At 54.3% G+C, this 57,108-nt stretch carries 57 protein-coding genes and 2 tRNA genes (2 of these 59 cut by a window edge); 22 read left to right on the forward strand and 37 right to left on the reverse strand.

The genetic code is table 11. From position 1 onward, the window contains the following. Nucleotides 1–199, forward strand: partial view of a redoxin domain-containing protein gene (locus SH678x_RS10330; protein ID WP_496922828.1) — the 3' end only. 1,646 nt of this gene lie to the left of the window's left edge; 199 of the gene's 1,845 nt are visible here — the last part of the coding sequence; its start codon lies beyond the left edge, outside the window; the stop codon is at nt 197–199. Nucleotides 200–256: 57 nt separating this feature from the next. Here SH678x_RS10330 and SH678x_RS10335 read toward each other — a convergent pair whose 3' ends face one another. The 5 genes from SH678x_RS10335 to SH678x_RS10355 form a co-directional block, all read right to left on the reverse strand. Next, a complete protein-coding gene (locus SH678x_RS10335; protein WP_496922829.1) occupies nt 257–1,051 on the reverse strand; it encodes a rhamnogalacturonan acetylesterase in 795 nt (264 codons plus the stop codon). Next, nucleotides 1,048–2,595, reverse strand: a complete 1,548-nt coding sequence (locus SH678x_RS10340) for a right-handed parallel beta-helix repeat-containing protein (RefSeq protein ID WP_496922830.1) — start codon at nt 2,593–2,595, stop codon at nt 1,048–1,050. Before SH678x_RS10340 ends, SH678x_RS10335 begins: the two co-directional genes overlap by 4 nt. 26 nt (nt 2,596–2,621) lie before the next feature. Next, nucleotides 2,622–4,997 carry a dockerin type I domain-containing protein gene (locus SH678x_RS10345; RefSeq protein WP_496922831.1) on the reverse strand — a complete coding sequence of 792 codons (2,376 nt, stop codon included), beginning with the start codon at nt 4,995–4,997 and terminating at the stop codon, nt 2,622–2,624. A gap of 86 nt (nt 4,998–5,083) precedes the next feature. After that, complete coding sequence (locus tag SH678x_RS10350) at nt 5,084–6,007, reverse strand: PEP-CTERM sorting domain-containing protein (protein WP_496922832.1); 924 nt, start codon at nt 6,005–6,007, stop codon at nt 5,084–5,086. A 313-nt stretch (nt 6,008–6,320) separates the two neighbouring features. Beyond that, on the reverse strand, nt 6,321–7,490 hold the full coding sequence (locus SH678x_RS10355) for a XylR family transcriptional regulator (protein ID WP_496922833.1): 1,170 nt from the start codon (nt 7,488–7,490) through the stop codon (nt 6,321–6,323). Nucleotides 7,491–7,990: 500 nt separating this feature from the next. Here SH678x_RS10355 and SH678x_RS10360 point away from each other — a divergent pair, with 500 nt between their 5' ends. Next, nucleotides 7,991–9,124, forward strand: a complete 1,134-nt coding sequence (locus SH678x_RS10360; protein ID WP_496922834.1) for a DUF1559 family PulG-like putative transporter — start codon at nt 7,991–7,993, stop codon at nt 9,122–9,124. Between the two features lie 123 nt (nt 9,125–9,247). Continuing rightward, nucleotides 9,248–10,771: a PEP-CTERM sorting domain-containing protein gene (locus SH678x_RS10365; RefSeq protein ID WP_496922835.1), complete on the forward strand. Its 1,524-nt coding sequence runs from the start codon at nt 9,248–9,250 to the stop codon at nt 10,769–10,771. A 195-nt stretch (nt 10,772–10,966) separates the two neighbouring features. On the opposite strand, the gene SH678x_RS10370 is transcribed toward SH678x_RS10365, so the two are convergent. The 5 genes from SH678x_RS10370 to SH678x_RS10390 form a co-directional block, all read right to left on the reverse strand. Then, complete coding sequence (locus SH678x_RS10370; protein WP_496922836.1) at nt 10,967–12,388, reverse strand: sensor histidine kinase; 1,422 nt, start codon at nt 12,386–12,388, stop codon at nt 10,967–10,969. A gap of 92 nt (nt 12,389–12,480) precedes the next feature. Continuing rightward, entirely contained in the window at nt 12,481–13,170 is a 690-nt protein-coding gene (locus SH678x_RS10375; RefSeq protein WP_496922837.1) for a response regulator transcription factor, read from the reverse strand. A gap of 357 nt (nt 13,171–13,527) precedes the next feature. Further along, nucleotides 13,528–15,087, reverse strand: coding sequence for an alpha-amylase family glycosyl hydrolase (locus SH678x_RS10380; protein WP_496922838.1), 1,560 nt, complete (start codon nt 15,085–15,087; stop codon nt 13,528–13,530). A 197-nt stretch (nt 15,088–15,284) separates the two neighbouring features. Next, a complete protein-coding gene (locus SH678x_RS10385) occupies nt 15,285–15,746 on the reverse strand; it encodes a hypothetical protein (RefSeq protein WP_496922839.1) in 462 nt (153 codons plus the stop codon). 227 nt (nt 15,747–15,973) lie between these two features. Beyond that, nucleotides 15,974–16,216, reverse strand: coding sequence for a hypothetical protein (locus SH678x_RS10390; RefSeq protein WP_496922840.1), 243 nt, complete (start codon nt 16,214–16,216; stop codon nt 15,974–15,976). Between the two features lie 559 nt (nt 16,217–16,775). Between SH678x_RS10390 and SH678x_RS10395 the strand changes: the two genes are divergently transcribed. Next, a complete protein-coding gene (locus tag SH678x_RS10395) occupies nt 16,776–17,537 on the forward strand; it encodes a hypothetical protein (protein WP_496922841.1) in 762 nt (253 codons plus the stop codon). Between the two features lie 27 nt (nt 17,538–17,564). On the opposite strand, the gene SH678x_RS10400 is transcribed toward SH678x_RS10395, so the two are convergent. The 6 genes from SH678x_RS10400 to SH678x_RS10425 all read right to left on the reverse strand — a co-directional run bounded on the left by SH678x_RS10400 (nt 17,565) and on the right by SH678x_RS10425 (nt 22,419). Continuing rightward, nucleotides 17,565–17,783, reverse strand: coding sequence for a hypothetical protein (locus tag SH678x_RS10400; protein ID WP_496922842.1), 219 nt, complete (start codon nt 17,781–17,783; stop codon nt 17,565–17,567). Between the two features lie 88 nt (nt 17,784–17,871). Beyond that, nucleotides 17,872–18,207: a hypothetical protein gene (locus tag SH678x_RS10405; RefSeq protein ID WP_496922843.1), complete on the reverse strand. Its 336-nt coding sequence runs from the start codon at nt 18,205–18,207 to the stop codon at nt 17,872–17,874. A gap of 421 nt (nt 18,208–18,628) precedes the next feature. Next, a complete protein-coding gene (locus SH678x_RS10410) occupies nt 18,629–19,195 on the reverse strand; it encodes a hypothetical protein (RefSeq protein WP_496922844.1) in 567 nt (188 codons plus the stop codon). A gap of 537 nt (nt 19,196–19,732) precedes the next feature. After that, nucleotides 19,733–20,008: a hypothetical protein gene (locus SH678x_RS10415; protein ID WP_496922845.1), complete on the reverse strand. Its 276-nt coding sequence runs from the start codon at nt 20,006–20,008 to the stop codon at nt 19,733–19,735. A gap of 305 nt (nt 20,009–20,313) precedes the next feature. Next, nucleotides 20,314–20,387, reverse strand: a tRNA-Asp gene (locus SH678x_RS10420). Nucleotides 20,388–20,565: 178 nt separating this feature from the next. Continuing rightward, a complete protein-coding gene (locus tag SH678x_RS10425) occupies nt 20,566–22,419 on the reverse strand; it encodes an adenylate/guanylate cyclase domain-containing protein (RefSeq protein WP_496922846.1) in 1,854 nt (617 codons plus the stop codon). Between the two features lie 173 nt (nt 22,420–22,592). On the opposite strand from SH678x_RS10425, the gene SH678x_RS10430 reads away from it, so the two are divergent. After that, nucleotides 22,593–22,934, forward strand: coding sequence for a hypothetical protein (locus SH678x_RS10430; RefSeq protein ID WP_496922847.1), 342 nt, complete (start codon nt 22,593–22,595; stop codon nt 22,932–22,934). A 60-nt stretch (nt 22,935–22,994) separates the two neighbouring features. Here the strand turns inward: SH678x_RS10430 and SH678x_RS10435 are convergent, their stop codons facing one another. Next, nucleotides 22,995–23,633, reverse strand: a complete 639-nt coding sequence (locus SH678x_RS10435; RefSeq protein ID WP_496922848.1) for a hypothetical protein — start codon at nt 23,631–23,633, stop codon at nt 22,995–22,997. A 179-nt stretch (nt 23,634–23,812) separates the two neighbouring features. On the opposite strand from SH678x_RS10435, the gene SH678x_RS10440 reads away from it, so the two are divergent. Continuing rightward, nucleotides 23,813–23,886, forward strand: a tRNA-Arg gene (locus SH678x_RS10440). Nucleotides 23,887–23,895: 9 nt separating this feature from the next. After that, the gene (locus SH678x_RS10445) at nt 23,896–24,852 is read left to right on the forward strand and encodes a serine hydrolase (protein WP_496922849.1); all 957 of its coding nucleotides are present in this window, start codon (nt 23,896–23,898) and stop codon (nt 24,850–24,852) included. 1 nt (nt 24,853) lies between these two features. Here SH678x_RS10445 and SH678x_RS10450 read toward each other — a convergent pair whose 3' ends face one another. The 11 genes from SH678x_RS10450 to SH678x_RS10500 all read right to left on the reverse strand — a co-directional run bounded on the left by SH678x_RS10450 (nt 24,854) and on the right by SH678x_RS10500 (nt 34,419). Beyond that, the gene (locus tag SH678x_RS10450) at nt 24,854–25,504 is read right to left on the reverse strand and encodes a choice-of-anchor F family protein (protein WP_496922850.1); all 651 of its coding nucleotides are present in this window, start codon (nt 25,502–25,504) and stop codon (nt 24,854–24,856) included. A gap of 33 nt (nt 25,505–25,537) precedes the next feature. Then, nucleotides 25,538–26,146 carry a hypothetical protein gene (locus SH678x_RS10455; RefSeq protein WP_496922851.1) on the reverse strand — a complete coding sequence of 203 codons (609 nt, stop codon included), beginning with the start codon at nt 26,144–26,146 and terminating at the stop codon, nt 25,538–25,540. Between the two features lie 33 nt (nt 26,147–26,179). Then, nucleotides 26,180–27,268, reverse strand: a complete 1,089-nt coding sequence (locus SH678x_RS10460; RefSeq protein WP_496922852.1) for a WD40/YVTN/BNR-like repeat-containing protein — start codon at nt 27,266–27,268, stop codon at nt 26,180–26,182. A gap of 142 nt (nt 27,269–27,410) precedes the next feature. Further along, nucleotides 27,411–28,052, reverse strand: coding sequence for a PEP-CTERM sorting domain-containing protein (locus SH678x_RS10465; RefSeq protein ID WP_496922853.1), 642 nt, complete (start codon nt 28,050–28,052; stop codon nt 27,411–27,413). A 71-nt stretch (nt 28,053–28,123) separates the two neighbouring features. After that, a complete protein-coding gene (locus tag SH678x_RS10470; RefSeq protein WP_496922854.1) occupies nt 28,124–28,819 on the reverse strand; it encodes a hypothetical protein in 696 nt (231 codons plus the stop codon). A 171-nt stretch (nt 28,820–28,990) separates the two neighbouring features. Next, a complete protein-coding gene (locus SH678x_RS10475; RefSeq protein ID WP_496922855.1) occupies nt 28,991–30,085 on the reverse strand; it encodes a PEP-CTERM sorting domain-containing protein in 1,095 nt (364 codons plus the stop codon). A gap of 52 nt (nt 30,086–30,137) precedes the next feature. Continuing rightward, a complete protein-coding gene (locus tag SH678x_RS10480; RefSeq protein WP_496922856.1) occupies nt 30,138–30,782 on the reverse strand; it encodes a PEP-CTERM sorting domain-containing protein in 645 nt (214 codons plus the stop codon). A 57-nt stretch (nt 30,783–30,839) separates the two neighbouring features. Continuing rightward, the gene (locus tag SH678x_RS10485; protein ID WP_496922857.1) at nt 30,840–31,034 is read right to left on the reverse strand and encodes a hypothetical protein; all 195 of its coding nucleotides are present in this window, start codon (nt 31,032–31,034) and stop codon (nt 30,840–30,842) included. A 41-nt stretch (nt 31,035–31,075) separates the two neighbouring features. Further along, a complete protein-coding gene (locus tag SH678x_RS10490; protein WP_496922858.1) occupies nt 31,076–31,501 on the reverse strand; it encodes a response regulator in 426 nt (141 codons plus the stop codon). A 367-nt stretch (nt 31,502–31,868) separates the two neighbouring features. Beyond that, nucleotides 31,869–32,927 carry a sigma-54 interaction domain-containing protein gene (locus SH678x_RS10495; protein WP_496922859.1) on the reverse strand — a complete coding sequence of 353 codons (1,059 nt, stop codon included), beginning with the start codon at nt 32,925–32,927 and terminating at the stop codon, nt 31,869–31,871. Between the two features lie 223 nt (nt 32,928–33,150). Next, nucleotides 33,151–34,419, reverse strand: a complete 1,269-nt coding sequence (locus SH678x_RS10500) for a nickel-dependent putative hexonate epimerase (RefSeq protein ID WP_496922860.1) — start codon at nt 34,417–34,419, stop codon at nt 33,151–33,153. Nucleotides 34,420–34,558: 139 nt separating this feature from the next. Here SH678x_RS10500 and SH678x_RS10505 point away from each other — a divergent pair, with 139 nt between their 5' ends. After that, nucleotides 34,559–35,128, forward strand: a complete 570-nt coding sequence (locus tag SH678x_RS10505; RefSeq protein ID WP_496922861.1) for a hypothetical protein — start codon at nt 34,559–34,561, stop codon at nt 35,126–35,128. Between the two features lie 11 nt (nt 35,129–35,139). Here the strand turns inward: SH678x_RS10505 and thiO are convergent, their stop codons facing one another. Continuing rightward, entirely contained in the window at nt 35,140–36,282 is a 1,143-nt protein-coding gene (gene thiO, locus SH678x_RS10510) for a glycine oxidase ThiO (RefSeq protein ID WP_496922862.1), read from the reverse strand. A gap of 15 nt (nt 36,283–36,297) precedes the next feature. Next, nucleotides 36,298–36,516: a glutaredoxin family protein gene (locus tag SH678x_RS10515; RefSeq protein ID WP_496922863.1), complete on the reverse strand. Its 219-nt coding sequence runs from the start codon at nt 36,514–36,516 to the stop codon at nt 36,298–36,300. Between the two features lie 365 nt (nt 36,517–36,881). On the opposite strand from SH678x_RS10515, the gene SH678x_RS10520 reads away from it, so the two are divergent. The 3 genes from SH678x_RS10520 (at nt 36,882) to SH678x_RS10530 (ending at nt 39,020) form a co-directional block, all read left to right on the forward strand. Beyond that, nucleotides 36,882–37,580, forward strand: coding sequence for a hypothetical protein (locus tag SH678x_RS10520; RefSeq protein WP_496922864.1), 699 nt, complete (start codon nt 36,882–36,884; stop codon nt 37,578–37,580). A 262-nt stretch (nt 37,581–37,842) separates the two neighbouring features. Next, nucleotides 37,843–38,436, forward strand: a complete 594-nt coding sequence (locus tag SH678x_RS10525) for a DUF1559 family PulG-like putative transporter (RefSeq protein ID WP_496922865.1) — start codon at nt 37,843–37,845, stop codon at nt 38,434–38,436. Then, a complete protein-coding gene (locus SH678x_RS10530) occupies nt 38,436–39,020 on the forward strand; it encodes a hypothetical protein (protein WP_496922866.1) in 585 nt (194 codons plus the stop codon). The genes SH678x_RS10525 and SH678x_RS10530 overlap by 1 nt, the downstream gene beginning before the upstream one ends. Before the next feature lie 324 nt (nt 39,021–39,344). On the opposite strand, the gene SH678x_RS10535 is transcribed toward SH678x_RS10530, so the two are convergent. The 4 genes from SH678x_RS10535 to SH678x_RS10550 form a co-directional block, all read right to left on the reverse strand. Continuing rightward, on the reverse strand, nt 39,345–40,067 hold the full coding sequence (locus SH678x_RS10535) for a DNRLRE domain-containing protein (RefSeq protein WP_496922867.1): 723 nt from the start codon (nt 40,065–40,067) through the stop codon (nt 39,345–39,347). A gap of 474 nt (nt 40,068–40,541) precedes the next feature. After that, complete coding sequence (locus SH678x_RS10540) at nt 40,542–42,644, reverse strand: alkyl/aryl-sulfatase (RefSeq protein ID WP_496922868.1); 2,103 nt, start codon at nt 42,642–42,644, stop codon at nt 40,542–40,544. Nucleotides 42,645–43,276: 632 nt separating this feature from the next. Continuing rightward, nucleotides 43,277–44,176: an ATP-dependent sacrificial sulfur transferase LarE gene (gene larE / locus SH678x_RS10545; RefSeq protein WP_496922869.1), complete on the reverse strand. Its 900-nt coding sequence runs from the start codon at nt 44,174–44,176 to the stop codon at nt 43,277–43,279. Nucleotides 44,177–44,219: 43 nt separating this feature from the next. Further along, nucleotides 44,220–45,263 (reverse strand): DUF4912 domain-containing protein, encoded by a 1,044-nt coding sequence (locus SH678x_RS10550; protein WP_496922870.1) that lies wholly within the window; start codon nt 45,261–45,263, stop codon nt 44,220–44,222. 634 nt (nt 45,264–45,897) lie between these two features. Here SH678x_RS10550 and SH678x_RS10555 point away from each other — a divergent pair. The 10 genes from SH678x_RS10555 (at nt 45,898) to atpC (ending at nt 53,921) form a co-directional block, all read left to right on the forward strand. After that, the gene (locus SH678x_RS10555) at nt 45,898–46,194 is read left to right on the forward strand and encodes an AtpZ/AtpI family protein (RefSeq protein ID WP_496922871.1); all 297 of its coding nucleotides are present in this window, start codon (nt 45,898–45,900) and stop codon (nt 46,192–46,194) included. 40 nt (nt 46,195–46,234) lie between these two features. Beyond that, nucleotides 46,235–46,696, forward strand: coding sequence for a hypothetical protein (locus SH678x_RS10560; protein ID WP_496922872.1), 462 nt, complete (start codon nt 46,235–46,237; stop codon nt 46,694–46,696). 8 nt (nt 46,697–46,704) lie between these two features. Beyond that, nucleotides 46,705–47,613, forward strand: coding sequence for a F0F1 ATP synthase subunit A (gene atpB, locus SH678x_RS10565; RefSeq protein WP_496922873.1), 909 nt, complete (start codon nt 46,705–46,707; stop codon nt 47,611–47,613). Between the two features lie 63 nt (nt 47,614–47,676). Beyond that, complete coding sequence (atpE, locus tag SH678x_RS10570; protein ID WP_496922874.1) at nt 47,677–48,000, forward strand: ATP synthase F0 subunit C; 324 nt, start codon at nt 47,677–47,679, stop codon at nt 47,998–48,000. A gap of 57 nt (nt 48,001–48,057) precedes the next feature. Beyond that, a complete protein-coding gene (locus SH678x_RS10575) occupies nt 48,058–48,708 on the forward strand; it encodes a F0F1 ATP synthase subunit B (protein ID WP_496922875.1) in 651 nt (216 codons plus the stop codon). Between the two features lie 9 nt (nt 48,709–48,717). Continuing rightward, nucleotides 48,718–49,362 (forward strand): ATP synthase F1 subunit delta, encoded by a 645-nt coding sequence (atpH, locus tag SH678x_RS10580; protein ID WP_496922876.1) that lies wholly within the window; start codon nt 48,718–48,720, stop codon nt 49,360–49,362. A gap of 62 nt (nt 49,363–49,424) precedes the next feature. Further along, nucleotides 49,425–50,960, forward strand: coding sequence for a F0F1 ATP synthase subunit alpha (gene atpA, locus SH678x_RS10585; RefSeq protein ID WP_496922877.1), 1,536 nt, complete (start codon nt 49,425–49,427; stop codon nt 50,958–50,960). 58 nt (nt 50,961–51,018) lie between these two features. Further along, nucleotides 51,019–51,900, forward strand: a complete 882-nt coding sequence (gene atpG / locus SH678x_RS10590) for an ATP synthase F1 subunit gamma (protein WP_496922878.1) — start codon at nt 51,019–51,021, stop codon at nt 51,898–51,900. Nucleotides 51,901–52,014: 114 nt separating this feature from the next. Then, nucleotides 52,015–53,469, forward strand: a complete 1,455-nt coding sequence (gene atpD / locus SH678x_RS10595) for a F0F1 ATP synthase subunit beta (protein WP_496922879.1) — start codon at nt 52,015–52,017, stop codon at nt 53,467–53,469. A 32-nt stretch (nt 53,470–53,501) separates the two neighbouring features. Continuing rightward, complete coding sequence (gene atpC / locus SH678x_RS10600) at nt 53,502–53,921, forward strand: ATP synthase F1 subunit epsilon (protein WP_496922880.1); 420 nt, start codon at nt 53,502–53,504, stop codon at nt 53,919–53,921. 13 nt (nt 53,922–53,934) lie between these two features. Here the strand turns inward: atpC and SH678x_RS10605 are convergent, their stop codons facing one another. Then, nucleotides 53,935–54,600 (reverse strand): hypothetical protein, encoded by a 666-nt coding sequence (locus SH678x_RS10605; protein WP_496922881.1) that lies wholly within the window; start codon nt 54,598–54,600, stop codon nt 53,935–53,937. A 24-nt stretch (nt 54,601–54,624) separates the two neighbouring features. After that, on the reverse strand, nt 54,625–54,972 hold the full coding sequence (locus SH678x_RS10610) for a P-II family nitrogen regulator (RefSeq protein WP_496922882.1): 348 nt from the start codon (nt 54,970–54,972) through the stop codon (nt 54,625–54,627). Nucleotides 54,973–55,225: 253 nt separating this feature from the next. On the opposite strand from SH678x_RS10610, the gene SH678x_RS10615 reads away from it, so the two are divergent. Further along, on the forward strand, nt 55,226–56,233 hold the full coding sequence (locus SH678x_RS10615; RefSeq protein WP_496922883.1) for a serine/threonine protein kinase: 1,008 nt from the start codon (nt 55,226–55,228) through the stop codon (nt 56,231–56,233). 428 nt (nt 56,234–56,661) lie between these two features. Here SH678x_RS10615 and SH678x_RS10620 read toward each other — a convergent pair whose 3' ends face one another. Beyond that, nucleotides 56,662–57,108, reverse strand: partial view of an ammonium transporter gene (locus tag SH678x_RS10620; RefSeq protein ID WP_496922884.1) — the 3' portion only. 1,026 nt of this gene lie beyond the right edge of the window; the window shows 447 of its 1,473 coding nt (coding positions 1,027–1,473); its start codon lies off the right edge, out of view — the gene reads right to left on this strand; its stop codon occupies nt 56,662–56,664.

Genomic DNA, 57,108 nt, shown 5'->3' on the forward strand with positions numbered 1-57,108 from the left:
GCGGACGTATGAGTTCGTGAACCCGATCCGGCTCAAGGCCGGTGATGCGCTATATTCGGTGACGCACTTCGACAATTCGCACTACAACCCCAACAACCCCGATCCCGAGAAGTTAGTGCGATTCGGCTTGAAGTCCGAGCAAGAAATGCTCAACCTGCGGGTGAAATACGAAGAAGTCGACTTCGGCAAGACTTACTAAGCGGTTTCAAAAACCGTGGGCTAGCGCCCCGCCGCTGATGAAATCAGCAGCCACGCGCTAGCGTCCGGTTTTGTTTGGCATTTGAACTCCGCTCGAAACAATCGGTGTTCGCAAGTGTTTGGCTAGCGGCAATTTGAGGCGTTGGATTTCTTCGACAGCGAGTTCAGCAACCCTCCGCGCCCCGAATTCCGAGTAATGCGTATCATCGGCCAGCCCGTCGGGAAGTTCCGGATGCTCACCGATTGAGAACCAGAGATGCAGCTGCTTGGAATCTGCTTCGCCCAGCTGCGACTCAAGTTCGGCGGTCCGTCGCTCGAGTTCGAGCAGTGGCACAGCTTCTTCCTGTGCAATCTTGCGCATTGCCGCGGGGTAATCGCCATGTGTTGGGACCAATTTACCCTCGAGCCACTTACGACGCGCGACGGGCGTTGCCAATACGGGCATCGCACCCCCTGCCCTGGTTTCGCGTAATAATCGGCGTAAGTTGTCGCTGTATTCCTCATGCGGGTGAGTAAAACGGGTAGGATCCAACTCTTTTTCGTCGTTGTGCCCGAACTGAATAATTACCCAATCGCCCGGCTTAAGCCGATCGACGACTTTCTGCCAACGCCCTTCTTCGAGAAACGATTTTGTGCTCCGCCCGTTGACCGCATGGTTTTCGATGTTGGCCGACTGCAAGACAAAATCGCGAAATCCTTGTCCCCAACCGCGTAAAGGAAGGTCGATGTCTGGGTTATCAGCCATTGTCGAATCTCCAACAAGGTGAATTGTTGGATTAGATCCATCGGCATGAACAGCTATGCAGCTAAAAAGTAAAAGCTTTATCGCCAACAACAATCCAATACGATTCACGCTGCATGTCTCCGCACGATGCCTAGCGAACTCAATGCCAAGCCCATTATTGCCAGACTGCCGGGTTCCGGCACGGCGGTTATGCCCGAAACTTCCAGCGAGTTGCCATACTGATCGTGCCAGATTGCCAGATCGAGTTCATTCACCTGGCCGTCGCTGTTGGCATCGCCGGTGGCGAGTGACGCTGGACCACCGAAGCCGCGTTGCCAGATGAGAAAGTCACGGCCATCGACGTCGCCATCGCCATCGAAATCGGCGCTTTCGAGAAAGATTGGTGAAGTCTCGAAAGCACCAAGATCAGGCGCGGTTCCGTTGAAGGGCAAGCCCACGTCCGTACCGGCATCAATCAAGTTGCTGTCGGCAGCAAGGCGTAAGAAATTGCTGATGGGCAAGCTCCCGTCAGCGTTTCTAGGACCGCGGGCAATTGAATCGTCCAAAGACAAGAAATCCGCGGCGTTGACGGGAATGCCGTTCCACGTATTGAACGAATGAACAACTCCCGACAAAAAGACGTCGCTGCTGTTGCCGCTGTAGGAAATGTTGTTTTTCAGGACATGGAGATTGTCAGTCTGAGAGGCGGTTTCGTCGAAATACCAATTTCTGTTGTTGTCGAAACCGATCGAATTGTTAACGACTACGCCGGTCCCATTGCCGTTGATGTCGATGCCATTGTTATTTCCCCAGGCGATGACGCGGTTGAGAACATGTGCGCCACCATCCTGGCCCAGTTTAAAGCCCGTGGCATCTCCCTGAAAATTCCCGGCGTTGAGATCGCCATTTTCGAGGGCATCCTTGGCTAAGAACTGCGGAAGCAGGATGCCGTTGTCAAACGCCCAAGAATCTTCGACGATAGCGCCGCCATTGCTACCCCACATATCCCAGCCATCATCGGAATTCCCCCAAGCACGGCTGCCACGAATCGTGTTGCCGGGGCCCAGATCTTCAAACTTGATGGCGAAGCCGTCGGCATTCTCGCCGTTGGACGAAGGGTCGTAATTCTCATAAGAGTCTGCGTTGAGAATCAAATTGTGCGCGGCGAAGCCGCTGAGTTGCAGTCCCGAATCACCGTTCCAGCGCGTTGTCATTTGCTCGAACTTGCCATAGTTGGCACCGCTCCAAATGCCGTTGTCGCGCGTATTTTGAATCGTGAGGCCTTTAATATGCAAGTAATCAGCACCCTCGTCGATTTGGATGCCGCGACCGCTCGAACCGCCCCACGCAACCGTCATGCTATTGAAATCAAGCACGGGGGCTTCCCCGGGATACGCCCAGATGTTGACCGGACTCCCCTCAAGGCCACCCTCATTGCTGCGAATTTGGATGCGTGAATTGAGGTTATAGGTGCCACCACGAACGAACAACGTGTCGCCGGGATTGATTTGATCGATGGCAAAATCAAAAGTTCCCCAGGGGCTGCCGATCGAGCCACCGTTGGCGTTGCTACCGCCCGGTGCGATGAAGTATTCCGCTGCCTGCGTGTGACCAGCTGCTAAGACGATGCCTATCGCGCATGCCGTGATGACCGCTTGATTCCAGCTTCGCATTCTCTGTTCCATCCGAAATCGATTGCTCATGCCCAATTGGTACGCCGGAATAGCAAGCCGCAGGCGGCCAAGCTAACTAAAACCAAGCTGCCGGGTTCCGGCACGGCCGTCACGCCCGAGACTTCCGGCGGATTGCCATACTGATCGTGCCAGATTACCAGATCGAGTTCGTTCACTTGGCCGTCGTTGTTGGCATCTCCCGTGGCGAGTGAGGCCGGTCCACCGAAGCCGCGTTGCCAGATGAGAAAATCACGGCCGTCGACGTCGCCATCACCATCGAAGTCGGCATTGTCGGCTATGACCCCGGTGATGACACTTAATTCGCCAGTTTGTAGCAGGTTGCTGGCGTCCCAAATCAATCCACCGCTGAGAGCGGGCAGATCGAGCGTAAATGAACCGAGCGAAGATGCGAAATCAAATAGATCAAATGAATCGCCCGCCGACGGCATGAAGCTCAGCAAGTCGATATCAAGTGTGCCGCCCGCCATCAACGCCCCGCCGATGAGCAGCTTGTCGAAGCTGGAGGTGGAGGCGATTTCCATTTTCAAAATACCGCCAGAGTTCTGGGCGAAGTTCCCGGAGACTTCAAGCATGCCCGGAGAGTTTCCCGGCGAAACAAGCCCTTCGTTCATAACGTTGCCGATGATTTCGCCCGTGCCGCTGAGTGTGCCTTGGGTACCGACGGCCACGATTGGTGCGAAAAGTGTTCCCGCGGATGCGATTGTGAGCTGACCTGTGCCACTGGCCGAGCCGACTTCCACCCCTTCGGCCGCATTGAGCCAACCGCTGGTGATGTTGAGTGTGGCGTTGTTCCCTGCCTCGGGGGCAATTTGCAGAATGCCCGCGTGTTGGCCGACTGCGTCGACAACGACCGTGCCATTTTCGATCACAGCAAGATCATACTTCGAAGGTTGCCAATTGGAGCCCGTGGTGATGCCGCCATCGTCGGTCTTCCAATTCATGATGTGGGCATAGCGATTGTTAAGGCCACCATTAAAAACAATTGGCGCGGGGGCGGGGAACTCCCCTTTCTCGTTGATGAATTCGATGAGATTGATGTACCCGTCGTTATCGAAGTCGGCGTTCCACACCAAATTGCCACCGTGCAGCGTTTCCCAAGCGTCGGACATGGCGTCGTTGTCGACGTCGTAACCTGCGGGGTGAGTCGTCATGGGAGTGGCGAGCAGGGCATTCAATTCACTGGCAATCGGAGCCGCGGCACCAATAGGTACGCCGGTGAAGTCGGTGACGTTGCCAATCACGCGCGAATCGATGGCATCGCGGGCCCACCACCAGTTGCCGACGTAGTCGACGATTTGTTCGTAGGCCTCGGGGGCGGTTTGCGTGGTGACTGCGGGGGTGGCAAACGGCGAGCCCATTTGCGTGAGGGTTTGGTCGGTCACCGGTGGAGAAACCAGGAACATGCCCCAACCTGTGTTCGAGCCATCGAGCGTTGTGTTCTTATTGGGATCGATATAATTGCCGGATTGATAAACGCGGGCGTCCATGTTTTTGTCGACGCTAAAGGCGATATTCGCATTGCCGGTCGTGCCAGGGCCTGCGATGACGTAGTTTCCGACATAGTTGATGTCGGCATACTCTTGTTCCGCCTCGCTGCTGCCACCGGCGTAGCTAGCGCGGTCGCGGAAGTTGTAAATGACGTTATTGCGGAAGTCAGCTGTGAGTGTTTCGCCGTTGTAGGTGCCAAACCGAGCCTGGCGGCTGGCGTTGTTGGCGTACAGGTTGTGGTGAAACGACACTTGCGAATCGATCCGTGGGCGAATCAACGAACCATATGCATGGCCGTTCACGAGCGCGTCGTGAATCATCGAATACTGCACGGTCACGTTGGTATTGTTGTTGGCGACCGAGAGGATTTCGTCTTCCGACCAAGAGCCGGTCACATGATCGAGCATCAAATTCGTGCCCAGGCCGCTGCCTGCGAGTGTGATCGAGTCGGAATTGTCGGCCGTCCCTTTACGGAAAGATAAGTATCGCAGTACAACGTTGCGATTCTCTTTGCCGCTGCTATGAGTGAGCTGCACCATGTCGCCGTAGATAGTGACGGGGCCCGGGGCGGTCTGACCGGCGATGTAGTAATTCGAGAGGTTTTTGATGTCGAGATTGTCGCTGGTGAGGTTAATCACACCGGCGACGTCGAACACGATAATTTTGTTGGTGCTGTTTTCCTGAAACGCACCGCGCAAGGATCCCGCGCCGCTGTCGTTGAGATTCGTCACACGGTAGACCGCCGCATTCGAGAGCCAACCACCCGCTGGTGCCGTGCCCGACCAGTTGCCGCCGTAGCCTTCCGCACCCGGGAAGAACGGAAGCTGGGCCTGTGCCTGGGAGCATACAACAACGGCCAAACAAAGAACAACGAGCCCAACGAACTTACGCATGACGGGTCTCCGCTTGGAAGCGTAGAAAAAAGGCGGTGTCCCGTCTGAGGAACACCGCCTGAATCCAAATTAAAAAGTACAAACTCTTAGCGCTGACGACGCAGCAGCAAAGCCAGCCCGCTCATTCCGAACAGAGCCAATGAAGCTGGTTCGGGAACCGCGGGAATGAATTCGACACGAAACAACGAAGTGTCAAACGTCGATGCCGTCGTGGCGGCATTCGAGGGACGCAAAGCGAACGTGTCGAAGGCAAATGAACTTGGTGTCGGATCGTTGACGCTGACTGTGGCGACTCCCGAATTGTTCAGGTTGCCACCGGTCATCGTGGAAACAATGTCCAGCGACGTGCCATTGCGCGTCATGGTCAATTCATAGGTGTAATTTACGCCTTCGGCATAACCTGCGGCGCCAGTCGTGGCACCGTTTGCCAGCGAGGACCAGTTGCCAGACGTACTAAGCAAATCACCCGCCGCACCACGTTCCCGCAGCTGAAAGGGATTGGAATTACCCAAGGTTGGGCTCATGTTCATGAACATGGAATAGCCAGTGTAGACTGCATTTCCTGGCGCGGCATTCGTGTCGATGCGAGAAGCAGCAGGTGAGTCAACAACTGCTAAACGATGGTTTTGGCTGGTATTGCCAGCACCAAGACCACTGAGGCTATATGCCCAGGTGACTTTAATCGCGTCACCATCATTGGCAAGGTTAATTTCCGAGCCTTCAGCAGTGAAATAGGTCGTCCAAGAGGCCGATGATGCGATGACGGCTCCGCGCAGTGGACCACCAACTCCGACCGGGTTGAGCGTGCCACCGCCACCTTGGAACCAAGCTGATTCGAGATCGCCGTCGGAGTCGGAATCGACGCCATTTTCAGAAAAGATCGGACCCGCTGGGTCGTCATCGGTGCCATCGATCCAGGTGTCGTTCACAACGACGCCCGCAACAGCAGGTGTGTGAATCGAGAAAAGCGCAAGTGCGCACACAAGACATGCAAGCCACGAACATTTCATTAGACAGTCCCTCCCGGTTAGTGAAAAACTCGCTGTAGTAGTCGATAAGAATAGTTGTCGGTAATCAAGATAAGTGGGCTAGCAACTTGCCCGGGTATGTGCGTTAGCTGGGGAGCGAAACGCACATTTGATTATCGAGAAAAGGTTACTGACATCGCCGCCGCGATGCCTCGTTCATATTACTTTAATTGACCATTTCCTTTTTGGCCTGCATTTACACTAACTCCGTGTTAAATTGCGCACAAGGAGCAGTTTTTGCATTCAATTCTCATTTTGCGCAAGATCGTAATTGCGTAATTTATGTCGCTGAACATTAGGGTTTGGTTACCTCGCCATGGTGCGCGCGGCGGTATTCGCGCGGGCTCATGCCGAAGCTTTGACGAAAGGCAGTCATGAATCGCTTCGCGGAATTGAAGCCAGTACGCTGAGCAATTTGGTAAATCTTGATGGCCGGGCTTTCCGCCAACAATCGCCGCGCATGCTCGAGTTGCTGTCGGCGGATGTATTTGTAAGGGCTCTCGCCGACTGTTTCGCGAAAGCTGTATTCCAACCACCGGCGCGACACGCCCACATGCAGGGCCAGTTCTTGCACGCCGAACGGCTGCTCGATGTGCTGGAAGATGTAGTTGATGGCCTCTCGGATGCGACTATCAGACACGGCGATGACCCGTGTTGATTCGCGTTCGACGATTCCCGCGGGGGGGATCGTTGTGAACTGGCTGGCACTTTTACCCTGCAAAAGATTGTGCAAAACGGCGGCGGCTTGATAGCCCTCAAGGCGGTCGTTACGGGCGATGCTGCTCAGCTGTGGCTGGATGTGTTGGCAGATGACTTCCTCGTTATCGACCCCCAACACGGCGATATCTTGCGGGACGTTAATTCCACTTTCTCTGCATGCGTCAAGTACTTGCCTGGCTCGGTAATCAGAAACTGCGAACAGCGCCACGGGGGCGGACAGATATCCGAGCCACTCGGCCAGGGCCTGATATTGCTCCTGCCAATGCAGCTCCTGCACACCAAAAGTGGGGGCGGCGAGCAGCACATTACAGCGAAATCCGGCCGCCGCGAGCCGCGATTCAAAGCCTTCCTGGCGTAGTTGGGAATACCCAACCTTGGTGAGGCCATAGTAGGCGAAATTCGAGAAGCCGCGCTGGATCAAATGATCGGCGGCCATTTTGCCCAACAGCAGATTGTCGATGTTCACCCGGGGGACGGGGGACTCGACCATCGCGCTCGAGATGTTGACCATCGGCACCCCCAATCGCTGGGCACAGGCCACTTCCTCGGCTGTGTTGAGCGCGGCGATCACGCCGTTGCCGCACCGTCCTTGGAGATCGAGGATCGAGAGCGAAAGCGATTCGGGGGCAGTAATAAACGACCAACGACAGCCATGCTCGCGTGCGTATTGCAATACGCCGTCGATAAGCATTTCCTGGTGGGCCCCACGAGGAAACGCGAGCGCGATTTGATGAGCCTCGGTCATTGGATGAAAAGTGATATTTTTCGCAGAAAAGGTACGCTATCGTGCGATGCGCATTGTTGAACCATTATTGCAAGAAGTGCCTCTAGAATGCAAACCATATTCTTTTAGAATGAATGAAGAACTTTTCAAGAGGCTTGCTTGCATATTTTTTCGCAAAGCTTAATCGACCTAAAGCGGGAGTCGTTTCTGATAGAAATTGTCCTGTTGGCAACGACAGGGCAGACAGGTTGATGAACGATTCGGAAGAACGCTGCGTGATTCAGTCTGCCAAAAAGCTGTACCGGGAGCACATTTAAATTAGGATAGGTTCTAGCGGCAAAAACTTCCTTTCGTTTGCTCTAGTCACTTATCGATTTGTTCCACGCTTGAAGATCGACGGCGCAATCTTGGCGAGCTTATTGCCAATAGATTGTTAGTTGACTTCTGGCAGTTGGACCCCTTTTCCAGAATTGCAAAGACGGCTTGGCCGTCAGTGAAGATCGTTAGTAAGAGGAACTGCTATGAGTCGATCGGTAGTTGTTAGGGAGAGCTTTCTGGGTCAGATCCCTAATTTCGAGGGAAATGGTCCAATTCTGGAGATTTGCCCCGCATCCCGCCGACGCGGTTTTACGCTCGTCGAGCTATTGGTGGTGATCGCGATCATCGGCGTGTTGGTCGCGCTGTTGTTGCCCGCGATTCAAGCGGCACGCGAAGCGGCGCGCCGGACGCAATGCATCAACAACATGAAACAAATTGGCTTGGCGACACTGAATTATCACGATTCACGGCGGGAATTGCCCCCCATGCGCATTGCAGATGGCAATCTAACGTATGCAGCATTGCTTCTGGATTATCTTGAGCAATCCCAAGCTAAAAAGCTGTGGGATAAGAATCGGGGTAGCTTCGGGTGCTTTTACGATCAGACCTTACAAATGAGATCGGCCACTGTGGATGCCTACTTCTGCCCTTCGATGAATCATGAATCGCGAGTGATGTTGGTTCGTAGGGCCGTAGGAGATGGTCATGGTCATCCTCATGGCGATCCCGAGCAATCGGGAACTCCACTTGGCTACTATGGCTCGATTTCAGATTACATGCCCGTGGCCGGTTCGACGTGCTCGATTTTCGACGATGGGGGTGTGCTTAGAACTTGGGAATATTTCGGTGGATTTACGACGGGAGATGCTCATCTCGTTGACGGTCCTGTGCCGCAAGTGAGACGGGCCACTGACTTAATTAAGAATGGCAACCGTGTTATCGGATGGAAGGGATTAACAAGCCTCAAGAGTATCACCGATGGCACGACCAATACCCTTTTAGCAGGTGAAGTTGGTAAGGGCCGTTCGGAGAATGCACACGCTTTTAATGGTGATCATTCCCCATTCGAATTTGTGGGTAACCGCGCCAATAGCGGAAAAGGATTTTGTGAACGCTGTGATTTACCGCCTCGACCGCAAGGTAATACCGAGGCCGCTATCAACTTTGGTGACAGTGGATTCGGTGGAAATCACCCGGGTACCGTGGTTTTTGCAATGTGCGATGGCAGCGTTCAAGGTCTCTCCAGGGATACCGACCTAAATATGCTTGATCGCATGGCGACCCGTGATGGCGGGGAGGTCATCGACATCAATGGGTCAGCGCCAGTCTGTCCTTAATAACAGCATTAATACTAAGGCATAAACTTTCCACCATAGCTTTTCTTTAACTTAGTCATCAAGCCAGCAAGTGTTTGGCGAACGAAATGGCATTCCACCATTTCAACTGGGAGAAACTCGATAATGATTGCTCGACTCTTTGGTGTACCTACAGTATTGAAACTTGTATCTCAAAAGTTATTGTTGCTAGCCGTTGGTCTGATGCTTTTTGCTCCCACAGTAGCAAATGCCGCTATCGTATGGGATGGAGAAAATGGAACGTCGTGGTGGTTTGATCCAGTGAATTGGAATATCAATTCCAATGCCAACAATGTTCTGCCTCCAGGTAGCGCAAGTGCAACCGATATTCAGATCAACAATGGCTATGGCATTAATGCGGAGGGCGTTGTCTACGATCCGACTAACGATCCAAATTTTGCAAATGTCGGTTCATTTACTTTTCCATCCGGATATGGCGCGCAGACTTTCGACAATCTCTATATTTCTCGAGCGACAACCAGTTCAAATTTATTGACCGTTAAAGGCGACATGAACTTTGTTGACGGGATTGTGGTCGGTCGTTCAAGCGGTGTTGATGGTGTGGCTACAACCGGTCGCATCAATCAAGTCAGTGGCAATTTTCTAATTCCATTGGATGAGTTTGATCTTGCGGGACCGGACACGTCTCAAGCGGGCATTGGGAACGGTATTTATGATTATCGCGGTGGTGTCTTCGATATTGGGTCCGTGGGTGGGCCAGGCATGAGAATGTCCCACGGAAGCGGAACGATTAATGGGACGACAGCCCAGCCAACAGGTGCAAGTGGAGTTGCTCGCTTCATCGTACATAATCCAAGTACGGGCGGTTATGCGAGAGCTTTTAACGTGGCAATTGCATCATTCGCAGGAGTTGCCAACACGACCGATGGTGGAACTACCAATCGAGATCCAGACGGTATCAATCGTGGCGTTGGCATTTTCGAATTTCATTATGAAAACGGACAGACTCGTCCGTTTCAGGTACCTTTTAACCTCTCAATAAACAACGGGTTGACTTCAGCTACAGGCGGAACGCGCTCGTCGAGGCTAGAACTTGTTCTGAATGAAGCGGCTTGCGTAGGTGCGGCTTGTGTTCCCAATGATATTGGGCTTTTTGACGTTGATTTCGGTGGGGTTTTCGGTGGGTTGATTTTGGGTACGGGTGACCTCAACGGCAACGGAAGTGAAGTTGATGATCGCGTTTTCTCAAGCGCCGACGGTACGACTCATTATCGTGAAGGTGATATGGTTTCTGCTGTATTCGGTTCGACTCAATACAACTGGACCATCAGCTATACTGGAGATATCTCTTGGATCGATGCTGATAATAGCGTGGTGGACACCATCCTTGGTGCGGGTAATGGTAAAGACGTTGTCTTGATCGGCCACAGCTCCGTCTCTGCCGGAACTCCTGGCGACTTTGACAACGACGGCGACGTCGATGGCCGTGACTTCCTCGCTTGGCAGCGTGGCAATTCGCCGGCGCCATTTAGCTCTGGCGATCTGAGCACTTGGCAAACTGCCTACAATGGCGGTGCCTTGGCGGGAATCGGTGCCGTGCCCGAGCCGACTTCGTTGGTGTTGCTGGGTCTGGCCGTTGTCCCTTTCATGGGACGCCGTCGGGCCTAAGTTCAGCAACGACAAACGCCTGAAACTATAGGGGCGGCTCGACTTTTCCAAACAATGATTGGGCAGAGTCGAGTCGTCCTTTTTTTTGTGTCGATGTTGTGGGTGACGCCTGAATAAACCGTGGGCTAGCGCCCTGCGGCTGATCAAATCAGCCGTCACGCGCTAGCGTCCGGTTCATCACTTTTTGTAATTGCTCTATTCTTGTGCGACCGCGGCACCGTCGACGGCTTGCCATTGTTTGAGCGGCAAGCGGACCGTCATTGTAGTCCCCTGCCCTGCGCCGCTTTGGCATTCAATCGTACCATTGTGCGCTTCGACGATGGCCTTGCAAATCGAGAGGCCCAGGCCGGTCCCTTTCTTGGCATCGCGATTCCGCGAGCGGTCGACGCGGAAGAAACGATCGAACAATTGCGGAATATCGTTGGCCGGAATGCCGGGGCCGGCGTCGGAAACCGACAGCAGCGCCGAGTGGTTGGCGGCATTGAGCACGAGCCGCACGGTCACTTGGGATTGCGGTGGGGAGTATTTGATCGCGTTGTCGAGCAAGTTATTGAGCAACTGCCGCAGATGAGGTTTGTTGCCCAAAACAAAAATGCCACGGGCGATTTCGGACTTTAACGCGACGTTGTTGGCTTCGGCGACGCCGCTAAACATGTCGACCGACTTGGCGACGACCTCGCTGAAATTCACGTCGGCGGGTTCACCAACGTGCGGTCGCGCGGCGGCTTCCGACATCAGGAGAAGTTGATTGACCAAGACTTCGAGCGATTCGCCTTCTTCCATCACTTCTTCCAACAGCCGACGATATTCTTCTTCGCAACGGGGCTTGGTGAGTGCGACTTCAATCGAGCTGTGAATTGCCGCCAATGGGGTCCGTAGCTCATGGGCGGCATCGGCCAAAAAATCGCGTTTTTGATTGATGTAGAGCGCGATGCGGTCGAGCAAGCGATTGATCGTCATTGCCAGTCGGTCGAACTCATCGTTCGTGCCGCGAATCGGCAAACGCTCGTCAAGCGCCGCGGGCTTGAGCCGCTCGGCTGTGGCTGACATTTCGTGCACGTCCTTGGTGGCACGACCCGCTAAGAGATAACCCAACAACGGCGAGAGCAACAAAATCGAAAAACCGGCGGTGACAACCAGACGATCGACGCGAGCAATGTCGGCGGTGAGATTATCCATCGCCGCGCCGACGCAAATTTTTGCGACACCATGGACGTTGGAATCGACTTTCCGGCAAAGTAAACGATTTTGATCGATGGTGCGTCGCGACCGGTTGGACAGCTGCTGAAAGTCGGAGAGGTTGATGGGTAGTTTTTCGCTTTCCCAGATCACATTTCCTTGGTCGTCAATCAAAATGACAAACCAGTCATGCTCTTTGTGCCCGAGGGCTTTGCGACGAAGTTCGTCTTTCAGTTGCAGGAATTGACTCTCAGGCAGTTCTTGAAGCGCGAGTTGAATTTCTTGTGCGTCCTCGGCGAGTAGGTCGTCGGTCTCTTGGAGCATCGTCCACCATACGCCTTGGCGGACGGCAAACAATGCGGCAAGCACAATGGCCGCAACGCCGAAGGTATTCCACAGCGCGATCCGGAAGCGCGCCTTTTGAAGAAAATTGGCCATACGACTCTTGGTTCAAGGAGTGACTGACAATTCAAGTTATGATAGTCAGCGATAGAAAGAGTGCGAAAGCCGCAATTCGCAAAAGCGAACCATTATTGAGCCGATGGAGTCAGTGCTGCTCGTAGCACATAGCCGCGGCCACGCACGGTGTGCAATAAGGGCTCGTCAAAGCCGCGGTCAATTTTGCCGCGCAGCCGGGTGACATGGACTTCAATAACGTTGGTCACTCCCTCCCAGTCGGCTTCCCAAAGATGCTCGCAAATCATCTTGCGAGTCAGAACCTGACCAGCATTGCGCATCAGAAATTCGAGTAAACTGAATTCGGTGGGGGTGAGATCGATTTCTTTGCCTTCCCGCGTTACGCGGCGCGTGGAGAGATCGAGCTGTAGTTGGCCGACTTCCAAGTATTGGGAACTTTGATTGATTGACCGTCGCGTGATCGCCACCAAGCGGGCCAGCAGTTCAGGAAAGGCGAACGGTTTGACGAGATAATCGTCGCCGCCCGCTTCAAGCCCCGCGACGCGATCGTCGACCGAGCCCAACGAAGTCAGAATCAACACGGGGGTATCGATTCCTTGCGCACGGAGTTGTTGGAGCAACTCCATACCATTGAGTTCGGGGAGCGCTAGGTCCAACACAATTGCATCGCTGGATTGCGATTGAGCCTTGGCCAAACCCGCACGACCGTTGGCAACCAACTCGCATTCGTGGCCTGCTTCTTGGAGGCCTTGGGTAAGCGCCCGGCCAATGACCGCATCATCTTCGATAACTAAGACTTTCACGGTTGATCCGCGGGGCTGGTGGAGATGTTCAATGCAAGGTTACTGAAGTTAGCAGCTCGATATGTAATTCTAACGTTTCTATTTTAACGATTTGTGGCCGAAGGGTAAAAGGCGAGCGATTCTTACGGAAATGTAATAGCGATCAATTTGCGATTGCAGCCACGAGAGCTTACAGGTGTCAATCGCGTGGTCTTCCTGCGATCATCGCCTTTCAGCCGAATTTCAGCCAATATCCCAGGCGAATTGACCGTGCCCGCCAGAACAGAAACCGTTTCGAAAAACGAAATCAGCCGCAGGGTTTGGATGACCCGGCGGCTGATTTTACTATTAGATATGATGGTTACGTCGGACAAACATTCAAAAGCGTTTCCTACGGCAGGTTAACAATCCAAACAGCGAAAAACCAACCAGTACGCTATTTGGCTCGGGGACTGCGGTGACATCGGCTGACAGTGTATTGCTGTGACTGCTTTGCCAATTGGTCAAATCGACCACGCTGTAGGGAGCTGGTGATTCACCTCGTTGCCAGGCCAGAAAGTCCCTGCCATCGACGTCACCATCGCCATCAAAGTCACCCGGCACCACGGGCGACGTTTGCGCTAGGATTAGGACTTCGTAGGGATCGAGCGAAAAGAGCGGAGTCAATGTCTGCGAGTCACCCGTAAATTGGTTGTACCAAGACCCTTGCCATTCGGCAGGAATTTGAATGGGATGCGAGCTATTACGCGTGTTAACCAATATCAGCACTTGATCATCCTCATGTTGTCGCATCAGCATCGCCACGTTGCTATTGCTTTGGTCACTCAGCGTTCCTTTTATAAGTGCCTCGTGGTCTTCTCGAATTGCGAACAGCTTTGCATACCACTCGGCTGTCTCGGCACCCGTCGTCCAATCAATTGGCGCCTTCGTGAAGAACGGAATATTTTCTTCCCAGCCGATTTCCTGACTACCGTAGATGAGTGGCGTACCTCCGTAGGCAATTGTCACCACATAAGCGGCGAGCGATGCTTCTAAGCTGCCAAAAACCTCGACGGGTGTGGCATCCCACGCGCTCTCATCATGATTTGTGGTAAAGCGAAGCACGCTTTTGCCGGCCGGAACTCCCGAGAATATCTGTTGATGACCCGCTTGCAATGTCAACGCTGAGCCAGACGAATTAAACATGTTCTTCACTAAGTTGGAGAAACTCCAATCAAATGTCAGGTCAAAGCCGGCTGCATGGTGATCGGGTCGATCCCCCTCGGCGAGCATCAAGAGCGGGCGTTCCGTGGCCCCGCGCACGGCGGGTATGGCTTGTTGCCAGAAATCATAAGGAACAAAGTTCGCAGCGTCAGCTCGAAACCCATCGATGCCGACTTCGGTCACCCAATATTGCATCTCGCTAATCATGGCCGATCGCATGGCAGAATTCGAATAATTCAAGTCGGCTACGTCGAGCCAACCCGTTCCCGGGGGGTGAACTATCTGTCCCTGCGAGTTTTGCGTGTACCAATCGGCATTAGATATCCAAGGGTGATCCCAAGCGGTGTGATTGGCGACCCAGTCGAGAATCACAGACATCCCACGTTCGTGGGCCGCATCGACGAGTGTGTTCAGCTCTGACAAACCACCGTATTCGCTGCTGACACTTCCGTAGTCTTGCACGGAGTAAGGCGAACCAAGTCCTCCGGCGCTCCGCTCTTGTCCAACGGGATGAATGGGCATCAGCCACAACACGTTGGCTCCGACCTCCTGAATCTGATCCAAACGCGCGGTCACCCCAGCTAAATTCCCTGCTTCTGAGAAAGCGCGGAGATTGACTTCATACAAGACGACGTCTTCAAGCGCGGGCAAGGCCACGACAGCTGTGGCGTTCAGCCAGACCAAAAGTCCGGTAAGACTACTAAACAAAGCCCGATTAAAGAGAGTCTGCCACATCCGCCAAAACCCTGGGTATCGATGAGACCCTCATTGTAACAGAAGCTGATTTACCTGTTGAGATTTTGTCGGCATTTCACCAACTGAAATCTGTCTTAAAATCAGGTCAGCGGAAGAGATGGCGAGCGGGCTCGATAGGGGAGAAAAAAACTCCGCACTGGCAACATCGCCAGCGCGGAGTTTTGTGATTTTCAACACTAGTTGGTGCTGCCGGGACGCATGGGAACGTCGGAACTGTCAGGAGCCAAGCTCTGGTCGGTATTCTGACCAGGAGTTCGCTCGACATCGGCGGCCGACCGTTGGTCGCCACGTTCATTGGGATTATTGCCTTGGTTGGCAGCGGGAGCCGAGTTAGCAGCCGTGGGAGGTGCGGGAACTTGGTTGTAGTCCGATTCATTGGAATACGACTGGTCATTCATCTGCGAGCTGTCAATTTTTTGAACTTGCTGCTCGTCATAGGTGCTAGATGATTCATAACCCGCCATGCCGCAACCACATGGCGCAGGCGCGGCCTGATGATGACACGTCTGAGCACAACATTGATGATGCGATCGATGTGGCCGACAACGCTTGCGGCAGCGCGCTTCGGCGCTCTCGCTCACCAAGCTAAACAGTGAAAGTGCGATGAGAAAACTCGCAATACCTTTGAAACGACTCATTTTTTGTCCCCTCTGTGAACAGGTTTAAGAGATCAGCCGAGTGCTGATTGATTCTGTTTAGAGCTGGCAACTGACGTGCCGACAATTTACGACTCGCTTATGCGAGTGGCCCGACCTAACACTCATGAGTAAGCTCCGCGAAAAGGGCTATTGGTGTTTTTGTAACCGAATTGACCGATTGATGGTCACCACATTGCGAAGGCGTTAGCATAGCCACCTGTCCACAGCTAATCGAGTTCATCGAGCAAGCCTTGGATTTCTTCACGGCTAGTTTTGCTCTCGAACACGATCGAGGCCAGGGGTTGATTGTTTGGGTCCACAGGTTCTTCAAGCGTGTATTTCAGCCCCACACTATCAAAAAGCACCCGAATTTGAGGAACTTGGACCGGTGCGATGTCGAGGCATAGTCGACCATCGCCATCCTCGTGGACTTTGATCGGGATATTGTCCGTGGTGCTCGCGTCGCGCATGAATTGAATCCTTTTCGGGGGTTACTTGTACAAATTGATAGAGTTATAAGTTGCAATTGAATTGCCGAGATCAGGCTCGATCCGAAGCCGCCAAGCTTATTCGAGTAAAATCCAAACCTCGGCGATATGCTCTTTCAAATCGTAGTGAGCCCGTAAGTCGGGCGCATATAACTCAAATGCATTTCCTATGCCCTTCGTCGTGTGGGAGTGCATCACGGCATTAAGAATGGAGTTCAGGAACGCCGCCTTCGGTCGACGAAAAGCGACGCAGTTCGCGGAGTTGCACCCGTTCCGCAAGAAAGTAGACAGGCGCAAAGCCCGGCGAATGACTAGGGAACAATCGACCACAGCGTTAGACGGGTTTTTTGGCCGGGCTGCCTAGTGGGCAGTTTGCTCTTTGACAATTTGGGTAGGTGGCTCGTCGGTCAGATCGTAAACGGCCGCGGTGGGGCTATGTCATTTCCGTTGGGTAAAGAATTCCTACAATATTGTTCTGCACCTAACGAATACGTGAACTAGACGAATTGTTGACGGCTATTAAGTAAAGGCTTTCAGACCCATGCTTAAGATACTTCAAGATAACCTAACCCTTTTAAGTATCGCTATTCCGATTTACGGAACGGTTGTACATATGAGGTATGACCAAGGTTATCTTGAACACTTCGGAGTACCGCTCAGTACCTTTCAGCCTTCACTAGGCGGAATGCTAGTTTCTCTCGCCAGTGTTGCTGGGCTTATACTAATGACTTTGTTTCTGTACGCGGTCGTTGGTATGCTGGAATGGATTAGGTTGCCGTTTCTAAAACGTATACAACAGAGTTTAACTATCTTCGTTCCGTTATGCTTTCCGCTTTTTCTGCTTTCAGATGGGGATGTTACGGTTAGTGTTTTGCTGTTGGTGATTTTGCTAATGCTCTTTTTGGTTATGTTCAAGGTTCCGAAAGGAGAGCGTCGCCAGTACGGGGGGTATTGGAGGGCATTGCAACAACGTATCAACCATTTTCAGTACCCGCCCGACAATGCGGAAGAACATGCATCAATGATGATGAGCGTCTTTGGCGTTGGCGTAATTATCCCACTTTTCATCGCCTACGCTCTAGGCGGACTTTCAGCCCGAAATCAAACACTGTTCCACGTAAAGGAGGGGAGCCAATCGGAAATCCTTGTGACACAGTACGCCGAAACTCTCGTTTGGGCGAAACTCGATGACTCCAGCCCGCCCAGGCCGATAGCAACTACAGTTCAACAACTAAGCGAAACCCCTATTACTTTCGTTCTTAAAGAGATAGGGTATGTTGCACGCGTCGAGACGGCTAACTAGCCCGCCCGGGCTGTGGAGAAGAGCCGGTTACTGGCTGATCGACATAGAATCTTTGGCGTCGACGGTAAACGCGGTGGTCGCTTGACAATACTCGGCTGGTCCGGCATGCGGAAACATTAACTCGAACGCCGCGGCGACTCGTTTGGCGTCTTTCTCGCAACCACAGCGGAGGGGGAAGCGAAGAATATCCGATTCAAAAACCCAGCCGTCGACGGAATTAACAATTCTGTTGAGTGGTCGAGCCATATTGACGGCGGTCCTTAAGCGAAAAATGAAAATTGGCTGGCCATGAACCAATCTATTGCGGTCGCTAGTATTTTGCAACTACTCGCATTTAAGAAATTTTTGGCAAGTGTTCACCCGTGCATTGATAATAGGCTTTTTCGAGAGGTATCAACTCACCACCGGAACCCCCCGGGCTGGGGTTTACGCACAGTTCGCGGATAGGGGGTCCATCGACGACATACGCGACGGCGAGAAACTTCATAAAGTCGCTAACCAAATTAACCGTAAAAGTTCCGCTAGAACGTTTAGCCAAGTAAGCGGTCAACGCCGCGGGAGTTGTAAAAGCCTGAGTGGCTTGGGGGGAATCGCAAGGTGTTTCGTCGGGCGGTGACTTAATGCCTTTGGCATCGGTCACAATCCAAAATGGAAAAGAGAGATTGGCCATGATCCGCCCCAGTTAAGTAGTTGAGCGGATTTAACTGTGGTGAATCTGGTTAATTAACATCGCCTAGTTTGAGCAAAAAACAACCAACTTGACACACCCACGGCCAGAGCGCAACAACGGGCCGTCAGCATCCGCTGGCCGTGTCTAGAAAACGCGAGAATCCAAGAGGAGTTCTCTTGTGTTCTCTCAAAACACGGTCTCAACGCCCGGTTGCGTGAGCCATCGTTCAAGCATCGATCTCACCTATACCATTACGATAGTATCCCTTGCACCTTGTGCGTGCGTAAGAAGCGATTGGCTGGAAACGCATCGGAGCCACGCCGGGCTCACCGTGAACAACGTGCCAAAGCGAAGTTGGCCGAAGTGTAGTTTTCTATACCCCGATGCCTGGGTAATTGCCTGGGGAGCGGGGAGATTATTTTCAGCGTTGGCGGCGGAATGCCAGCGGGAGCAAACAGCCTACTAGGATCAGTGTCGACGGTTCAGGAACGACGGTCGCCGTAAACGTAACTGTTGTGGGAGAGTTGTAAAAATAAAGATAGCCGCCGGAAGTCAATATCTGCGAACTCAGAGTTAAAAGGTTGTAACCTCGGCCAGTAATAGGGCCGAGCGACGAACCCAAATCCCATGTTGTGAATGCGTCGTTAGTGGGGCCGTTAAAAAGATCAGTGCCGTACTGATAGCCGTTGCCAAACCCAACCGTTGAAGTTCCGTTGTTTACAAAAGTTTTCGTTGGCATTGTGATAGCGAACTCTCCCAATGATCCGACTGAGACAGTAGCCGAATCGTGGATGATGTGAAGACCCGTACCCCAAACGCTCGGACGACGATTAGCAGTATCACCGTAGCCCGTTATCGTGATCGACAAGTCTGTAAAAGGAACAAAATTGAAATACCCGCTTCCAGTGGTTTGAACCGTGAACTTAGCCGGTGCCGCAACCGCAAAGGTAGGGATTTGAAAAAGAATAATAAACAGGAGCCATTTCATTAGCAGTTCCCCAGATTAAAAGACCATTTGAAAAGACTGCGAGTAGTGTATCTCGGTTGAATATTGAAAGCAATAATTTAACCCCCGTCTAATTTTCCGCAAGAAAACTAGAAGCCCCCTGCCCTTTGGCTAATGACCGAATCAAGGTTTACGTAGTTAAGTACCCAGGCCGTGTAAACCTAGTAATGCGTGCGCAGATCCGAAGACTGGCAAGCTTATTGCCAGATCGACCGGGACGAATAAGTGATGCGATTCCGAGTTGCTATGCGCACCTGAGATTGCTATCTAGCTGGATAGCAGGCCGGTGCAAGAGTGGAGCGGTAACTATTCAACAGCACACGAAAATTGAAATGAGGATGCAGAATTACGTCAGTCAAAGCGCGGACGCCACGGATGGAAAGTTTTGGCGGTGGTGCAGTCTCGATCTGAATGGCGCACTTGTGTGAATAACAAGCGACGCCGAAGGGTTAGAAACCGTTGGAGACTGAACCAGACCCGCCATGACGTTGCGTCTTAACGGCCATGCGAGGGTGTAAATCACTGGTTTGTAGATTTCGGGGAACGCTTCTTCCATTCCGCGTAATAGTTAAGGGCTTCTTTCATGTCGGCAAACTGAATAATCATCCGAACATCTTTTGCCGGAAACCAATATGTTAAGCCAATTCGCGGGTCGCCTGAATCATCGTCGCCGAGTTGACCAACGAAGAAAGTCGAATCGCCAACAGTTTGCACTTTCACATCGACCAATAATCCGCCTTGTGCAGGACCCTCAACCGTAAACATACCAACTTTAATTGTTTGCAAATCAGCCATAACTACCCTCGACACTGATTATAAATAACTATCGTCGAATTGTCGCATATTTTACATTTGTCACGCAATCCCACAGACGCATGACAATGGACCGAATTACCCTATGGCTGAAAAACTCACTCTGCTGCTGAAAAATCATTCAGCCGAGCGCTCCTGAGATTTTTCAGGACGGCATGACCGATGACCAAGTCGTGGTTCCCGAACCGATTGGCGGACCACAAGCGGACAGCGAAGGAAGAATTTGCTCTCCAAAAGAAGAAAGCCTAACAGCCATAAGTGACTGTCAGGCTTAGCTTTTCTTTAAGCGACGCCGACGGGGCTCGAACCCGCGACCTCTGGATCGACAGTCCAGTGCTCTAACCAATTGAGCTACGGCGCCGTGTTTCTGGTTTCGATTCGTTTGCTAGCAAATCCCGTGCAGGACAGGCCTTACACGGGTAGCGACTTTATCGGCAAACGAGACCCGAAAATATACTGCCAGCACCGAAGTCTGGCAAGGGGGCTTGGGGCACCCACCCACCGTTGCTGGGACCTCTCGCCAGGGACCGATGTTCACTTTATTTTCCCGGCAAATGCCAGATCGCGCTGTCAGCTGTAGGTTGAGCGAGCCGAGCTTCGGCAATCCGGTGGTCTAGGGCCTCGACGGCCGCGTCGTGGGGATAATCTTTGCCCATTTTGATGACCAGCTCACCGGCAAGCGTGTGATTCTTGGTTTCGAGCGCCGTCAGAACTTCCTCATACCGCGAGCAATGTTGCTGCCAATCGGGCGGCGTGCTCCGGACGATTTCGTACAGATCGAGCGGTTGTTCGATGTTCACGACTTTCACCCGCGCGAGGCGCCGCGTGGCGTGGGGTTGGGAAAGTCCGCTGAAGGTTGTCCCCGTGATGAGGCATTCCGTGCCGAGATACTTGGTAGACCCCTGCACGCGGCTGGCGATGTTGACGGTATCGCCGAGCGGGCCGTATTTGAATTTTTGCTTTGAGCCGGTGTTGCCGACCCGCGCCACGCCTGAGTTGATGCCGATGCCCAGATGGACATCGCGGCCGAGTTGGCGTTTCCAGCGATTGTTGATTTCGGAAAGCGTACCGAGCATCTTCATTGCTGCGCGACAGGCGAGGTCGGCGTGATCGGCTTGGGCGATCGGTGCCCCCCACATCGCCATCAATTCGTCGCCAAGAAAATCGACCAGCACGCCGTCGCATTCAAGTATGCATTCTGCAAGTGAACCCATCACGTCTTGCAGCAACGTCATCGTGCGCGCGGGGCCAAGTTGCTCGCTGATGAGGCTGAAGCCACGAACATTGGCATAGAGCACGGTGATGTTGGCATCGCGGCCCGTGAGCAGTTGCGGATCATTCTCCAATTGCATCGCCAGTTGCGGCGTAAAGAATTGCTCAAACTGCACGCGGGCCGCTATCGTAGCTTGTTCTTCCTTCACCCGCGCGAGTGCCGCGGCGATGCCAGTCGCCAAGACTTCGACGAGTTTGGCTTCAAACGGACTGATTTCGGGGATGCCCCCGGATTTGTGACTGCTCCTGTCACCGTAAAGGACCCCCAGCACGTTTCCTTTGCCATCGAGAATCGGTGCGGCCACAAGCGCGACGACGTTTTTCAAACTTTGTGCGGTATCGGGGGCGTTGGCGGGAACGTGGCGAAAGGTGCGCCGCTCGCGGATGACGCGTTTGAGCAGCGTTTGATTGGGGATCCACGTATCTTCGTTTTGTCCATCGACAAGCGAATGCAGCGCGGCGACTTTCCAGCGACCGTCGGGTTCGCATTCGATCATTGCCGCGGCATCGAGGCCGACGATTTTGACGAGCGCTTTGGCAGCAAGCACGGGGAAGTCGCGTGAGTTGGCGGCGCTTTGGAATACGCTGAGTACGGTCTCCAGCCATCTGATGAGAAGCCGTTCGTCCATTGTGTCGATGTTGAGTCGTCCCAGGCTCTGCTCGAAAACTTTTGTTCCCGGCGGCAGCGTGGCTTCGGGGAGCGGCTGCAGATCAAGATCCTCTTCCAGTGGCGGTTCCACTCGCACCGCATAGGTGCTGAACTGCGCGAGTAGCGGTGGGCTGGTGATTGTTTTCTCGCCGGGGTTGAGCATGATGTCTCGCGACAACCGCACGGGCTGAGTCTTGCTCAGATTCTTGATTTCAATCTCGTTGTCGCTGATCGCGAGCAGCGAAATGTGCGAGCGCGAAATGTCGACGTCGTCGTACGGAGCGAGCACGATCCGGGCGTGGTCGGAGCGTTCGATCCGCCGCCGGGGAGCCGGTTCGCCCGAGCGTTGTCGACCAATTTCCAAACGCGTGTCGAGCGGCGTGGCGAAGACGCGCTGATGGCGGTGATAGAACAAGACCGAGAGGATGGTCTTTTTGGCGGGCTGCAAAAGTTGAAGGGATGTAGTAGCCATACGGCTCGCGACGCTAGAAAACGAAAAGGTGTGGCCGGTTCCTTGCCTCTTTTATGGTAATCGACGCGGCGGGGTGAGCCTACAGGACGAGCCGAGGAGAGCACGGAATGGCTGCTGTTCTCGGCAAAATATGCGGTTTGGGGCTGTATTGATGATGCCTGGGTGCCCCTAGCGTGAATGCGTTTAACCCCAGAGTATTCCGATGCGACGATATTCTCGCTTGGCAGCGAAACGCCGGATTGGCCACGGGCGTGACCTTCGCCAAGGGGGACGCCAATCACGATGGGGCGATCAATGCCACAATATGCCAACGGATCGCTGGCCGGCTTGACGACTGTGCCCGAGCCGTCGACGTTGTTGCTCGTGAGCTTGTGCAGCGTGCTGGTGTTGAAGCGACGCTCGCGATAATTCGTCATCTTCGCCCAGGCGGAGATACAGTTATATGCAATTTGAAATCGAACAACGGGCCGACAGAGAAGTCGGCCCGTTTTTTTTTGGTGGACATCGAAATCTGAGATTCGTTTTTGGATCCACTGCTCAAATTCTGCTCGGCAGTAACAAACACCTTCACCTGACTATTTCTTTTCTTCTGCTTCCGGCTTGGCAGCATCTTCGGCGGCAGCTTCCTGGGGAAACAAATCTTTGTACCTGGGATTTTCCTTGAGCGCTTTTCGAAGATGTTCCGACCACTCGTCCTTGCGGGCTCCTATCGCCAGGAGCACGTCGTCGGGGGCGTTCGGGTTTTTCGCGAGCGTGATCTCCGTGCCGATTTGATAGGGCTTGCCGTGCAGGCGACGCAGAACTTCGGGGGGGGTGTTAGGATTTCCCGCCAGCCGGTTGTCGAGTTCGTAGCCTGCTTGCAGGCCCGCGAAGTTGGCGAGCGCTTTGAGTCGTTCGGATGAAGACTCCGTTGAACCAGCATCGACAAGGGCCCGTCGGGCATCGTGATAGACGAAAATTGACCAACTGAGCGCGCCGATCCAGAGCACGAGCAGCAGGCAGCCGAAGATTGACAGTCGGCTTTTCATTTCGCTGGTGTTGATCAAGGCGATGGCTGCGATACCCGTGACGAGCCAGAACAGGGTTTTCCCCACCAGATACATCAGCCAGACAGAGTGCTGCGAGTCGGCCCCGAATTCCGACATGAAGCGATAATCGGCGAAAGCTCGGACGGCAATGAGTAATAGAACGATCCCTAAAGCCAATTTTCTCACTGCGAAACCGCCTGCGCTGATTGAATCTGTCTTGCCTATGCGAACACGTAGAATTGCATTTTAGCGACTAGGCCGAGTGGCCGGGAGTGGGCGAGAACGTGCTGGAGCTCATCTGGCGACAGTGACGAGAGAAAAATCCGGCCTGCCCAAAGCGTTATTTCCAGCTAGAATATCAGCACGCGCCTGTAGCTCAGCTGGATAGAGCAGCGGATTTCTAATCCGCCGGTCGCAGGTTCGAGTCCTGCCAGGCGTACTGATATCTATGCTCACGTTCACAGCCATCGCCGTTGTGTTGGCCAATCTTTCGGCACAAATCAGTGGGCCGGCAGCTACCAACCTTCCCTCGCAGTTTGTTGACGATCCGCGGCTTTCGCAGTCTCTCAGCGAGATTGTCACCGAGCTTGGCCTTGATGGCGAGTTTCCGACCGAAGATGGACCCGAGCGGATTTCGCTGGCGGTCGTTGATCTGTCGGCCGATCCGCCGCGGTTGGGGGGCGTGCATGCCGACAACTTCATTTATCCGGCGTCGGTTTACAAAATGTACGTCGCGGCGGAGGTGCTGCGTCAGATTTCCGACGGCAAGGCCGAGCTTGATACGAAGTTTGTCGTAAAGGATCCCAACGTCGTCGACCGCGTGAAAGAAATCCCCACCGATCCGCGGCCGTTGTTGGTGAATGGCGACGAAGTGACGTTGGGGTATCTTTTGGATTTGATGATCACGCGGAGCGACAACACGGCGGCGAATTGCCTTATCGATTTTGCCCAGCGACCGGCAATCAATTCCTTGCTGCACGAGTATGGTTGGCAAGGGAGCGATGTGACACGCAAGTTTCTCAAGCGGACGGTCGAGGACCCAGGTTACGCCGACGTGCCGGGCACGGAAACATGTGCCCTGCATGCGGCGGATTTTCTGTATCACATCCACGCCCGCAAACTGGTGAATCCCTGGGTGAGCAGGCAACTGGAAACTTACTTGGGACGACAGCTTGATAACACGAAGCTCGCACAGAGGCTGCCCCGCGATGCGATGTTCTATCACAAGACGGGTTGGTACGCCGACTGGGCCCACGACGTGGGGATTGTCGACGATGGTAAGACAAAGTTTGTGATTGCATGTTTCTTACCACTCAAGGAAGAAGCCGCGAAACCTAAGTTTAAGGAACTGGGCGAGCGAATCTTTGCGCTGATGGCAGCACCCGAGAGAGCAGCATCTCCGTAGCTTAACTCCTTCTCTTCATGGCGGCGGCTGCCAAAAGTATTGAAGCGAGCAAAAGCGAACTAGGCTCGGGCACGGTGCCGTCAATCGTGGGATACTGCCGAATGGTAAATGCTGTGATTCCGTCGGGCACGTCGATGTGAAAATGGAGATAACCGACATAGACCAACGGTGGCACGACACCGTTGTAGGCATCGATCGTATCTTCGCCCACGACGATGGTCGTAAAAGGTCCCATTGAAGCCGGCGAATTTTGTTCTGGGAAGTCGAAGTCGAGCCCATCCCCCGCTGTTGAACGAGCAAAGTCGGTCCCCATGCCAAAGCCGAGTTCCATGTGGTAGTCGGTCCAAGGAATACCCGTGCCGTTGAAGACTCCTTCGCGGAAATGATACTCGGTCACGCCGCCAGAATCAGACACGGTAAACTCGATATCGACCGGCCCGATGCCGACGTAATTCTTTTGCGGGATGAACACTTCGTTGGGTGACGTGCCAACGGCGTCGTTATTGTTAGGAACGATCGGCGGCACGATCGGTTGAACACCCACCGAGGCGATTCCCGACGACCACGAGAAGCCAGTGATCTCGCCGGCATGCGTGTAGGTTGCCAGGAGTACGTTCACGGCGGCCAGCATTAACAATTGATAGCATTTCATGTTGTTGAATCCTTAAGGAATTGAGTTATCGATTTAGCGACGACGGAATGCAGAGACTGCGAGCCCACCAAGGGCGAGAACGAGAGCAGATGGTTCGGGCACGGTGCTGGTCGGATATTGTTGAATCCGCAAGATTTCGCCGCCGGTGGACGATGTCACTACGAGCGCTTGCTTATGAATCTCCAACACGTCACCGGGTAAAACCGGCTGACTGAATGCAAAAAGATCGAGCGTTTGAGTGCCGAGGCCCGCGGCAGAAAATCCAATCGGCGAATTGTTCACATTGAGACCCACGACGCTGCTCCAGGTGGCTGGCACTAAGCCAACGGGCGGTGGCAGAATGATCTCGTGCCAGTCGGTCCAGGGTTGAGTCCCGACGTTGACAATCGTTTCAATGAGGTCCACGACTTGTAGACCAGGTGGGATCGCATTGAGTGGGTCGCCGATAGATTTCAGCCACGAGTTTGGCGCGGGGCCAAGTGCCACAGGAATAGGACTTGTCGCGGTGCCGATGAGGATTTGGCCGTTTGGCTGAGCAGCGTGGATTGAGAACATTGGCACAGCGGTGCCTTGCGCCCAGGCGATGCTGCTTGTGATGAGTGTTGTAAAAACGACTGCCAAACGTATTTTGTTTTGAGACATGGTAAGGACCTTTCAGAAAGATGGAAAAATGATTTAACGAATCCTGCAACTTGAACAGGCAATTGCGACAAGTCCGAAAAGTAAGAGTGGCGTTGGTTCGGGAACGCTCGGCGGGACAACCGCCACACCCGAAAGCAAGAGCACGCTGGGCGGGAGAGTCGTGGTTTGCGGAGTCCAACTCACCCCTCCGTCGCCCGAGTAAAGCAACAAGCTACTGCTACTCGACGTGGAGAAATTTAAGACCGAGCCCACGGCCCAGCCGTTATTCGCGTCTGCAAAGGCGATGTCACGGAGAACGGTGATCGTGTTGCTGCTCGAGCTGATGTTCGTCTGAGCCCAATTCGCACCGCCGTCCACCGTACGGAGTATTTGACCGCCCGTGACCGAGGTTGCCCAACCTGTTTGGGAGTCGAAGAAATTCACAGCTCCCAGGTCGAATGTCGTACCCGAGATTTGTGCATTCCAAGATGCACCACCATCAGTCGATTTGAGAATCTTTCCGGCCGAGCCCACAGCCCAACCCGTAAGCAGATCAGAAAAATCAACACCATTGAGAATGCCGTTGGCAATTGGACCCGGCAACGAAATCGGGGCGGACCAGTTTGTGCCATCGGTCGTTTTGCGAATGACACTAGCCGTACCGGCAATTTGCCCTCCTACGACCCAACCCGTCGTTGACCCAGGATGAAAGTCGACATCAACAAGACTTTCATCGCTGCCGATGGTCTGCGAAGTCCAGCTCGTGCCGCCATCAGTCGTGCGGGCGATCACCCCTATGATCGGGGCTCCGACACGACGACCCACAGTCCAGCCGGAATTGGCATCTATGAAGTCGACGCCCCGCAATATGTCGTTAGCTTGCAACGCAGGTACGACGTTGGTTTGCGTGGTCCAGGTGCTGCCACCGTTGGCCGTATGCACGATCCGACCCTGCTCCCCCACGGCCCAAGCGTTCAGTGCGTCCACCGCATCAACGCGAGTGAGCTCAATGTTTACACTGCTGGTCTGACTATTCCAGGGAGTGCCGCCACCATCAGTGGTGTGCGCGATCGCACCGAGTCTCCCTGTCACCCAACCGGTGATAGGCAGGGCCATCGCCGGGGTCGTTGCCGCAAAAGCCACGGCCGCGATTGCTAAACATAACTTGCCATGGGTAGATAGTTTCCGTCGCCACCTCGATAGTGCAAACGCGCTTTTTGTCGCAGTAGTATCCATGATGTCTCTCAGATTTAGTAGGATTTAAAGCCGAATATGGCGGTACTGTTTACTTACCGATTGCCCGCCTACGAAGCGCGAACGCTGCCAAGCCAGCCATGGCCATCACTGCGGAGGCGGGTTCTGGAACGGAAAGCTTCGACCATGTGACGGTTACGCGCAAATGTTGCTGTGGAGGAATGACCGTACTGCCCATCGTGGTGGCCGTGGAGGGAATCGCCGTATCGGCGTCGACGGCGTTCAGCACTGAGCCGGGGAGGAAGTTTGGTCCCAAGCCGACAAAGCTGGCCAACACGTCGGCGCGGAGTATGCCTGACCCGAATACCAGGTCAACAGCCCCCAGATTGAGCCCGCCACCACCCGAGGCATTGGGATATACAGCTTCCACCGTCACATAGTTGCCATTGAGATTGAAGTTGCCGTTAACGTCGGAATAGAAGACGTCGTAGTTTTCGGTAGGCAACTGAGAAAAGTCATCGTTACCGGGGCCGAGAACGCCGACTCCCAGTTGATTTGTCATTTCCGAGCTGTTGGGGGCGAAGGTAAACGGTACGAAAGGCCCGGTCGCTTCCCAGAAACGGACGCCTATCAGACCAGGGGTGCTAATAATCGCCGCGTGCGATTGTTGACTTGCCACCATCACAACCAGCGTGACTACTGGCCAGCAAAAATTCTGAATCGATTTGAACATGATTAGATTTCCTGTTGAGATGAAAAAGTTGGAATGAGAAGCTCTGTCGTAGTTTGATGTTTTGAGCGACCCTAGCGGCGACGAATCAGCAGGCCGCAAACACTTGCCAAGAACAGCACGCAACTGCTGGGCTCGGGCACAGTCCGAAGACGAAGATCCGCCAAATCGACATAGCCGCCCATGCCTTGAGGGAGAGTCGAGTTCACATAGGCCAACTGAGCTTCGAGAATGCGAGTCCCCACAGGAATTGATGACCAGGGCACGCTGAACGATTGCCAAGTCACGGGGTTGGGGTCTAAAGCAGGTGTTACAAAAGCATTTGAACCCAGAAAGGTATTGGCTGCGGTGAAATAGCGGATGTAGAGCGCCCCTACGGATCCCAACACACCGCCACCTGTCGTGAAATTCGCCGACAGCATGGCGTCGGCGTTGCCGGCATCGATGTCGGTAGCGAACGCCGCGACGTTCACATGCTGAAAGATTTGCGTGACGACCAGTCCGTCGTCATCCATCCGCAGCATGCCGTTGCCTTCCAAGGGAGTGGCACCAAATTCGGCGCCAACAACAGTCGAGTTTTCATCGCCCCACACATTCAAAGCGAAGGGCGGACCCAGGACATTCAGATAACTTGTGAGTGGATTCGTGAGCGGCGTGTTGAAACCTGGGTCGGTCAGCAGGTTGGGGGTTAGCACGGCGAACGATGGTGATGTGGCAGTTAAAAGTGCCAGGCAACTCAAGCAAGTTGAGATGAAGCGTGGTTGAAGCATGGTGTGAATTCCTGTGTGATCTGGTACTAAGTTTGGAACTGATTGAAATTCGTGTGACCCTCCCCTAGCCCCCTCCCGGCCATCGTTTAGGTTGTTGGCGTGAGGAGATTACGGACCACTAGCCCCTCCCGACCCAAGGTTTAGATTGTGGGCGGGAGGGGGGATGAAAACTTAGCGGCGGCGGAGGAGAGTGCTTGCGAATCCGAAGATCAGCAAGATGCCGCTCGTCGGTTCCGGCACGGTTGTGTACAACTCGAACGCGAGGTCCTTGGAGTACTGGCCGATGCCCACGGCGCCCGGGACACTGCCACCAGGACCGTCGATACCGTCGAGATAGTGTGTTTCAGACATGTTTTGAAAAGGCTGAAAAACATTAGGCATGATGAGGCCGCCGGTGCCGGCAGTTTGAATTCTGACGTCTCCCGTGACGGCGTCATCTTGAAAATGCCAGACGGGTACAGGTTGAACAGCAGGACCAACCTGTCCGATAATTGCCTCGCCCGCTGGGAATGGAGGCCCTGTCACATTGGGAGAGGCAAGCGTGTTCTGCTGGGTATAGTCGCGATTGTGCCAACCCCATTGGGTTACTGGAATAAGTGACGAGTCAGGATTGTAAGGATCAAACGTTCCGATCGTAGCGGGAACGTCGACCATCGCGACAATCTTCAGCCAATAAACAGTATCCTTTTGCTGGGGGAAAGGTTTGTCGAGATGTAGCTCAGCATTATATTCGTAGAGCGATTCATTCAAGATCGGGTCTGGGCCACGAATCAGCTTCTCGGAAAACTCCCCGCCGGGCGAGAGGTCGTTGTCTGAGTCCCGGAACACAACTTGATTAAACTTGACATCTCCAGGGTAGCTGAATGGATTGGTGGAACTCTGGGGGATGTCGTTCTCGAACGAGATTAAGAACTTGTTCACCGGTGTAGCAGGATCGATAAAGTCTTTTAAATAAGATCCCCACCATTTGACATGCACCACGGGGCTTGAAAGATTGTCGGCAAAGTCATCTGCCATAAAGCGACCTTGATAGAGGGGAATGAGTGCCCCCGGTTGCTGCTCGAACCCATAGGCGGTGCTTAGTTCATCGTGACCGTAATAATCGTCGAGCACGCCGTTGTCGTTGAGTATTTTGGTCTGGATCATCGGTTTTTGGCTGAATTTTGGAACATCACGACCCGGCAGTGGATCGGCTTGTGTTTGACTGGTAATGAGTGCGACACAGCAAAGTGAAAAGAGAAGCGGTCGAAACGTTTTTGTATTCATGAGATCATCTCCGTGGGAATTTGAATTGTGTTGGAATCGAGTTGAAGGAGTTTCAGACACGTCGACGCATGACGATTCCTCCTAGACAGAGCAAAGCTAATGCGGCCGATGTTGGCTCGGGGACGTTGTAGCTACCGAAAATCTTGTCGACCCGCAGGCCCGTAGGACCACCACCCACCTGACCCACGAGGAAGTCGAGCGTGTTAAGTCCCACGTTGAACCCGCTCGTCACCGAGAAACCGACCAAGCTGCTAAAGCCAGCTGAAACTTGACTTGTAGAAATCCCATTAATAAGGATGTCGAGACCGGGGTCGTCGGTGGCCCACATGCCGGTAAGCACGACGCTGCCAAGGTTGGCGTTAGCTGGCAAGTTGAACGTTGTGCGATACAGATAGTTGCCATTCGGCCCATCGCTATACTGTGCGCTGGTACCAATCCAACGCGAGAACGGTGGGTTATTGGCGATCCAGAACGACGGGAAGGGATAGACCGTGTCGTCGACGGCCGCGGGCGTGAATGATCCGAGTGGAGAACTAATAACGGTGTAGTTGCCGTCAAGGCCCAGGGTAGGCAAGTAATTGCCACTAGCATCGAGACCCGTGTTGTAGAGATTGGCGATGGGAACGGCCCAGGCCGTTAGGGAATACAGAGTTAACTGAAAACTGAGCAGACAGATGAGAAGTTTGAAAGTTCGCATGGAATTTCTCCGAGTCGTGTGTGGATTAGCAGTGCCTTGGAATGAATTGAGAGTCGATTAGAAGTTCTTGTTTGGCGACTTGCGGCCAAAATTTCGCCAACGATCATGACGTCGCGACGAGCGTGTCGCAGCCGCTGAACGACCAACGGGCATCTTGCCGTCGCGGTGATGGCGGATTCGCTCGAAGGTGACGTTCTCTTCAAAGCTGTCGTAAAGTCCGCCGAAGTTTTCCAGAATTTCAAGAGTGGACATGGGGATCGATCCTTGTGGAAAGAATATATGTAAGAGTGAATTCAAATCTTGATGTGGTCACCGCTGGCGTGGTGTGCGTTCGTAGGTGCTTGTCGAGCAAGCGTTGCTCGGCAAAGTTCCAGCCAGGTGAGGGTTACGGGCTTCGACAGATAACCTGTTGCCCCGGACGCACGCGCAGCGAGTTCATCTTCTGCCGAGTAAGAATCACTGACTAAATAAAATGGTGTTGTCGGCCGTTTCGCCTTGATCAATCGCAGCAATTCAATGCCGGTCATGTCAGGAAGCGACATGTTGACCACCCAGAGCCGTGGGGGTCGCCGTGAAACGAGCTGCAGGGCCTCGTGTCCGTCGTAAGCGTGGGAGAATTCTAGTCCAGCCTCCTTGGCCGCTTTCATTAACGTCGGATATTGAGTGCGATTGCCGTCGACGATCAGTAAGTCGAGTTGTTGTGTGGCGTGAAGTCGCATCGTCACCTCCTCAGTTGATAGCCTTGGCAACGTTGAGTCGTTGCTTACGCAAAGAGGACTTCGCAAGCGATGTGCCAGGATAAGAAAAAAACACTCCATGAGATTGCCCATGGAACGTAAGTCTTGCTGTGCAAACAAGAAGAAAATTGCGATACGCTATTCGATCAAGGCAACGGTCATCACAGAGGAATTTTGCCTCGTCCGACTATGCGACATAAATGATCGTTATTGACTAATGTCAGTAGGGCAGTTCCGTCCGTTTACGAACACCTGCCAGTGCGCAAAATAAAAAGAGATTTGCCTGGGGGGAAAGCTGAGTGCGCAGAATGCGACTTAACGGCAGAACGCCGTTGAGAAAATGTGTTGCTTAGTGATTGCTGTCAGGTGGTAAGGTGTTAATACCGAGTCTGGCAATCTTGCGCAACAGGGCTTGCCGTGAAATATCAAGCAGCCGTGCGGCTGCACTTTTGTTGTAATAAGTATGTTCGAGTGTTTGCACGATCAGCCGACGTTCTTGCTCTTCGAGTTTGGGCCAATGGCCATCATCGGCCGGCAAGTTGTTGGGATGCTGTGGAAATCGTGGCTGTTGTTGAAGTGTGGGCGATGAAGGCCAAGATAATTGATAATTCCCTGCTGAAATCGGCGAGAGAATTCGCAAGATCGTTTCGCTCGAGATCCAGTAATCGTCCGTATCCAACGCGGCCTGTTCGAGCAGATTTTTGAGTTCCCGCACGTTGCCCGGCCAATCGTAAAGTTCCAGTAACTCCTTGGCACCAGGGGTGAGTTCGTGTCGCGGGTGTCCTTGGTCTTCAAGTTCCTTCAGGAAGTGGGCCGCAAGGACACCGATGTCTTCGGGGCGTTCGCACAGTGGAACCGTCTGAATGGTTACCACACTCAGGCGGTAAAACAGATCTTCACGGAATCGGCCTGCCACCACTTCCTGACGAAGATCGCGGTTCGTGGCAGCCACCACGCGGACATCGACCGGAATCGACTCATGGCTGCCGACGGGAATGACAGCACGTTCTTGGATCACGCGCAGCAATTTCGCTTGTAAGCACAGAGGTAATTCACCGATTTCGTCGAGAAAGATCGTGCCATTATGGGCAGCGCGAAAACAGCCTAATGAGCCTTGATCGGCACTGGTAAATGCCCCTTTGACATGGCCAAAAAGTTGGCTGGCCATGAGTTCGTCGGTCATGGATGCACAATCGACAGGGACGAAAAGTTGATTCGCGCGCGGGCTCCAATCGTGAATTTGTCGGGCAACGAGTTCCTTGCCTGTGCCGCTTTTACCGCTGATGAGAACCGTTGAGCGGAACAGCGCGACGCGCGAGATGGAGTTGAGCAGTGTTTGTGAGGCGGTCGAAACGCCAACGCAACGCAAGCTTGCGGAATTTGCGCTCGAGATGTTGGTCTTGCTCATTAGCACCCCCTGCAATTGCTGGCCGACAAAGAGAAGAGTGATGCGCGGCTGACTAGCTGATCAGATCAGATGCGGTGGGAGATTCTAGGCTGGAGTGAATTCGAGAAGCAAGTATCTCGATAAAAAATCTATCAAGTTAATCTATAAAGATTCAGTTTCAGCAATTTCTCTGCTCAGAACTTGGACAGTGCCTAGGATAAATCCCTCTCATAGGTGGAGAAAATTAATTCATGCGCGAATTATGTGCCCACAATCCAAGTGCAGGGTTACTGATATAGTAAATCTCTTCGCCGTTGTGGGTCTGCATGCCGTCGCGGAGTTGTTCGATTGGATAACGGCGTGAATATTCCGCCAGATCGCCATACCGATAGCCAACGCCTTCGACTTCTTCGCGCGTGAGTTCGCCCGGGCAATAAGTGATCGTGAAGCGATTCTCCGACGAGCCGTGGATCAAATGGGCCGCCGCCGACAGATTGGATCGTAGGTCTTCATTCTTCGCCACAAAGTTGAGCACCTCGGGTGTGGTGCGATAGCCATATTTACGAATCATGCGGTCGATCTCGGGATCTTCGCCAAAGGTACGCACCGATGGCCCCAACACAATAAGCTCACCCCCATCGGCGATCGCCATCCGCGTGCGATAGATCGACTTGTTTCCCAGCCAAGTGCTGTGAAATTCTTCGGGGTCGAGATAAACCACGACCTTGTTAAGCGGCTTGGGAACCATTTCAAAGTTCACGGCCAACGACAATTCGCTCGCCTGCTCAAAGCATTCGACATCGTCGCCGATATAGAGGCCGCGGACAACCAGTTCCCGCGCCTCGTTGTAGCCGACAACTGTCTGCACGTAGAGCAACGGTAGATGCTGGCAGAAATTGTCCTGGGCGTAGTTCAAGATTTTGCGCAACGGATTGTCAGCCCTTCCGAGGATGCGTTCGATGCCGTAGACCGCACCGACGTAATGACTCTCATTGATACCGCGAACGCCGCCGGTGCCGACAAACAGATTCTTGTTGTAGTTGGCCATGCCGATAACCTCATGTGGCACGACCTGGCCCAGCGACAAAATGAGATCGTGCCCCCCTTCCCAAATCAGGCGGTTCAGCTGGCAGGGCCACGGTTCGCGATAGATCCCATCGGTGACTTGCGTGACAAACTCGGCGGGGACTTCGCCGATAGTTTCGACGTCGGTCCGCCAGTTGTGGTAGCGGAACAATTCATTCGGCACGCCGGGGAACATCTTTTGTCGTTGCCAGAGCGGCATTTCAAAATGGGTGCCCAGGGCCGGCAGCACATCGACTAGCGCCTCGCCATAGTATTCGTGGCTGAGGCAGGTCAGTTGGCCAGCACGGCTATTGAATCGCGTGAAGTCCGGCGGGACTGCGATCACCCGCTTGCGCTCACCGAGTTGGTCGAACACGCCAAACAGTGCGTTGCGAATGTCGTTCTCCGAAAGCTTGGTTGTTGGCGAACCGGTGGCAAAGTAGAGCATGGCGGAAATAGGTAAGTGGAAACCAGAATTAGCCGTGATTCAACGAATCGTCGTGCGGTATCTATCCTACTCAAATCCACATCGATTCGCAGGGCCTGCCGCGCTTGCTCGAAGTTTTGCCAAGGAAGATAATTGCAGCATGCCCACGCCGCTTGACCCCCCTGCCCCGTTGCGCGAGCCGCATCTGCTGAAATTTCGGCTGAAGCAGATGTTTTTGGTCGTGACGCTATTAAGCATCTTATGCGCCTTGGTGGCTCTAACGGACGGCCCGGTTCCATGGGTGATCGTGATCGGTGCTTTGCTGATCGGGGCCCATGTGCTCGGGAATCTCATCGGCACCCGATTGCGAGATACCTCCACAGAAGTGATGCGATGGCGAAACGCGGACCCGCGCCAGTCGCCCGACGATCCGCACGTTACTTCGGCTGATGAACTTGCAAATTTGGTCCCCTTGCCGGAAACAAACCTGCGGAACTTTGGCCGTTTGGTGCGAGGGATGAAATGGATGCTGCTCGCAGGTTTAGTGGTGGGGTCCACTTTGGCCGGCAGCGTCGTATGGCTCACGATTGGCTATCGCATCGGCTGGGCTGGTTGGGTCGTGGCAACAATGTCTGGCGGAGTGCTGGGAACTTGGCTCGCCTTTCTCGCCGTGAGCTTCACAGCGATCGCCCGCGACGCCTGGCGGCAAGCGCATGGACGGGATGTATAAGTACTGTCGTGTTAATTGAGGGAACGAGCTACCCCTAAGTCGGTGACATTCACCGGCGGTACCTGCCCCAAGATGAGCGACCGCATCACCACGGCCGTGGCGGGGGAAAGTTGAATTCCCGCGCGGAAATGACCGGCGGCGATCCAACCATTTTCATGGTGTGGCAGCCGGCCTAGATAGGGCAGATCGTCGGCCGTGCCGGGCCGCAAACCTGACCAGCTTTTCTCTAAGGTGAACTTTGCCAGTGCGGGGCAAAGCGTCCGAGCAAAATTCATTAACTCGGCCAAACCTTCGATTGTGTTTTGCTTGTCGAAGCCGACTTCTTCCTGCGTGGCCCCCACGAGCACGCGGCCATCGGGCCGTGAGGTGAGATAACGGGGGCCCGCGTTGACGATCCGTCGCAGCGTATGAGGAGAGCCGTTGAGTAGCAAAATCTGTCCCCGGACGGGACGAATCGGCAGGCTCAAACCCAGCCCCGCGGCGAGCGAACTGGTCCAACAGCCGCTCGTGAGGCAATAATTCTCCGCCGAAATGGGGCCGGTGCTCGTGAGAGCAGCTGTGATCTTGTTGCCGGTTGTTTGCCAGCCCAAGACTTGGCAACCGGATTGCAACTCGACTCCCGATTTTTGGCAGGCAGCCAGTAAGGCCTTGAGATGACGCGGCGGGCGGACCTGAGATTCACTTGGCAGCAAAACGGCCTCACCCGTAACGGCCAACGCGGGCTCGAGGTCGCAAAGTGATGTGGAATCGAGCGAATGCTGTTCGAGTTGCCACCTCTGCCATTCCTGTTGATTTCTTTGCAAGGCGGCATTGGCTGCGGGTACGCCATCGGCGATGTAAATCGCGCCGGTCGGACGGTAACCGTTGTCGATTTCAACATACTCGCGAAGTCGATCGTGCCACTGAGGGTGCAGCTCGTGGCTGAGACCTTGAAGCTGCTCGTAAGCCGAGCATTGTGGCCACAGAGTGCGATTCGGTCCCGGGGGGAGCATACCCGCAGCGGCCCACGAGGCTTCACTCCCCATCGGGCCACTATCGACGACGCAGACTTTGGCACCGTATTGGGCCAGCTCCCAGGCGAGCGACAGCCCCATCACGCCCCCGCCGATTAGCAGGACATCAAAGGTTTCAGAAGATTTGGCATACGCTTGCATGAGACAGTCTAAAGTCTACTTCAATAATCGCTTCAGCAGGATGGGATCCACCTTGCCACGAAAGCGAATCTTGCCGTCGATCTCGACCACAGGCACGCACACATTGAACTGATCGCGGAGTTTGTCGTCGGCATCAATATCTTGAAGCGTGGGTTCAACTCCATGTTCGCGTAACGTGGCCAATGCAACATCGCAAAGATGGCAACCTGTTCGAGTGTAAAGAATTACGTTCATCGCTGGTTTGTATCACGCGCGAATAGTGATGACTACATGTTGTGTTGTTGATTGGCAGTCATCAGTTGCCATTGAGACGAACAAAAATAATAAACATCCGTACACATGTCTGTTCCCGACGAACCGGACTGTCCACCCCCGAAGGAGGGGGTGGCGGGGATCGCTTAAGTTCATTGCCAGTCGCCACTTAAGGCACTTGTTTGAACCCACAGTGGCCGGCAAGGTATGCTGGAATAAGCTTCAAACGGGCCCACCAAGTCTCCTTTTGGGCCTTCACAAGGGTCGAACATCCCCGCCTCTGACCTTTGAGAAGCTCTCCTTCGGGAGCCGCCGCAGCAAAGCCCCTTTGCCTAGAGGTTCCAACTATGAAATCACGACGACAATTCACCCGTAACAACTATCAAGATCGCCGCCCGATTGTCCAGTCGAAGGCCGTCTGGTCGCAGCGCGCACGCAATCTGCAACTTGGCAGTCGCGATGCCCGCGCACCCTTTGCGCCTCCCGAAGATTGGCACGAACCGACCGAAAATGGCGCGGATTACCAGATTATCGTCCAAGATCCCGGGGAAGGCTACAGCCACATTCTCACCCCCGAGCAAGTGCGTGAGCGCTTATCCCAAGTGCCGCAAAAGTTTCTCAAAGGTCTCGAGAACGTGCAGTTTAGCCGCATGACCCGCAAGAAGATGAGTTTTCCTTGCTACGGCATGCAATGGGGCGCGACTCTTTACCTGTATCCTTTGGAAGAATCACGCGAAGAAGTCTTCCATGCCCCACCCCGCCCCGAAACGGTCAACGAAGCCAAAATGTACGGTGGACGCTGGGATCGGCCCGATGCCTATTCCTGGCGGCTGACCTGGAGCGAGGAAGCCTTACAGGATTTTTATCTCAACAACATCCTGATCCACGAGCTGGGCCATTTGGTCGACGATCGTAATACCAACTACACGGACCGCGAGCGGTATGCCGAGTGGTTTGCGATCGAATACGGCTATTTGGCCAGCGGCGGTCGCGGAGCACGTCGACCGAAGTCCGAGAAGGTGACAAAGCGTCATCACAAGTGGTAAGTGAAAGTGGATAGCCAAAAGACCAGAGTCTAGAGCCAGAACGTTTGGCTCTAGACTCTCGTCCCTCAGTTATTGGCTTAGATGACTTCTGGCAGTCGATTGTCCCTTGCTGTCTTACCCAGCTTTTCTTGCTTTCCATAGCCATTTGCGGTGATAATTAACGCAAGCTCGTAAGATTTCGAGCGAAACTCGCGTAGTGCGAGTAAAGAATTACGCTGTAAGTAATGTGCCAATAGGTACTGGCTTGGAGTGGCTTGTCAGCATGAAACGCAAACCGGGATTCACCCTCGTCGAATTGCTCACCGTGATTGGAATCATTGGCGTACTTGTGGCGCTGCTGCTTCCCGCGATTCAACGGGCGCGGGAATCGTCGCGGAGTACCCAGTGCAAATCGAACCTGCGGCAAATCGGGCTGGCGATGACCCAATATCTCGACCGCCAGGGGGAACGCGGCAAATTCCCGATGACCGCGCGATTGCCGAAGACCGAAAATCCCAGCAAGTTGCCTTCGCTTTATGATGTGCTGGCCCCGTTCTGCGAAAATAATCGCGAGATTTTCCTCTGCCCCAGCGACTACTATAAGCAGATCCCTGATGAGAACGGCGACATCGCCGAGGACGACCGCTTCGAAACCTGGCACGAGCGTGAGGGTTTAAGTTATGAATACCCCTCGGTGCGGTTTGAGAATAGGACGCGTCCCGAGGTGTTGGATACCCGAGTGGGAACCGTGGGGACGGGCGAAGTCTGGATCGTCTATGACTTCGATGCGTTTCACGGCTCGCCGGGCGAAAACGGTGCGAGAAACTACGCTTATCTCGATGGGCACGTCGACGCGGTCGTCGTTCCCGAGGAGTAATGATGGATAAGAATAAGATCATGTATGGTGCCACGGCTGTCGTGGTGTTGCTCTTTGCCGCGTGGGCTTGGGGCTGGTTCGACTCCAAAGAATACAGCAGCGATCCCAAAGTGGCTGAGCTCCAGAAGATTCGCGACGAGAACGTGGCCAAGATGAAGGAGTCGCCCGACGCTTTCCGCGACCAGCGTAACGCCATGCGCGAACAGATGGCCGGCCTCTCCGAAGCCCAGCGTGCAGAGTTTTTCGAAAGCAGCATGCCGATCTTCATGCCGATGATGGCCAAGCGCTTCGAGGAAGAATATGACAAGTACATGGAGATGACTCCCGAAGAACAGCGCAAGGCACTCGACAAGCGGATCGACGAAATGGAAGCCCGTGGTGGCGGACCTGGTGGCCCAGGAGGTCCTGGTGGCGGTCGCCCGCCGATGGATCCCAAGCGGATGAGCGAGATCGGCAAGAAGATGCTCGACTGGACCACGCCCGAACAACGTTCAAAGTTCGAAAACGGCATGCGGATGATGAACGACCGCCGCAAGGAACGCGGGCTGCAGCCTATGCCACCTTTTGGCGGTGGCGGGTTTTGATCGTGTCGTCATTCCCGCGCAGGCACTCCCCAATGTCGGTTCGACATGTGCGCACAATACTAAAAACGACGCAACACGGAGCCGCGTTCCGAAAACGGTCTATTGTTGGTTTGTGAATGCCCTCATGAGTTTCTGAGGTCGACATGAACCGACGACGGTGCAATTAAACCGCAACAGCTTCGGTAATTAACCGAGCAAAATGCCGTTGTTCCGCGATCCATGCCGTACAGCGAGCGCCATAGCAAGCGGCATCGATTTCGTTTATGGTGTTAAATTCGTGTCGGACGTTCGCGGCGATCGTATCGCACAACGACCTCTAAAAATTCATCGACTTCTTCTATGCCGCCACAACGCCATTAGACCGCCGCACATTCCGGCAATCGCGAGGCCACCAGGCTCCGGCACAGCTGGTGTGAAGTCGACGGTCAATAGCGGCCGTAAATCTACGGACAACGCTTCGCTGGAGCGATAGGAAATGCCGCCAGTGGACGTCGGCACGATTGCCATGCCGTAGTTGCTGGCGCCGTTTGACCAATCCTGAACGATGGACGTGATAGTCATTATCCCACTCGTTGAACCGCTGAAGCCTGGCGTCGGCACAAACTCACCCGCTGGGTTGTTATCCAGTCCGTTCGTAAACAAATTCCAGGTTGCCGTGAGATCGCTCCAGGGGATAAGCATTCGATGAATGGCGCCTGTCGTCGGGACGGTGAACCCGGTGTGGAGAACTGTTAACGTAGCGGAGTTGATTGTTGAGCCTGATGGGATTTGGGTCGGCAAGTTTCCAAATATTCCGTCGAATTGCATTAACGTGTGAGCTTCATTAGCAGTGCCCAAACCACGGGTATTCAGATTCGCCGTGGCGGAGTTCAAATTCGGAGCGGAAAAGTAAAGCGGTGCATCCTTTGCCTGCGTATAGCCACCGACTCCCTGTCGAAATGTGAGGACATCGGCCCGACTATTTGCGACCGAGAGACAAATCAACATTAAACTGACTGGCACGGATCGATGGTTACTAACCCAATTCAGAATGTGGTATACGTTCATTAGCTTTCTCCAGTTTCAATTTTGTAAGAGTAGAATGACTCGCAAGATGAATCCCAGCCTCATCGGACCAGTATAGCTAGGTTAATAGACTTTTCCGATTTGGCAGAAGCCTGGAAACTCTCCAAATTTGCAAACTTTAGGCATTATAACAACGCGGCCCTCCTGCCCGAGTCTATCACGTAGGGAGTTTTTCTCCATTTATTTGAATACGATTCCGGTTTTCTAAGTCCCACGGCCGGAGCTATGTCGGATTAGGTGCATTTCTGTCCTAATCAAGCCTCGGCTTTGAAACGTGAATCTCCCCCGGAAAAGGTTGGTTTGACAACGCAGCTTCGGACGTATCCACTGCATATCCGAGTCAAAAGGTCCAAGCAAATTTTTTTTCGGTACGGGAATCCATGCACCGAAAAAGGTTTGTCGCGAGGAGTGGTACTTTGAGGCATCGCTCGCCCCCCCCTCTTTTTGAGATGACTCCTATTCTGCAATCGTCGTACGCGGAACGGCTTGGTAGGGATCGGCGTGCCCGATCTTGGTATCTCTAGCTTTTGTACCAGGCATAATTTCAAAACGCGGGTCGAAGTCGACCAACGTGGTGGCAAGCTGCTTCAACACGCCTACGTCACCTTCGACTTTCGCGGTTCCGTCCGCAATCTGCGCATCCAAGGTCTTGGCGCCCATCATCGTCTGTTCCAGATCAGAGCGATTGATGGTGAGGGTCAGGTCGGGCTTATCGGCCAGGAAACCCTGGATGTTCGTGAGCGTGGCGTTCTCCAATTCGACCAGGAATTTCTCGCTGTTGTCCGGCGTGATGAGGTTGATCGTAAACCGCATCCCTTCGGCTTTCCGGCTGTCCATTCGGATGCCAAGGAAATTAAGGAACAACTCCGTGGACATCGCTCGAATTACGTCGGGGCTGCTGGAATCAGCAGTTTCACCCTCGGGAATTCCCGACCGTAGCTCGTAGGCAGCGGCGAGGTAGCTGTTCCGCAAACCAGGATTCTCCTGCTGGTAACCGATCTGTTCGAAAACGTCTGCCAGGAGGTCCTTAGCGGTTTGGTTGTCGGGTTCGGCCTGTACTAGCTTATTGAGGATTTCCTGGGCGTATAGGTACTTGCCTTCATCATGAAGTTCCCGGCCGCGCGCAAGAATCTTTGTCGCGCCGCCCATCATTTCGACATAGAGGGGCGCAGAATCGCTTGGCGAGAGCGGAATGAGCGTCGTTGGGTTGCAGTCCCAAAACCCGAGGAACCGCTGGATGACACCGCGGCTGTTGTGTTCGGGAGAACCGTGATAGCCCCGGCAGTCCCACTTAGCCAGGATGCTCTTGGGCACCTCATAGACATTGTGAATTTCGTTGATGGTCACGCCTTGGTTGGCGAGGTGTAACACTTGGTTGTTCATGTTGGCGTAAAGGTCGCGCTGGCCCCGAAGCACTTCCTGAATCCGTGCGTTGCCCCAACGCGGCCAATGGTGAGAAGCGAACATCACCTCGGCTTCCACTCCGAATCGGTGTAGCGCTTGGCTGATGTACTTCGACCAGTTGAGCGGATCGCGAACCGGAGCGCCGCGCAGCGTGTAAATATTGTGAAGCGAAGCAATCACGTTCTCGGCCATCCAGAGCGCCTTCATCTCGGGAATGTAGGTATTCATCTCCGTGGGCGCTTCGGTATTCGGAGTATCCTGAAAAATCATGCGGACGCCATCCACCTCGATTTCTTCGATCTCCTTCTCGACGAGCCTGTTCGGAGCAATCAGCCCCATGGCACCTGCCGACACAGCCTGACCAAGGCCCTGGCCGACATATCCATGCGGACTGGCGGGCAACAGTAGCCCGTACTGGTAAAACAGTCGCCGGTTCATGGCGTTGCCCGCATACACGTTCTCGGAGATGGTGTGCACCATAAAGTTGCGTGGTGCGATGATAGGAATCTTCTCCGATTTCAAGTCGGCTTCATTGATAATTCCACGCACGCCGCCCCAGTGGTCGGCATGCGAGTGAGAGTAGATGACGGCCGAGACGGGAAGACCCTCGCCCACATGCTCCTGAAAGAGCTGCCATGCTGCCCGAGCTGTTTCTGCGGAGACCAAGGGGTCAATCACGATCCAGCCCGTCTTGCCCCGCACGAACGAGATGTCGGAGAGATCGAAACCTCGTACCTGATAGATACCTGGGACGACTTCATAGAGTCCGTAGTTGTTGTTCAGCACCGACTGGCGAAGTAGTGATGGATGAATGCTGTCGAATTCTTCTTGCTCTTCCAGAAACTGAAACCGCTCCATGTCCCAGGCGACATGGCCGGCGTCCGCCATGATCTTGAGATCCTGCATAGGAGCAATAAATCCCTTCTTCTGCTCCTCAAAATCTCGCTCATCGGCAAACGGCAAGGTGGATTTGGCCTCCTTAAGCACATCGAGCGTGAACCTGGATGGCGCTTTGCCCTTGGGATGAAAATGTCCTGCCAAGGGGGCAGGTGCTTGAGCCCGTGTAGTGCTTTCATCCAAAACCAAATGCCCGGCGACGGCGAAGGCTGCCCCCACTGCGGGAATAGATTGTACGAACTGTCGTCTGGTGGTCATCACGTGCTCCAAATATTGAGAGGTTGATCTGTCACAGGGCGCCCGCGCAGACAATTACGATACCCGATAGGAGACAAGAAGTGTGCGATCAGGCACATCGCCCTGCATTCCTGTAGCGCAGCTGCTTATATTCTCGACGATCTCGAAGTCGAGCTACTGCACGTGCACTTTGTGTACCTACGAATGAGCAACATTGCGCCCAAATCGCGCAAGCAGGCGAGTTCTCACGCCCAAATTCTACTTCGTCAAGCAACTCGCGACCAAACTCCGCCAAACGTTGGCTTAACGTCATTATTCGCCGCAAGTCTTGTGGCCGATAAATCTTCGGTGCTAACGTTTCAGAACATGCCGAAAAATGTTGTCAAACGCACTTTTTGACACAGCTCTACACGACCAAGTTGCACACTGAGACGCCCTTCGAAGCGCCAACCCCTTAGCGTCTAACTAACTAACTAAGGAGGGCGTGTCTTGCATCGGCTAGCGCGTTTTAGCATCCCGTCGCAACTGACGTAGAGTCCGGTCCTATGATATGGTGTCGGCTTCGTTTACAAACAGATGAACCGGCCATAGGAGCGTGCCCCACTTCTGCGGCGGCGGATATTGATCCAGCATCATCATTTAGTCCCGCTTCGTCATCCCCGCGCAGGCGGAGATTCAGGGTTTGACGGAGTTCTCTGGACTCCCGCCCCCGCCTCCGCGAGGGGCAAGCTCTGCGCGGGAATGACAGGAATCACCAATGGCAAGAAACTCCCCGAGCGGAAGCCTTCCAGGTCGATCGTCACAAAGCGGAACCCGAACTCGCGCAAGCGGGAGGCAATCTTCGTGCGCAACTCTGTGTCGGCAAACCGCGCGATTTCATCGGCCGCGACTTCCAGCCGGGCGAGGTCGTCGTGATGGCAACGCACTCGCACCCCCGTGAAACCTAACTCCTTGAGCAACGCTTCGGCTGCATCGATCCGAGCTAAACGTTCGGGCGTGATTTCGAGTCCATAAACCACGCGGCTGGATAGGCAGGGCGAGGCGGGTTTGTCCCAGACTTCCAGTTGCCAATCGAGAGCCAGTTGCCGGACTCCTTGCTTATCGATGCCGCATTCGACGAGCGGGCTGAGCACCCCCTGCTCTGTTGCGGCTTGCAAGCCGGGTCGAAAGTCGCCGAGGTCATCGCGATTCGTGCCGTTGGCGATTTGTGTCATGCCCAACTGTTGGGACAGCACGCGGATTTGCGAATAGAGTTCGTTCTTGCAGTGCCAACATCGCGAGGGGGCATTGGCCAAATAGCCGGGGTCGTTGAGTTCGTCGGTGTTGATGATTTCATGGCGAATGCCGATGGCTGCGGCAATGCGTCGCGCGGCTTCGAGTTCCCCCGTGGCGAGGCTCGCGCTCACACCCGTGACGGCGACGGCCCGATTTCCCAACGCAACCTGGGCGGCTTTAGCCACGACCGCGCTATCGACGCCGCCTGAAAATGCGACGAGGCAATCAGGCAGCTTGGCGAGAAACTCGACCAGTTGATCTTGGGAAGCAGACGACATGGATTCAGTCATTTGTGTGCGATGCACTGGCAAAGACTGAATTCTAGTGCCCGGAGAGATCGCGGACCACTGGTTCCATGATCTTGGTGTTTCGCTCGATGGCGAGAATCACGGTCCGTTGCTCGACACCGTCGCAGGAACTGGCGACGATCGGAATCACTTGCCGCAGTTCTGGGAGTTTGATCTTGGCCGAAAATGTGCCGTCAGGACGAACCTGCACCGGCGCGCCTTTGAGTGTTACGTGCGAGTGCTTGTTAGTGGCCCCGTAAATGATGACTTCGGCATCGACGGCCAACGCCATGCTTTCATCTTCTTGGAGCAATGCCGCCGCGCCGTTGCCAAAGCGTGTGTTCATCGGCGAACCGAGCGGCCGACGGAGACGTTCTTCCAGCAATTCTTGCAATTCGCGACTTGTGCCTTGGGGAGAATAACCGCCGCTCATGGCGTAGATCATGTCGGCATTCTGGGCGACGTCGGACCAATTTTCGTCGACCGCGTCGCTGGAGCCCGCGGGCGGAGTTTGCACGGAGTTACTGCGAGCGAGTGCATAGAACATGCCGTCGGCAGAGAGGTAGCCGATCTCCATGCGAAAGCTGCAAGGTGGTTCGTTGACGTCGACGTACCAATTCGACACGCCGCCGTGAATCGTAATGTCGCGTTCGATTTTCGAGGTGCCGGCTTCCATGATGCGAATCACTCGCAAGGTCGGCTGAGCCGTGTGCCAGCGGGGTCCCATGGCCACTTGCGCGCGATCGACGCTGCGCTGCGAGAGATCCCAACAGGCATGCAGCCAATAAGGATCGCGGACCATCACGACCAAGCGGTCGTCTTTCACTTCGTTGGATAATGGCTTGGCCGAGTGCGCGAGGTTTTTGAGATTCGCGAGCTTTTGGTGCAGTTGTTCCAAGCTCTTGCGGACATGCGCGGGAGTTTGTGTGCCGAGTTGCACGTCGCGGCCGTTGGTGGCATGCCCATTGCCCGGTTGTCGGGTTTCGAGATTCCGTTTACGAGCGATCACCACCAGGGCATCGATCAATTCTTCTTTTTTCATCGAATGCCAACCGGCCACGCCATTTTGACGAGCCATTTGGGCCAAGTCCTTTGCGGTGCGGGAGCGCAATGCAGCAGCAGTCATATCGCAAAACCCCTGCGTTCTCGAACGCGATTACTCTCGAAGCTGATGGATACGGATAGAACATCCGTGTGAGAGACGCCGAATCAGAATGCGGCGGTGGAAAGTCTGGCGACATCCAGCCGAATTGCCGTGCGGATTGTTGTTTGGCGTTCCATGACCAAACGAGAGCTTTGCAGAAATCTGGCCCGCCTTTGTTGAGAGTCGGCAATTCCCGCAAAACCCATACTACCCTTAAATTACGGAATTGCAAGCTTTTTGCTGCCATTTAGCGTCGTAAATCGTTATCGGGCGAGAGCTTGCAACAAATGGTCGCTGGTAGGTTGTTACTAAGCTTGCTTCAGACCCTGCTTGTCGACGTAAGCCCTTATGCGCATTTCCGAGAATATCTCATAACCAGCTATGAAATAACGAGTTATGAAAACACAAACTAATTTGTGAAAAAATTCACGAATACCCCTTTGCGCCTTTCTGAATCGTAATTAGATTAATCAAGTCCGCGAGGGATGAAGTCTTGGGCTGGAGGTCTGTGACTCATTCTAGGCGGTCCGATTCTTTCGAGCGCAACCTCTACAGGCATTTCAAAGCGATGTCATTGCGGCCCCCAGTTGGTCAAGATGACGCTGCTCAAGATAATGGCGACGCTTCCGACGGACGTTCGGCCACGGCGAGAGCCTCCGAATGGGCGTCGCGGATCATGACCATCTCCTTGGAAATGGTTCTGCCGGGACTGGCGGGTTATTGGTTGGATAAGAGGACAGGAACACTACCCTTGTTTCTGCTCCTGGGCTTTGCGGCGGGGGGGTATTTGGCCTTCAAACAGTTGAAGGTAATTGCCCAGTCTGCCCCGAAGTATAAGGCTAAGAATCGGTCAGATTTGCGCTAGCGATCTTTAACATTTTTTTGGTGAACCAGAAAGTCATCCCGTGACTCAGCAAGCCCCCAGTTGGCCGACCAGCAACTCGGATAACAGCTTGGTCGCCTGCGCTAATAGCTTTGTCGCGGCCGCGATGATCTTAATTCTGTCACTTGTTGGTTTCACCCTACTCTGTCTGCCGCTGGCGATTTGGATCGGCGGCAATGGTGTCGAGGCCCTGCTCTCCGCGACCGGTGTATGCATTACCCCCGGCCTCGCGGCATTAACGATTTCGCATTATTTCGCTCAGCGTGGCCAACAAATGGCCGGTGTCTTGCTCGCGATGGGATGCCGGCTGTTGCCACCCTTGGTGATGTGCATGTGGTTGGCTCTGCAGAAGAATGGCCCGCAAGGCCAAGTGTTTGCTGGCTTCTTGATCATGGCCTATTTGGTTTCGTTGGCAGTCGAGACATTTCTCTCGGTACGCTCGATCACCCCGTCTCACAACAGTGGAAAGATTGAGCTGCAATAGGTTTTACTATGGCCAATCCCTTACATCCCAACGAACTCTTCGGGCATGTCGAAGACTCGACTTCCTTCCATTTGCCGCGTGCGTTCACTTCGCACGACGACCATGGGCACATTGAGCTTCCCCAACCTCTGGCTCCTGATGAGCCGCTCTTCGAGATGCACACGGGCAATGCCCTGCTCGATGACACGATCAAACCGCTCGACTTGCGATTGACCAAGTTCATGGTCTTGGAAGTCATCATCGCATTGATTATTTGCGTGCTGTTCATCGTGTTGGCGATGCGAATCAAAGGGGGCAAGGTCCCCAAGGGCAAGTTGTGGAATTTGCTCGAAGTCTTCTTGCTTTATATCCGAAACCAAATTGCCCGGCCTTGCATCGGCGAACACGATGCCGACCGGTTTGTTCCGTTCCTGTGGACCATGTTTTTCTTTGTTTTGGGCTGCAACCTGATGGGGATGATCCCCTGGATGGGTTCTCCCACGGGGGCTTTAGCCACGACCGGCGCACTCGCACTCACGACATTTCTCGTGGTGTGCGGTTCGAGCATCAAGCAGTTTGGCTTTTTCGGATTCTTGAAGGCTCAAGTCCCTCACATGGATCTTCCCAAGCCGATTGCGATTGGCTTGGTGCCATTGATCTTCGTGATCGAAATCTTGGGCTTATTTATCAAGCACTGTGTGTTGGCCGTTCGTCTTTTGGCGAACATGATGGCTGGCCACGTGGTGTTGTCGGTGGTGATGGCGTTTATCGCGGCTAGTGCCGTGGCGGGCCAAGCGATCTGGGGTGGCGTTACCGCTGCCAGCGTTTTGGGTGCCACTGCCCTAAGTTTACTCGAACTGTTTGTGGCCTTTTTGCAGGCCTATATTTTTACCTTTTTGTCGGCCTTGTTTATCGGAGCGGCGGTCCACCCGCACTAAAGATTGGCAAACCGGCTTACCCGTAATCGTTCCACTTTTTGCTTAGTCGAAGGAGACATTAACGTGATCAAGTTGGCGAAAATGATGGTGTTTTGTTTGGCGTTGGTATTTATGGCCAGCCCAGCCATGGCTCAAGAAGAAACCGAAGGTGCCGCTGTGGTTGCTCCTGCTGGTTTCAGCCTGAATCCTGGTGCCGCGTTTGGTGCAGGTTTGGTGATCATCGGTGCCGCCATGGGCATCGGCAAGATTGGCAGCAACGCCGTTGAGAGCATGGCTCGTCAGCCCGAAGCTGCTGGCAACATTCAAACCGCGATGATTATCGCCGCCGCTCTTATCGAAGGTGCGACGTTCTTCGCGTTGATCGTTTGTATGTTGTTCAACAAATAGTATGGCCGTGGCCAGTGGGGTCACGTGCCGCTGTGGAAACTGCGACAGGTGTTGCGCATGAACATTCGTCAATTTGGCTTTGTTGTATTCTTGGGTTTGACCCTGATGGGTTGGCTTGCCAACACAGCAGTTTGCCAGGCTCAAGGCGATGATCACCCGGCTGAAACTGCCGAGCACGGTGACGCGCATGGAGGAGAGCATGGCGGGAATCCCAATCCACTGGCGATTGATCCCGACCTCGCGATCTGGACCGGCGTGGTGTTCTTGCTGCTCTTTGGCATCTTGAGCACGTTTGCCTGGCCGACCATTTCGGCGGCACTTACCGAGCGTGAGCAGTCGGTTCGTAACAACCTGGCCGAAGCTGCTGTTAAGCACGAGGAAGCTAAGCAAATGCTCGTGCAGTACGAGGCCAAGTTGGCCAGTGCCGCCAACGAAGTTCGTGCATTGTTGGAAGAAGCCCGTCGCGATGCCGAGCACACGAAGACGGAAATCTTGGCCGAGGCCAAAACCCTGGCGGATGCCGAACGGGATCGGGCGCTGAAAGACGTGGAACGGGCGGCCGATCTCGCGATGAAAAACATCGCCGAGACGATTGCCAACCAAGCCGTCGATTTGGCTGGCAAAGTGGTGAGCCGGAATCTCACCTCCGAGCAGCATTCCCAATTGGTGCGCGACGCCCTGACGACCTTGGCTGCCAGCAATAACTAAGTGAGAGCTATGAGCGACTCCGTAACCCAACACTTCGCGCAAGAATCGGTTTTCGACGTTGACGTCGAAAAGCTGGCGAAAGTGTACGCTCAGGCTGGCCTCAACTCGGCGGGTAATTCTCAAGCTCAGCAAAGTTTGATGGATGAGCTCAACGCCGTAGTGACTGAGGTGCTCAACAAGTTTCCAGACTTGGAGAAGGTGTTTGCCTCGGTGCTGGTTTCCAACGACGACAAGCTTGGGATCCTGGATCGTGTGTTTGCGAATCAATTGTCGGCGAAGTCTCTCAACTTTTTGAAGGTGATCGCTCGGCACGGTCGGTTGGGTGTGTTGCGGCAGATTATTCGCAATGCGAATGCCCTGTGGACGATTCGCAAAAATCAAGTCGCAGTGACGCTCGAGTTTGCTCATCCTGTTGAAGAATCGCTTCAAAAGGAAATGATCGAGCGACTCGCCAAGAAGCTCGCGGCCGAGCCCTTGGTGACCGTGAAGATCAACCCCGAGCTGATCGGTGGCTTTGTGGTTCGCACGGGGGATCGCGTGCTGGATGCTTCGACGCGGTCGAATTTGGAACGGGCCCGCCAAGCGATGATCGCTCGAGCGGTCGAGATGATTCAGCAACGCCCCGAGCAGTTTTACCAAGAGTCCGGGGCCTAATGGCTTCGACGACTAACTAAGCAAAACATTAAAAGCAAAAAGAAATATCCGGGAGTGCTTCGATGAAGTTCAATAGCGACGAAATCGCTTCAGTGATCCAAAAAGAGATCGAGCAATTCTCGACACACATCGACGTCCGCGACGTTGGCCGCGTGTTGGAAGTGGGCGACGGTATCGCTCAGGTGTACGGCCTGTCCGGTGTCATGGCGGGTGAAATGGTCGAGTTCGCCAGCGGCGTGCGAGGCTTGGCGTTCAACCTCGAAGAGAACTCCGTCGGTGTGATTATCCTTGGCGACTATCTGAACATCAACGAAGGCGAAGAAGTTCGCAGCACGGGAACCTTGTTGAGCGTCCCCGTGGGTGACGAACTCTTGGGCCGCGTGGTCGATCCGCTGGGTAACCCGCTCGACGGCAAAGGTCCCATCGTGACCAGCAAGCGTCGTCCCGTGGAAGTGATCGCCGCGGGCGTGTCGGAACGTCAGCCGGTGCACGAGCCGCTGCAAACCGGTATCAAGGCCATCGACGCGATGACCCCGATTGGTCGTGGTCAACGCGAATTGATCATCGGCGACCGTAAGACAGGCAAGACCGCAATCGCCATCGACGCGATCATCAACCAACGCGATTCAGGCGTGAAGTGCTTCTATGTCGCCATCGGCCAAAAGGAATCGACCGTGGCCGGCGTGATCGAGAGGCTCCGTGAAACTGGCGCCATGGATTACACCACTGTGATCGTCGCCGGTGCCAGCGCCCCTGCCCCGCTGCAATATGTTGCCCCTTACTCGGGCACCGCGATGGCCGAAGAGTACATGTTCAATGGCGGTCACGCCTTGGTCGTGTACGACGACTTGAGCAAGCAAGCCGTGGCCTATCGCGAATTGTCGCTGTTGATGCGTCGTCCGCCGGGTCGCGAAGCGTTCCCTGGCGACGTGTTCTACTGCCACAGCCGTTTGCTGGAGCGTTCCTGTAAGCTTTCTGCGGCGTTGGGTGGTGGTTCGATTACCTCGCTGCCGATCATCGAAACGCTCGAAGGCGAAGTTTCGGCCTACATTCCCACGAACGTGATTTCGATTACCGACGGTCAGATTTATCTGCAACCGGACTTGTTCTTCGCCGGGGTGAAGCCCGCTATGAACGCGGGTATCTCGGTGTCGCGCGTGGGTGGTGCCGCTCAAATCAAGGCCATGAAGAAAGTGGCCGGCGGTCTGCGTTTGGACCTCGCTGCGTTCCGCGAACTCGAAGCGTTCGCCCAGTTGGGTACCGAACTCGATCCCGCGACTCAAGCTCGTTTGGATCGCGGTTACCGCATGGTGGAATTGCTCAAGCAGGGCCAATACAGGCCGCTCAACGTGATTGACCAGGTGCTAGTGATCTTCGCCGGTACGCGTGGTTATCTCGATAAGTTGCCGACCGACCGCGTGGCCGAGTGGGAAGACAAGTTCCTGAAGTTTATGTCCGATCAAAAGTCGGAAATTCGCAAGGAACTGGCCGAGAAGAAAGATCTCGACGATACGTTGACCGCCAAGATTCGCGCCGCGATCGACGAATTCAACACGCAATTCGTCGGTGTGACCGAACCCGCGACCGTGACAGTATAAGACCTGCGATTCGTTGAATCGCGGCTAGGATTTCGCAAACCGTTTTCAAGCACTAAACATGGCCAATCCCAGAGAACTCGATAAACGCCGCAAGTCGGTTCGCAACATCCGCAAGATCACGCGGACGATGGAACTGATCGCGACGGCGCGCTTCAAGAAAGCAATGGATCGAGCAGCTGCGGCCACCGCCTACACCGACCGCATCACGAAGTTGGTGGCCGACCTGACCAAAACGGGTCTCCAAGTTAGCCACCCGCTGCTGGAGCAACGCGACGAGGTGAACAACGCCACGTTGTTGGTGCTGACGGCTAATCGTGGGTTGTGCGGTGGTTTCAACGGCAATTTGATTCGCGCCGGTCTCGAGCGGTGGAGTGGACTACGAGCCGAAGTGCCTCAGTGTCGGTTGGAACTCTCTGGCAAACGCGGTATCGCGGGCTTTAAGTTCCGTGGTTATCAAGCGGACCACACTTACACGCATTTTGAAGATAAGCCATCGTTCGACGAAGTTGAACTACTCGCCAATCGCTATCTCGAAGAATACATCACGGGCAAGCTGGATAGGCTCGACGTGGTGTACATGAAATACGAAAGCATCGCCCGTCAAAAAGTGGCGGTCGAGACATTGCTGCCGCTTGGCTCGCTGGCTGCGAGTGTCGAAGACGATGCCGCGCAAAACACCGGGCCGCAGTACGAATTTCTGCCTTCTCCAGAAAGCATTTTGGAAGAGGTCGTTCCCACGAGTTTCAAGGTGAAGCTGTTTAAGTGCTTCCTCGACTCGGCGGTGAGCGAGCAGATCGCCCGGATGGTCGCCATGAAGGGTGCCACCGAGAATGCTGGCGAATTGATTAAGAGTTTGAGCATGCAATACAACCGCGCACGACAAGGCCGGATCACGTCGGAATTGATGGACCTGATCGGCGGCGTTGAAGCGTTGAAATAGCTGAGAGGCTAAAGACGAGAGTCAAGAGCCACATACACAATTTATCCTACAAACTATTTTGAGAGCCTATTCGATGGCTCTCGACACTAGACTTTAAGCACTAGACTAAAAATCATGGCAACAGCTACTAAGAACATCGGCCATATTACCCAAGTGATCGGTTCGACCTTCGACGTCGAGTTCTCCGACGATTCGCTGCCGGCGATTTACAACGCCGTCCAAGTCGTGTCGGATAACAAGGGCGTGAAGATCAATCTCACGGGCGAAGTCCAACAGCAACTCGGCGGTGGCCGCGTGCGTTGCATCGCTTTGGGAAGCACCGATGGTTTGATTCGCGGCCAGGAATGCGTCGACACCGGCGGACCGGTGAGCGTGCCCGTGGGTGAAGCCACGCTGGGCCGCGTGTTCAACGTGTTGGGCGAAGCGGTCGACGGCCGTGGACCGGTGGACGCCGCCGAGCGTTGGCCGATTCACCGCGAAGCTCCCAAATTGGATCAACTCTCGACTAAAACCGAGTTGTTCGAAACCGGTATTAAAGTGATCGACCTATTAACCCCGTTCGTTCGCGGTGGTAAGGCCGGTCTGTTCGGTGGTGCCGGTCTTGGTAAGACGGTTATTCTTACCGAGTTGATTGCCCGTATCGCGTCGGCTCACGGTGGTTACTCGGTGTTCGCGGGCGTGGGTGAACGAACCCGTGAAGGAACCGACCTGTGGTTGGAAATGCAGGAAGCCAAAATCGGCGACACTGGCCGCAGCGTTATCGATCAAACCTGCATGGTGTTCGGACAGATGAACGAACCGCCGGGTGCCCGTCTCCGCGTGGCGTTGTCGGCTTTGACGATGGCCGAATACTTCCGCGATAAGACAGGTGCCGACACGCTGTTGTTCGTCGACAACATTTTCCGCTTCTCACAAGCGGGTAGCGAAGTGTCGGCCCTCTTGGGTCGTATGCCTTCCGCGGTGGGTTATCAACCAACTCTCGCTAGCGAAATGGGTGCGTTGCAGGAACGTATCGCGTCGACCAGCAACGGGGCTATTACTTCGGTGCAAGCCGTGTACGTGCCCGCGGACGACCCGACCGACCCTGCTCCGGCGACCGCCTTCGGCCAGTTGGACGCGTTCATTTATCTGGAACGTTCGATTTCGGAAAAGGGTATTTACCCGGCGGTGGATCCGCTCGCCTCGTCGAGCCGTATTCTCGATCCGCAGTACGTCGGCGAGCGGCACTTCAACTGTGCCCGCCGCGTGCAGAAGACTTTGCAGCGTTATCGCGAACTTCAAGACATCATCGCGATCCTCGGCGTCGACGAACTTTCCGAAGAAGACAAGTTGGTCGTCCACCGTGCCCGCCGTATTGAGCGATTCCTCTCGCAACCGTTCCTCGTGGCAGAAGTTTTCACCGGCAAGCCGGGCGAAATCACGCCGCTTTCGGACACGATCCGCAGCTTCGAAGAAATCTGCGACGGCAAGTGGGATCACCTGTCGGAAGATGCCTTCATGTACGTCGGTGCCATCGAGCAAGCCGAAGCCCAATTTCATAAATTGCAGGCCAGCGCGAAAGCTAAGTAATCAAGCTAAGTAAAGCGACGATCTAACTCACCATGAGCACAACCGAAACTATTAACGCCGTCTTGCGCTGCATCGTTGTCACGCCGGAAGAAACCGTGCTCGACACCGAGGCCGATTTTATCGCGCTGCCGTTGTACGACGGTGAGGTGGGCATCAGCAAGAACCACACGCCGTTGATCGGGCGTTTGGGCTACGGTGAGCTGCGTCTCCGCCAGGGTGCCACCACGATCAGCTATTACATCGACGGTGGCTTCGTTCAAGTGAACGACAACCTCATCTCGGTGCTCACAAATCGGGCTATTCCTGCCGGAGCGGTTGATCAACTGGCCGCGGCCGAGCAATTGGCGTTGGCCTTGGGCCGCCAAGTCAGCGGCGACGAAGAATTGGCCATTCGAGATCGCATCGTCAAGCAAGCCCGCGCTCAGTTGCGAGTTGCGGTGAAAGCCAAATAGTTGGCGGCGGATGCTACGGTGCAGAGGGTGGCGCCGGCGCACCTTCCGGTTTTCCCGCCGTAAACTTCTTGAGCTTGAGCAGCGCCTTGATGCCTGCCAAATCCAAACCTTGCTGAACGATCCCCGTCTCGGGAGCGAACCAGTAATCGCTCACAAAAGTATCAGGTCCCACGGTAGTCGAGACGTTTAGCTTCAACGCTTTGAATGTGCCCGCGGGAACTTTGACGTCTTCATAGTCGCCGATGACACACTTCACATTGAAATCTTGATCGCCGACTTTTGTGACTGTTTCCCACTTTTCACCGGGAGTCGGCGGGTTCTTTAAAAGGATGATCGGAGGTGAGAATTCCAACCCATTGAAGCGGTCGCGATACAACCCGGCTTGAGCGTGGCGGAGATGTTCGCTGGCTGAGACATTCCCTCCGGCGGAGGTGTCGACGCGATAAAGTGTTTCGCCGTCGATGACTTCTTTTTTTGCCACGCGATTCGAGATTTCCGAAACATTGCCGTTGGCGTGGACTTCGTAGTCCCATTGATTCCCCACGGCCAAGGGATAAAAGGGTTCCGTGGCGGTTTTAGTTGTCGCAGGAGCGGTCTCCGCGGCGATTCCAATGCCGCAGAGCAATAAACAGAACGAAAGCCAACTTGTCCTGAAGAGATATTTGGCGAGAGTGTTCATGGCAGCGACCGCGTGGTGTAAGTGTTAAATCGCTTCAGGCCCGCGCTCGCCGGTGCGGATGCGGATGCAATCTTCGAGCGGCAGCACAAAGATTTTGCCGTCGCCGATCGAGCCATCGTCCCCCGTGCGGCCCCCTTCGATGATCGCGTTGATCGTCGGCTCGACGAAATGGTCGTTCACGGCGATCTGCAACTGCACCTTACGGAGCAGATTGACCGTGATTTCCCGGCCGCGGAAGACTTCGGTTTGGCCCTTTTGCCGGCCGAAGCCTTGGACGTCCATGATCGTGAGGCGGACGACTTCCACTTTCGAGAGGGCGGCTTTAACGTCTTCCAGTTTGCTGGGCTGGATGATGGCGATGATGAGTTTCATGGGAGCAACGACGGGTTTTTCGGCGGCCAAATAAGTCCTTTGCTTATTATCCTAAATCCCCAGGTCACAATCCGAAATCCCAAAATCCGTGCCCGGTGGCTGAAAGAGCGGGAAAACAGCACGAGATACCCGCTTCTCGCGCCGGTTGGTGTTTATCACAGCAGTGGCTATACTTCGGGCAATCCGCTGTCATCGTCGTGGCAGATCAATACTGGGAATCCTTGTCGGAAGTCCCTCAACCTTCTCCAAGCTGATGACCGATTCCGCCACACCGACACCGCGCCGCAATCTGAAGTTTCTGCCGACTTCGGCCACGTTCAAGTTGCTGGAACCGCTAGGGGTTGGCACCGTGGGTGTCGTCTACCGCGCGGAAAGCCCCGACATCGACGAACCGGTCGCCGTCAAACTGCTGCATCCCAACATTTCGCACGATGACAACATCGTGAACCGCTTCCAACGCGAAATCGTGATTATGGAGCGGCTCAAGCATCCCCACATCGTCCGCAACTATGGCGGGGGGATCATGGATGGGCAGTATTTTTATGCCATGCAACTTTTGGAGAAAGGGAATCTCAAGACCCGCATTCAAAAGCAGGGCACACTCACCTGGCAGCAAACCGCCGCCTATGCCGCGCAGATCGCCTCGGCACTGCAACACGCGCATAACCACGGCATCATTCACCGCGATCTCAAAACGAGCAACTTGTTTTTCGACAAGGACGGTAAGCTGGTGTTAGGCGATTTTGGCATCGCCCGCGATACCCACGACGCCGACATCACCGACACGGGCATTACCGTGGGAACCTATGCCTATATGTCGCCCGAGCAAATTTGCGGCGACAAAGCGATCACCGGCAAAGCCGATCTCTATTCGCTGGGCTGCGTGATGTACGAAATGCTCACCGGTAGTCCCCCGTTCGCTGGTGCGAATTTCGCGCAAGTTTGGAAGCAGCATCTGAGCGAAAAGCCCAAGGGTTTGCGCGAACAAGGGATCGATTGCCCCGAATGGCTCGAGCAAATCATTATGCAGCTCTTGGAGAAAGACCCCGAGAAGCGGCCATTCAACGCCCGCATGGTGCAGGGCAATCTCAACGATCATCTGATGAAAGAGTATGGTCCCGATTTATCGCGGTTTACTCAATACGTGCCGCCACTTGAAGAACACCGTGCCAGCGTAGACGAGCCCAATACAAAACGTCTTGTGGCGGTTCTTATAGTGCTTGCCGCTGTGGTGGCGGGAATCGCCATGTTTAGCAAGTAGGCTGCCACGGCACACTTCAAAACGGCCCAAAAGAAAAAGTCCAGGAAAGACACCCCGGCCTGGGCGGGATTAGGCGGAAAACCCACCCAAGCCATTGGGGCATCCTTCTGGACGGGCCATAATCCGATTCAACGCAGACGCTTAAACGCAGAGTGCGCGAAGGCGCAGAGATTCGCAGAGTGTAAGAAGATTCTTGTAAGATCGCTTCTTGCGGCCCTCAGCGACTTTGCGATCTCTGCGTTTTGCTTGTTTTAGACTGTCTCATTTTGATTTGATGACGTCCCGGCTTGGTCGCACTGTAGGCGGCAAAGCGCGACCAAGCCACATGGGACATCATCGGCGACCCAGGCAAGAGTCGATCCAACATTATCAAGGACACTTGTCGGGCGGCGCTATCCGTCGCCCGACAAGCGACTACTATCAACTTTCTAGGCTTGATAAGCCTGCATACCATGCTCGCTGATGTCGAGCCCCTTGGTTTCTTCATGCTCGTTAGCTCGCAAGAAGCCAACTGCCTTGAGAATTCCAAAGAGGATGAACATCGTAACGAACGCCCAACCGGCGTAGGCCATCGCACCAATCAATTGCGTCTTGAAGCTGGTCGCTGCGACAAAGTCAGCGGCTGCCGTTCCACGCAGTTTTTCTGCAACCGAGGCCGTGGTATAGACGTTTGGCAAAATGCCGATTGCCATCACACCCCAGATGCCACACAGACCATGGACTGGGAAGGCACCGACGGGATCGTCGATTTGCAGCTTGTCCAAGAGGACACAACCACCCATCACGATGAACGCCGCGATCACACCAATGAGGATTGCCATCTCAACGGTGAAACAGTCGCAACCAGCTGTGATGCCGACCAAACCGCCAAGGAT

This window comes from Bythopirellula superficialaquae (genome assembly GCF_059632245.1).

Bases quoted from the DNA above. Each gene is read 5' to 3' on its own strand.
- SH678x_RS10340 (WP_496922830.1), bottom strand. From the start codon at position 2,595: ATGCGAAGCTGGAATCAAGCGGTCATCACGGCATGCGCGATAGGCATC.
- SH678x_RS10345 (WP_496922831.1), bottom strand. From the start codon at position 4,997: ATGCGTAAGTTCGTTGGGCTCGTTGTTCTTTGTTTGGCCGTTGTTGTA.
- SH678x_RS10350 (WP_496922832.1), bottom strand. From the start codon at position 6,007: ATGAAATGTTCGTGGCTTGCATGTCTTGTGTGCGCACTTGCGCTTTTC.
- SH678x_RS10355 (WP_496922833.1), bottom strand. From the start codon at position 7,490: ATGACCGAGGCTCATCAAATCGCGCTCGCGTTTCCTCGTGGGGCCCAC.
- SH678x_RS10360 (WP_496922834.1), top strand. From the start codon at position 7,991: ATGAGTCGATCGGTAGTTGTTAGGGAGAGCTTTCTGGGTCAGATCCCT.
- SH678x_RS10365 (WP_496922835.1), top strand. From the start codon at position 9,248: ATGATTGCTCGACTCTTTGGTGTACCTACAGTATTGAAACTTGTATCT.
- SH678x_RS10370 (WP_496922836.1), bottom strand. From the start codon at position 12,388: ATGGCCAATTTTCTTCAAAAGGCGCGCTTCCGGATCGCGCTGTGGAAT.
- SH678x_RS10380 (WP_496922838.1), bottom strand. From the start codon at position 15,087: ATGTGGCAGACTCTCTTTAATCGGGCTTTGTTTAGTAGTCTTACCGGA.
- SH678x_RS10385 (WP_496922839.1), bottom strand. From the start codon at position 15,746: ATGAGTCGTTTCAAAGGTATTGCGAGTTTTCTCATCGCACTTTCACTG.
- SH678x_RS10390 (WP_496922840.1), bottom strand. From the start codon at position 16,216: ATGCGCGACGCGAGCACCACGGACAATATCCCGATCAAAGTCCACGAG.
- SH678x_RS10395 (WP_496922841.1), top strand. From the start codon at position 16,776: ATGCTTAAGATACTTCAAGATAACCTAACCCTTTTAAGTATCGCTATT.
- SH678x_RS10400 (WP_496922842.1), bottom strand. From the start codon at position 17,783: ATGGCTCGACCACTCAACAGAATTGTTAATTCCGTCGACGGCTGGGTT.
- SH678x_RS10405 (WP_496922843.1), bottom strand. From the start codon at position 18,207: ATGGCCAATCTCTCTTTTCCATTTTGGATTGTGACCGATGCCAAAGGC.
- SH678x_RS10410 (WP_496922844.1), bottom strand. From the start codon at position 19,195: ATGAAATGGCTCCTGTTTATTATTCTTTTTCAAATCCCTACCTTTGCG.
- SH678x_RS10415 (WP_496922845.1), bottom strand. From the start codon at position 20,008: ATGGCTGATTTGCAAACAATTAAAGTTGGTATGTTTACGGTTGAGGGT.
- SH678x_RS10425 (WP_496922846.1), bottom strand. From the start codon at position 22,419: ATGGCTACTACATCCCTTCAACTTTTGCAGCCCGCCAAAAAGACCATC.
- SH678x_RS10445 (WP_496922849.1), top strand. From the start codon at position 23,896: ATGCTCACGTTCACAGCCATCGCCGTTGTGTTGGCCAATCTTTCGGCA.
- SH678x_RS10450 (WP_496922850.1), bottom strand. From the start codon at position 25,504: ATGAAATGCTATCAATTGTTAATGCTGGCCGCCGTGAACGTACTCCTG.
- SH678x_RS10455 (WP_496922851.1), bottom strand. From the start codon at position 26,146: ATGTCTCAAAACAAAATACGTTTGGCAGTCGTTTTTACAACACTCATC.
- SH678x_RS10465 (WP_496922853.1), bottom strand. From the start codon at position 28,052: ATGTTCAAATCGATTCAGAATTTTTGCTGGCCAGTAGTCACGCTGGTT.
- SH678x_RS10470 (WP_496922854.1), bottom strand. From the start codon at position 28,819: ATGCTTCAACCACGCTTCATCTCAACTTGCTTGAGTTGCCTGGCACTT.
- SH678x_RS10475 (WP_496922855.1), bottom strand. From the start codon at position 30,085: ATGAATACAAAAACGTTTCGACCGCTTCTCTTTTCACTTTGCTGTGTC.
- SH678x_RS10480 (WP_496922856.1), bottom strand. From the start codon at position 30,782: ATGCGAACTTTCAAACTTCTCATCTGTCTGCTCAGTTTTCAGTTAACT.
- SH678x_RS10485 (WP_496922857.1), bottom strand. From the start codon at position 31,034: ATGTCCACTCTTGAAATTCTGGAAAACTTCGGCGGACTTTACGACAGC.
- SH678x_RS10490 (WP_496922858.1), bottom strand. From the start codon at position 31,501: ATGCGACTTCACGCCACACAACAACTCGACTTACTGATCGTCGACGGC.
- SH678x_RS10495 (WP_496922859.1), bottom strand. From the start codon at position 32,927: ATGAGCAAGACCAACATCTCGAGCGCAAATTCCGCAAGCTTGCGTTGC.
- SH678x_RS10500 (WP_496922860.1), bottom strand. From the start codon at position 34,419: ATGCTCTACTTTGCCACCGGTTCGCCAACAACCAAGCTTTCGGAGAAC.
- SH678x_RS10505 (WP_496922861.1), top strand. From the start codon at position 34,559: ATGCCCACGCCGCTTGACCCCCCTGCCCCGTTGCGCGAGCCGCATCTG.
- thiO (WP_496922862.1), bottom strand. From the start codon at position 36,282: ATGCAAGCGTATGCCAAATCTTCTGAAACCTTTGATGTCCTGCTAATC.
- SH678x_RS10515 (WP_496922863.1), bottom strand. From the start codon at position 36,516: ATGAACGTAATTCTTTACACTCGAACAGGTTGCCATCTTTGCGATGTT.
- SH678x_RS10520 (WP_496922864.1), top strand. From the start codon at position 36,882: ATGAAATCACGACGACAATTCACCCGTAACAACTATCAAGATCGCCGC.
- SH678x_RS10525 (WP_496922865.1), top strand. From the start codon at position 37,843: ATGAAACGCAAACCGGGATTCACCCTCGTCGAATTGCTCACCGTGATT.
- SH678x_RS10530 (WP_496922866.1), top strand. From the start codon at position 38,436: ATGATGGATAAGAATAAGATCATGTATGGTGCCACGGCTGTCGTGGTG.
- SH678x_RS10535 (WP_496922867.1), bottom strand. From the start codon at position 40,067: ATGAACGTATACCACATTCTGAATTGGGTTAGTAACCATCGATCCGTG.
- SH678x_RS10540 (WP_496922868.1), bottom strand. From the start codon at position 42,644: ATGACCACCAGACGACAGTTCGTACAATCTATTCCCGCAGTGGGGGCA.
- larE (WP_496922869.1), bottom strand. From the start codon at position 44,176: ATGTCGTCTGCTTCCCAAGATCAACTGGTCGAGTTTCTCGCCAAGCTG.
- SH678x_RS10550 (WP_496922870.1), bottom strand. From the start codon at position 45,263: ATGGCTCGTCAAAATGGCGTGGCCGGTTGGCATTCGATGAAAAAAGAA.
- SH678x_RS10555 (WP_496922871.1), top strand. From the start codon at position 45,898: ATGTCATTGCGGCCCCCAGTTGGTCAAGATGACGCTGCTCAAGATAAT.
- atpB (WP_496922873.1), top strand. From the start codon at position 46,705: ATGGCCAATCCCTTACATCCCAACGAACTCTTCGGGCATGTCGAAGAC.
- SH678x_RS10575 (WP_496922875.1), top strand. From the start codon at position 48,058: ATGAACATTCGTCAATTTGGCTTTGTTGTATTCTTGGGTTTGACCCTG.
- atpH (WP_496922876.1), top strand. From the start codon at position 48,718: ATGAGCGACTCCGTAACCCAACACTTCGCGCAAGAATCGGTTTTCGAC.
- atpA (WP_496922877.1), top strand. From the start codon at position 49,425: ATGAAGTTCAATAGCGACGAAATCGCTTCAGTGATCCAAAAAGAGATC.
- atpG (WP_496922878.1), top strand. From the start codon at position 51,019: ATGGCCAATCCCAGAGAACTCGATAAACGCCGCAAGTCGGTTCGCAAC.
- atpD (WP_496922879.1), top strand. From the start codon at position 52,015: ATGGCAACAGCTACTAAGAACATCGGCCATATTACCCAAGTGATCGGT.
- atpC (WP_496922880.1), top strand. From the start codon at position 53,502: ATGAGCACAACCGAAACTATTAACGCCGTCTTGCGCTGCATCGTTGTC.
- SH678x_RS10605 (WP_496922881.1), bottom strand. From the start codon at position 54,600: ATGAACACTCTCGCCAAATATCTCTTCAGGACAAGTTGGCTTTCGTTC.
- SH678x_RS10610 (WP_496922882.1), bottom strand. From the start codon at position 54,972: ATGAAACTCATCATCGCCATCATCCAGCCCAGCAAACTGGAAGACGTT.
- SH678x_RS10615 (WP_496922883.1), top strand. From the start codon at position 55,226: ATGACCGATTCCGCCACACCGACACCGCGCCGCAATCTGAAGTTTCTG.